The organism is Bacillus sp. WC2503 (assembly GCF_052682895.1).
In genome coordinates this window covers 115343-173013 of record NZ_JBQYMD010000002.1, presented here as the reverse complement: position 1 = coordinate 173013, position 57671 = coordinate 115343, and the positions used below count along the sequence as shown (strand labels likewise).

General features: G+C 32.6%; 45 protein-coding genes and 12 pseudogenes (1 of these 57 cut by a window edge). 28 read left to right on the top strand and 29 right to left on the bottom strand.

The window, feature by feature from the left end:
• Positions 1-135, bottom strand: partial view of a nucleoside hydrolase gene (locus tag ACUN26_RS28130; RefSeq protein WP_001170301.1) — the beginning only. 816 nt of this gene lie to the left of the window's left edge; only the first 135 of its 951 coding nucleotides appear in the window; its start codon is at positions 133-135; its stop codon lies beyond the left edge, outside the window.
• Between the two features lie 855 nt (positions 136-990).
• On the opposite strand from ACUN26_RS28130, the gene ACUN26_RS28125 reads away from it, so the two are divergent.
• Together ACUN26_RS28125 and ACUN26_RS28120 are read left to right on the top strand one after the other, a co-directional pair.
• Complete coding sequence (locus ACUN26_RS28125) at positions 991-1875, top strand: Rpn family recombination-promoting nuclease/putative transposase (protein ID WP_000071782.1); 885 nt, start codon at positions 991-993, stop codon at positions 1873-1875.
• 103 nt (positions 1876-1978) lie between these two features.
• A pseudogene (locus ACUN26_RS28120) lies at positions 1979-2641 on the top strand (IS4 family transposase); the annotation flags it as partial.
• 555 nt (positions 2642-3196) lie between these two features.
• Here ACUN26_RS28120 and ACUN26_RS28115 read toward each other — a convergent pair.
• The gene (locus tag ACUN26_RS28115) at positions 3197-3397 is read right to left on the bottom strand and encodes a DUF1657 domain-containing protein (RefSeq protein ID WP_000218930.1); all 201 of its coding nucleotides are present in this window, start codon (positions 3395-3397) and stop codon (positions 3197-3199) included.
• Positions 3398-3535: 138 nt separating this feature from the next.
• On the opposite strand from ACUN26_RS28115, the gene ACUN26_RS28110 reads away from it, so the two are divergent.
• A complete protein-coding gene (locus tag ACUN26_RS28110; RefSeq protein ID WP_241753813.1) occupies positions 3536-4831 on the top strand; it encodes a phospholipase D-like domain-containing protein in 1296 nt (431 codons plus the stop codon).
• 1212 nt (positions 4832-6043) lie between these two features.
• The gene (locus ACUN26_RS28105; protein ID WP_000941128.1) at positions 6044-9238 is read left to right on the top strand and encodes an immunoglobulin-like domain-containing protein; all 3195 of its coding nucleotides are present in this window, start codon (positions 6044-6046) and stop codon (positions 9236-9238) included.
• Positions 9239-9476: 238 nt separating this feature from the next.
• On the opposite strand, the gene ACUN26_RS28100 is transcribed toward ACUN26_RS28105, so the two are convergent.
• Together ACUN26_RS28100 and ACUN26_RS28095 are read right to left on the bottom strand one after the other, a co-directional pair.
• Positions 9477-10862, bottom strand: a complete 1386-nt coding sequence (locus ACUN26_RS28100; protein WP_000104322.1) for an MFS transporter — start codon at positions 10860-10862, stop codon at positions 9477-9479.
• 514 nt (positions 10863-11376) lie between these two features.
• A pseudogene (locus ACUN26_RS28095) lies at positions 11377-11619 on the bottom strand (IS4 family transposase); the annotation flags it as partial.
• Between ACUN26_RS28095 and ACUN26_RS28090 the strand changes: the two are divergent.
• A pseudogene (locus ACUN26_RS28090) lies at positions 11611-12117 on the top strand (Rpn family recombination-promoting nuclease/putative transposase); the annotation flags it as partial. The pseudogenes ACUN26_RS28095 and ACUN26_RS28090 overlap by 9 nt on opposite strands.
• 109 nt (positions 12118-12226) lie before the next feature.
• Here ACUN26_RS28090 and ACUN26_RS28085 read toward each other — a convergent pair.
• A complete protein-coding gene (locus ACUN26_RS28085; protein WP_000151323.1) occupies positions 12227-13387 on the bottom strand; it encodes a tyrosine-type recombinase/integrase in 1161 nt (386 codons plus the stop codon).
• A gap of 357 nt (positions 13388-13744) precedes the next feature.
• Between ACUN26_RS28085 and ACUN26_RS28080 the strand changes: the two genes are divergently transcribed.
• From ACUN26_RS28080 to ACUN26_RS28065, 4 genes and pseudogenes are all read left to right on the top strand, one after another.
• A complete protein-coding gene (locus tag ACUN26_RS28080) occupies positions 13745-14728 on the top strand; it encodes a hypothetical protein (protein WP_001004988.1) in 984 nt (327 codons plus the stop codon).
• 473 nt (positions 14729-15201) lie between these two features.
• Entirely contained in the window at positions 15202-15534 is a 333-nt protein-coding gene (locus ACUN26_RS28075; RefSeq protein ID WP_000556075.1) for a PadR family transcriptional regulator, read from the top strand.
• Complete coding sequence (locus tag ACUN26_RS28070; RefSeq protein ID WP_000801532.1) at positions 15524-16195, top strand: DUF1129 family protein; 672 nt, start codon at positions 15524-15526, stop codon at positions 16193-16195. The genes ACUN26_RS28075 and ACUN26_RS28070 overlap by 11 nt, the downstream gene beginning before the upstream one ends.
• Before the next feature lie 229 nt (positions 16196-16424).
• Positions 16425-16782: pseudogene (locus ACUN26_RS28065) on the top strand (IS4 family transposase); the annotation flags it as partial.
• Here ACUN26_RS28065 and ACUN26_RS28060 read toward each other — a convergent pair.
• Positions 16783-16860 (bottom strand): annotated as a pseudogene (locus tag ACUN26_RS28060) (DUF5065 family protein); the annotation flags it as partial.
• Positions 16861-17344: 484 nt separating this feature from the next.
• Between ACUN26_RS28060 and ACUN26_RS28055 the strand changes: the two are divergent.
• Positions 17345-18292, top strand: coding sequence for a helix-turn-helix transcriptional regulator (locus ACUN26_RS28055; protein WP_000609184.1), 948 nt, complete (start codon positions 17345-17347; stop codon positions 18290-18292).
• 134 nt (positions 18293-18426) lie between these two features.
• On the opposite strand, the gene ACUN26_RS28050 is transcribed toward ACUN26_RS28055, so the two are convergent.
• Together ACUN26_RS28050 and ACUN26_RS28045 are read right to left on the bottom strand one after the other, a co-directional pair.
• The gene (locus ACUN26_RS28050; RefSeq protein WP_000141339.1) at positions 18427-19710 is read right to left on the bottom strand and encodes an NCS2 family permease; all 1284 of its coding nucleotides are present in this window, start codon (positions 19708-19710) and stop codon (positions 18427-18429) included.
• 27 nt (positions 19711-19737) lie between these two features.
• A complete protein-coding gene (locus tag ACUN26_RS28045; protein WP_000184028.1) occupies positions 19738-20943 on the bottom strand; it encodes a cytochrome P450 in 1206 nt (401 codons plus the stop codon).
• A 679-nt stretch (positions 20944-21622) separates the two neighbouring features.
• On the opposite strand from ACUN26_RS28045, the gene ACUN26_RS28040 reads away from it, so the two are divergent.
• Positions 21623-22396, top strand: a complete 774-nt coding sequence (locus ACUN26_RS28040; protein WP_000673599.1) for an HAD-IIB family hydrolase — start codon at positions 21623-21625, stop codon at positions 22394-22396.
• A gap of 93 nt (positions 22397-22489) precedes the next feature.
• Here the strand turns inward: ACUN26_RS28040 and ACUN26_RS28035 are convergent, their stop codons facing one another.
• From ACUN26_RS28035 to ACUN26_RS28020, 4 genes are all read right to left on the bottom strand, one after another.
• Positions 22490-23128, bottom strand: a complete 639-nt coding sequence (locus ACUN26_RS28035; RefSeq protein WP_000624907.1) for a LysE family translocator — start codon at positions 23126-23128, stop codon at positions 22490-22492.
• Positions 23121-23888, bottom strand: a complete 768-nt coding sequence (locus ACUN26_RS28030; protein WP_000236660.1) for a YqcI/YcgG family protein — start codon at positions 23886-23888, stop codon at positions 23121-23123. The genes ACUN26_RS28035 and ACUN26_RS28030 overlap by 8 nt, the downstream gene beginning before the upstream one ends.
• 29 nt (positions 23889-23917) lie before the next feature.
• Positions 23918-24394 carry a YbaK/EbsC family protein gene (locus ACUN26_RS28025; protein WP_000282323.1) on the bottom strand — a complete coding sequence of 159 codons (477 nt, stop codon included), beginning with the start codon at positions 24392-24394 and terminating at the stop codon, positions 23918-23920.
• 357 nt (positions 24395-24751) lie between these two features.
• A complete protein-coding gene (locus tag ACUN26_RS28020; protein ID WP_000846435.1) occupies positions 24752-25927 on the bottom strand; it encodes an MFS transporter in 1176 nt (391 codons plus the stop codon).
• A gap of 1017 nt (positions 25928-26944) precedes the next feature.
• On the opposite strand from ACUN26_RS28020, the gene modA reads away from it, so the two are divergent.
• From modA to xerS (ACUN26_RS27985), 7 genes are all read left to right on the top strand, one after another.
• Positions 26945-27763 (top strand): molybdate ABC transporter substrate-binding protein, encoded by an 819-nt coding sequence (gene modA / locus ACUN26_RS28015; RefSeq protein ID WP_000848981.1) that lies wholly within the window; start codon positions 26945-26947, stop codon positions 27761-27763.
• Between the two features lie 158 nt (positions 27764-27921).
• A complete protein-coding gene (locus ACUN26_RS28010; protein WP_001089198.1) occupies positions 27922-28725 on the top strand; it encodes a Cof-type HAD-IIB family hydrolase in 804 nt (267 codons plus the stop codon).
• A gap of 35 nt (positions 28726-28760) precedes the next feature.
• The gene (locus ACUN26_RS28005; protein WP_000164572.1) at positions 28761-29480 is read left to right on the top strand and encodes a phosphoribosylaminoimidazolesuccinocarboxamide synthase; all 720 of its coding nucleotides are present in this window, start codon (positions 28761-28763) and stop codon (positions 29478-29480) included.
• A gap of 4 nt (positions 29481-29484) precedes the next feature.
• Entirely contained in the window at positions 29485-30399 is a 915-nt protein-coding gene (locus ACUN26_RS28000) for an acetamidase/formamidase family protein (RefSeq protein ID WP_001044905.1), read from the top strand.
• A gap of 65 nt (positions 30400-30464) precedes the next feature.
• Positions 30465-31121 carry an ATP phosphoribosyltransferase gene (gene hisG / locus ACUN26_RS27995; protein WP_000115576.1) on the top strand — a complete coding sequence of 219 codons (657 nt, stop codon included), beginning with the start codon at positions 30465-30467 and terminating at the stop codon, positions 31119-31121.
• A gap of 35 nt (positions 31122-31156) precedes the next feature.
• The gene (locus ACUN26_RS27990; RefSeq protein WP_000707038.1) at positions 31157-31843 is read left to right on the top strand and encodes an SDR family NAD(P)-dependent oxidoreductase; all 687 of its coding nucleotides are present in this window, start codon (positions 31157-31159) and stop codon (positions 31841-31843) included.
• 1227 nt (positions 31844-33070) lie between these two features.
• Positions 33071-34144 carry a tyrosine recombinase XerS gene (xerS, locus tag ACUN26_RS27985; protein WP_000386612.1) on the top strand — a complete coding sequence of 358 codons (1074 nt, stop codon included), beginning with the start codon at positions 33071-33073 and terminating at the stop codon, positions 34142-34144.
• Between the two features lie 409 nt (positions 34145-34553).
• Here the strand turns inward: xerS (ACUN26_RS27985) and ACUN26_RS27980 are convergent, their stop codons facing one another.
• Together ACUN26_RS27980 and ACUN26_RS27975 are read right to left on the bottom strand one after the other, a co-directional pair.
• Entirely contained in the window at positions 34554-34757 is a 204-nt protein-coding gene (locus ACUN26_RS27980) for a hypothetical protein (protein ID WP_000900521.1), read from the bottom strand.
• Positions 34758-34947: 190 nt separating this feature from the next.
• A pseudogene (locus tag ACUN26_RS27975) lies at positions 34948-35115 on the bottom strand (MFS transporter); the annotation flags it as partial.
• A 36-nt stretch (positions 35116-35151) separates the two neighbouring features.
• Here ACUN26_RS27975 and ACUN26_RS27970 point away from each other — a divergent pair.
• From ACUN26_RS27970 to ACUN26_RS27960, 3 genes and pseudogenes are all read left to right on the top strand, one after another.
• Positions 35152-35253, top strand: coding sequence for an IS66 family transposase (locus ACUN26_RS27970; RefSeq protein ID WP_080001332.1), 102 nt, complete (start codon positions 35152-35154; stop codon positions 35251-35253).
• A pseudogene (locus tag ACUN26_RS27965) lies at positions 35250-35566 on the top strand (IS66 family transposase). The gene ACUN26_RS27970 and the pseudogene ACUN26_RS27965 overlap by 4 nt, the downstream one beginning before the upstream one ends.
• A gap of 87 nt (positions 35567-35653) precedes the next feature.
• A complete protein-coding gene (locus ACUN26_RS27960; protein WP_000287134.1) occupies positions 35654-35791 on the top strand; it encodes a transposase domain-containing protein in 138 nt (45 codons plus the stop codon).
• Positions 35792-36073: 282 nt separating this feature from the next.
• Here ACUN26_RS27960 and ACUN26_RS27955 read toward each other — a convergent pair whose 3' ends face one another.
• Entirely contained in the window at positions 36074-36673 is a 600-nt protein-coding gene (locus ACUN26_RS27955) for an undecaprenyl-diphosphatase (RefSeq protein WP_000010591.1), read from the bottom strand.
• Positions 36674-37116: 443 nt separating this feature from the next.
• Positions 37117-37284 (bottom strand): annotated as a pseudogene (locus tag ACUN26_RS27950) (LysR family transcriptional regulator); the annotation flags it as partial.
• 92 nt (positions 37285-37376) lie between these two features.
• On the opposite strand from ACUN26_RS27950, the pseudogene ACUN26_RS27945 reads away from it, so the two are divergent.
• Positions 37377-37911 (top strand): annotated as a pseudogene (locus ACUN26_RS27945) (recombinase family protein).
• A gap of 31 nt (positions 37912-37942) precedes the next feature.
• Positions 37943-38284, top strand: a pseudogene (locus ACUN26_RS27940) (DUF4158 domain-containing protein); the annotation flags it as partial.
• A 503-nt stretch (positions 38285-38787) separates the two neighbouring features.
• Here ACUN26_RS27940 and ACUN26_RS27935 read toward each other — a convergent pair.
• From ACUN26_RS27935 to ACUN26_RS27895, 9 genes are all read right to left on the bottom strand, one after another.
• Positions 38788-39528 carry an ABC transporter permease gene (locus tag ACUN26_RS27935; RefSeq protein WP_000964512.1) on the bottom strand — a complete coding sequence of 247 codons (741 nt, stop codon included), beginning with the start codon at positions 39526-39528 and terminating at the stop codon, positions 38788-38790.
• 1 nt (position 39529) lies between these two features.
• Positions 39530-40480 carry an ABC transporter ATP-binding protein gene (locus tag ACUN26_RS27930; RefSeq protein ID WP_000859763.1) on the bottom strand — a complete coding sequence of 317 codons (951 nt, stop codon included), beginning with the start codon at positions 40478-40480 and terminating at the stop codon, positions 39530-39532.
• A gap of 75 nt (positions 40481-40555) precedes the next feature.
• Complete coding sequence (locus ACUN26_RS27925) at positions 40556-42691, bottom strand: peptidase domain-containing ABC transporter (RefSeq protein ID WP_000124051.1); 2136 nt, start codon at positions 42689-42691, stop codon at positions 40556-40558.
• A gap of 40 nt (positions 42692-42731) precedes the next feature.
• Positions 42732-45809, bottom strand: coding sequence for a type 2 lanthipeptide synthetase LanM family protein (locus ACUN26_RS27920; RefSeq protein WP_000611163.1), 3078 nt, complete (start codon positions 45807-45809; stop codon positions 42732-42734).
• Between the two features lie 543 nt (positions 45810-46352).
• A complete protein-coding gene (locus ACUN26_RS27915; protein WP_000429376.1) occupies positions 46353-46526 on the bottom strand; it encodes a hypothetical protein in 174 nt (57 codons plus the stop codon).
• A 44-nt stretch (positions 46527-46570) separates the two neighbouring features.
• A complete protein-coding gene (locus tag ACUN26_RS27910) occupies positions 46571-46768 on the bottom strand; it encodes a hypothetical protein (RefSeq protein WP_001198627.1) in 198 nt (65 codons plus the stop codon).
• Positions 46769-46856: 88 nt separating this feature from the next.
• On the bottom strand, positions 46857-47048 hold the full coding sequence (locus ACUN26_RS27905; protein ID WP_445540906.1) for a plantaricin C family lantibiotic: 192 nt from the start codon (positions 47046-47048) through the stop codon (positions 46857-46859).
• 92 nt (positions 47049-47140) lie between these two features.
• Positions 47141-47332, bottom strand: coding sequence for a plantaricin C family lantibiotic (locus tag ACUN26_RS27900; RefSeq protein WP_001198625.1), 192 nt, complete (start codon positions 47330-47332; stop codon positions 47141-47143).
• An 88-nt stretch (positions 47333-47420) separates the two neighbouring features.
• Positions 47421-47612, bottom strand: a complete 192-nt coding sequence (locus ACUN26_RS27895) for a plantaricin C family lantibiotic (RefSeq protein WP_001198626.1) — start codon at positions 47610-47612, stop codon at positions 47421-47423.
• Between the two features lie 447 nt (positions 47613-48059).
• Between ACUN26_RS27895 and ACUN26_RS27890 the strand changes: the two are divergent.
• Positions 48060-48164 (top strand): annotated as a pseudogene (locus ACUN26_RS27890) (DUF5065 family protein); the annotation flags it as partial.
• 269 nt (positions 48165-48433) lie between these two features.
• Positions 48434-49204 (top strand): annotated as a pseudogene (xerS, locus tag ACUN26_RS27885) (tyrosine recombinase XerS); the annotation flags it as partial.
• 152 nt (positions 49205-49356) lie between these two features.
• Here the strand turns inward: xerS (ACUN26_RS27885) and ACUN26_RS27880 are convergent.
• Positions 49357-49992: a hypothetical protein gene (locus ACUN26_RS27880; RefSeq protein ID WP_000443215.1), complete on the bottom strand. Its 636-nt coding sequence runs from the start codon at positions 49990-49992 to the stop codon at positions 49357-49359.
• A 141-nt stretch (positions 49993-50133) separates the two neighbouring features.
• A complete protein-coding gene (hemA, locus tag ACUN26_RS27875; RefSeq protein WP_000287835.1) occupies positions 50134-51363 on the bottom strand; it encodes a 5-aminolevulinate synthase in 1230 nt (409 codons plus the stop codon).
• A 558-nt stretch (positions 51364-51921) separates the two neighbouring features.
• Here hemA and ACUN26_RS27870 point away from each other — a divergent pair.
• Both ACUN26_RS27870 and ACUN26_RS27865 read left to right on the top strand, forming a co-directional pair.
• The gene (locus ACUN26_RS27870) at positions 51922-52413 is read left to right on the top strand and encodes a GNAT family N-acetyltransferase (protein ID WP_001156581.1); all 492 of its coding nucleotides are present in this window, start codon (positions 51922-51924) and stop codon (positions 52411-52413) included.
• Positions 52414-52425: 12 nt separating this feature from the next.
• Complete coding sequence (locus tag ACUN26_RS27865; protein WP_000866042.1) at positions 52426-53493, top strand: Gfo/Idh/MocA family protein; 1068 nt, start codon at positions 52426-52428, stop codon at positions 53491-53493.
• A 15-nt stretch (positions 53494-53508) separates the two neighbouring features.
• Here ACUN26_RS27865 and ACUN26_RS27860 read toward each other — a convergent pair whose 3' ends face one another.
• Positions 53509-54375: a LysR family transcriptional regulator gene (locus ACUN26_RS27860; RefSeq protein WP_000022496.1), complete on the bottom strand. Its 867-nt coding sequence runs from the start codon at positions 54373-54375 to the stop codon at positions 53509-53511.
• Between the two features lie 316 nt (positions 54376-54691).
• On the opposite strand from ACUN26_RS27860, the gene ACUN26_RS27855 reads away from it, so the two are divergent.
• A complete protein-coding gene (locus ACUN26_RS27855; protein ID WP_000755607.1) occupies positions 54692-55858 on the top strand; it encodes an MFS transporter in 1167 nt (388 codons plus the stop codon).
• Positions 55859-56535: 677 nt separating this feature from the next.
• Here the strand turns inward: ACUN26_RS27855 and nheC are convergent.
• Positions 56536-57624, bottom strand: a complete 1089-nt coding sequence (nheC, locus tag ACUN26_RS27850; protein WP_001039026.1) for a non-hemolytic enterotoxin subunit C — start codon at positions 57622-57624, stop codon at positions 56536-56538.
• Between the last annotated feature and the right edge of the window lie 47 nt (positions 57625-57671).

Here is a 57671-nt window from a genome sequence, read left to right as displayed (position 1 = left end):
TACATTTTCTCTTGATACATTTCCATAATCGGCTACAATCCCTACAAGTTGAATATCTTTACGAAAAAAAGTGTACAGCATAGCAAATGCATCATCAATTCCCAAATCTGTAAACAGAAGAACCTTTTTTTGCATATGTCTTCCTCCAAAATTTATAGAATCCTACTTTCACTAATGATGTAGTGATTAGACTAAACTTGTACGTATATATTTTATGTATTCCTAAAGAGTGGATTCTATTCATTTGAAGTAGCTTTACTCATCTAAATTTGATATTATGTTCAATCGCAAAATACATAAGGGGGATTAAGACTCGTTGTTATTGAGGAGTATACACCGGATTGGGCACTACAATTTAAAGAAGAACAAAAGTAGAAAACTGCATAATCCTTAAAAATACAACTTATCAAGGTTAGTTGCGGTTTTGAACTACTCACCACTTAACGTCCTTACGGACTGTTTGAAGTGTGAGATTCCTGCGAACACCGATGTATCCACCGGTTATCTTAGCAGGCTCTACCCGTAGTCCCTACGGTGGGAACATAAGTATCTTGTACGTTGACTCACCACACTCCCTACTTTAGCTTGGTTTTCGCAACTTCGGCAAGCGTGGGGCGATAGAACGTTGAAGATTTTACGGTTGCAACGTTTTTCTGCAACCAACCTCATATCTTCAGTTTTCGAAGAGCAATCTGTACAAGTATATGGTAGCAAATATGTTGGCTTATGCCAACCGACATTCATGTCCCACCTAAAATTGGTGTTTCACACCTTCACATTTTTGAGGAAGGAGTTTTCTGTCGGAAAACGATAAATTCCTTAGCGTACCATTTTCTCAAAATGATATGGTGATCCCAAATCATCTTCGAGAATCTATCGTGTAGATCTGTATGCATCCTCTATATAAATCATAAGGATTGTTTGCATGTTGGCTTTAGTTTTATGTACAATAAAGGGAAAGATATAGTCTGAAACAGGAAGAGGAGAATCATGTCCAATTCATTAGTAAATTTACGTATCGATTTTGCATTTAAGCAGTTATTTGGCACAAATGGGAATGAAGATATTTTAGTTGCTTTTTTAAATGCCATATTAAAAGATTCTTTAGAATCACCTATTGTTTCCCTGCAATTAGAAGATCCACATTTGCATCGAGAATATGAAGAAGATAAATTATCCATTTTAGATATTTCAACTACATTAAATACAGGAACAAAGGTAAATGTAGAAATACAATTGAATAACAATCACGATATGATCAAACGAAGCTTGTATTATTGGGGAAGGCTATACACCTCTCAATTGCAAAAAGGAATGCCTTATAGCTCACTTCATAAAACGATTACCATTAACTTGTTAAACTTTGTGATGTTTCCAGAATATGAAGCATTTCATACAACAGGAATCCTTTGGAATCAGCAACAACAAAAGCTATTAAGTGACGATATAGAAGTTCATATTGTAGAGATTCCAAAGTTACTACAGCAATGGCGCGAAGAGAAAGTTAATCCGTGGGAAGATTCTTTTGTTCGTTGGTTATTATTATTACCAGCGAATGAAGATGAGTATCTCACACAAACATTGGAGGACATTGCCATGAACCAAGATCCGATTTTACAAAAAGCAATAAATAAGTGGGAACATATGAGTCAAGATTCTTCTTTCCGTCAAGCATATGAAGCAAGAGAAAAAGCCTTAATGGATGAGGCTGCAAAGTTTGCTCATGCTCGTAATGAGGGAAAAAAAGAAGGAATTCAGCAAGGGAAAATACAGATGATCAAAGGTATGCATGAACTTGGTGTCCCACTTGAAACAATTGCTAAAGCCAGTAAATTAGACATACATGAGGTTGAACGTATTTTAAAACAAAAATAAACAGTAACAAAAAAGAACCTATTAGTCGGGTTCTTTTTTTGAGCTATTTTTCAAATAGAGGTAACAATTGAATTTTTTACAGCTATTACTGTAGCCGTATAATATGAACTCTCTTCAACCAGGACAAACATGTGAAATATCCAACGCTTATGTAGGAATGACTGATAAAGTACCAACCCGTGTGATTGTTCATCGACTAACCAAAGAACAACAACAAAAACGATTACAAGATCAAACTGTAAGAGAAAAAAAGAAAGGAATGAAGTATTCTACTCGTAGTAAACGACTCAGTGGCATCAATGTATATATGACAAACACACCTACAGATATTGTCCCGATGGGACAAGTACATGATTGGTATTCTTTACGCTGGCAAATCGAAATTTTATTTAAAACGTGGAAGTCATTCTTTCAAATTCATCAGTGTAAAAAGATAAAACCAGAAAGATGGGAGTGCCATTTGTATGGACAATTGATTGCCATTCTACTCTGTTCTTCTATCATGTTTCAAATGCGTCAATTACTTCTTATGAAAAAGAAACGAGAACTGAGTGAGTATAAGGCTATATATATGATTAGAGATTATTTTCTTCTTCTTTTCCAAGCTATACAGAAAGACACCCAAGGACTATCAAAGGTTCTATATCGCCTATTCAATCTTCTACAGCAAAACGGGCGAAAATCTCATCGATATGAGAAGAAAACAGTCTTTGATATATTAGGTGTCGTTTACAATTGTACCATGTCTGATAATCAAGCGGCTTAATTCAAAAAAGGAAACCCGTTAGGGTTTATTTCGTATGCAAATCTTTAAAGCACCTACATATAGACTTTCGAAAAAAAGAAACAATCGCGCTTATCATTGACGTTACATGAGCTTAGCTTGATAGCGATGGGGCACCGCCACATCACCATCAAGCTAAGTTTTTGATATACCCCCTAAATAAAATTTTTCTTTTTTACAGGTAATTTCTTTGAAAGGTCAGCTTATTTTTTTTAGTTAATGAGATATGTGGTGGTATCTTGCTATTTAGATATACAATTAGGCATTTTTTATTTACTTTAATTTCTTCTATAAAATAAATAGTGGGAATGATTAATGAAGAAACAGTCTCAATTTAAGGATTTTATAACAAACATAACACGAAAAATGTACATCTCCAGACGAAGATGTACATTTTTTTGTTTTGGGACATTTGTTTCTCTAATCTTAATAGTGATACGGTGAGACCTATTAATTGTAATCATCATTTTGATAATTGTTATTTAATCTCAGCACGCTTCCATATGAACGAGATTGTACGTGAAAGGTGTTATGTTTTTACTTGTACTGAGGCTCTTCCTGTTCAATTTGCTCAAGTCGAGGATTTAAAGATTCAATAATTTCTTGAGTTTGTTGTGCTGCACCTATATATAATTGTTTTGCTTGCTTGTTATCAGTATCAAGAACAAAGCCTTCTAGGCATGCTTGAGCACTCTTTAATCCAGCAATAGTTTGTTTAAGTTTAGTACTTACTGTCATGTAATATTCCTCCTTGTAAATGTACTTCAAAATATAGAATGCCTACTTTGTTACCATAGTAAGATTTCCAATTTAAGGGTTATGCGAATGAGGCATTTTATAGTTAATCATTCAAAGGAGGATTTTTTTAGCTTATAGATGCATGGAATAGTTTTGTCTCAATTACAAAAACTAACAGAAATAAGACGATCATATATAAAGGAGATTAAAAATGCTGAAAAAGATAGGGAAAATTTTTCGAGTGCTCCTCTTTTTATTTATCGGTGGATGTTCTGCTTTGTTTGGGGTGAAATTGACAGAACAATAGCCGAAAAAAGTGGGCAATTTGGCCAGCAACCTAGTCAATACCCTATTCGTCAAAGTGATATTACTATGTATACAGATGGAAAGCAGTTAAACCATCAATTATTCTCAGATATAGAGAAGGCAAAGCACTACGTACATATTAACTTTTTTTCTATTGCTGATGATAAAGTAAGTCATCAGTTTCTAGAGCTGTTGCGGAAGAAAAGTCAAGAAGGTGTAGAAGTATACTATGCATTGGACAGGTTAGGTGGAATTTTATTAAAGAAAAAGGAAAGAGAATTATTAGTTAAAAAAGGAGTTCATTTTACATATTACAATAAACCTGCTTTCCCTTATCTTTTTTCTTCTTTGGATCACCGGAATCATCGTCGTATTTCAGTTATTGATGGAAAGATTGGGTACATTGGCGGATTCAACATCGGAAAGAAGTATTTGGGAGAAAAAGAAAAACTTGGTTATTGGAGAGATTATCATCTTCAAATACGAGGAGAAGGAGTTCAAGATTTAGAACACCAATTTGTATTAGACTGGAAGAAAAATTCAGAGAAACCGATTCCTATACACAATGCGGTAAAGGAAAAGGGAGCAATCTCGCATCGATTTACTGCATATTATAGCGGAGAAAAACTTGGGCAAGATTATGCAATGCTGTTTCAACAAGCAAAAGAATCCATTATTATATTAACTCCTTATTTTATACCAAAAGACAAAACCATTTGGAAGGCATTAGTAGATGCAAGAAAGAGGGGAGTCCATGTCAAAATTCTGTTCTCACCTCATTCAGATGCACTGTTAGTTAAAGAAGCAGCGTATCCATATATCCGAAAAGCATTAACACAAGGAATAGAGGTATATGGTTATAAAAATGGGGTGTTACACGGTAAAGTATTTTTGATTGATAAAAAAGTATTGATGGTTGGGACCGTGAATTTTGATTCGCGCTCATTTCATTTAAATGAAGAAATGAACTGTTATATCCAAGATCCTATCTATATTTCGAAAATAAAGCCAGTCATTGATGAAGACTTACAAAATTCAAAGAGGGTAACATCCTCTGACGTCAATCAATTATCTATAAAAGAAAAAATGAAAGAAAAGGTTGCCAAAATATTTGAGTATTATTTGTAAAAACAAAGAATTTTTATATTAAGGAATAGTAAAATGATAGGTGGCTCGCCGCATGCCTATCATTTTAAGATTTTGAAGTTTCACATAAATGTGCCCCTGAAAAAGATGTCAGCTATCAATGCTCAGTTGATAAGCATGAATATAAGTGCGCTCAAATTAATAATAGAAAAAGTGTATCAGCAGTAGAAATGGATAGATATTTCCATCAAATGATCAATCAAGATGTTTTCAATTTGAAAGGGAATAAATAGAGGCGTTTTTGGTGCAAGAAATTGATGAGATTTGAACATATTTGTATGTTGTCACCTTCGACAGAGACAAATTGACTGATATCAGAGGAATTCTTACTAACATTGTTTCAATATATTGCATTCTTTTTCACAATAGCCACTTTGAGGAGGACTTCCTAGCATTTACATACTCATAAGTTTGTTGAAAATAGCAGACAAAAATAATCAATCTTTTTTATAAAAGGATGTATCAATTGAATATAGAAAAAGCGTGTTTTGATCAAAATTTTTTCAAGACACACTTTTTCTATTTGTTCTTTTATCAAGGTTTATTAAGTTAAATTAATTAAACTTTATTCAAAAACTACAGCTTGAACTACTCACCACTTAACGTCCTTACGGACTGTTTGAAGTGGAGATTCCTGTGAACACCGATGTATCCACCGGTTATCTTAGCAGGCTCTACCCGTAGTCCCTACGGTGAAAACATAAGTATCTTGTACGTTGACTCACACACTACCTACTTTAGCTTGGTTCTCGCAACTTCGGCAAGCGTGGGGCGATAGAACGTTGAAGATTTTACAGTTGCAACGTTTTTCTGCAACCAACCTCATATCTTCAGTTTTCGAAGAGCAATCTGTACAAGTAAATGATAGCAAACAGGTTGGCTTATGCCAACCGACATTCATCTCCCACCTAAAATTGGTGCTTTACCCCTTCACATTTTTGAGGAAGGAGTCTTCTGTCGGAAAACGATAAAATGTACAACCGTTTATTAGATTGATTTAATCTTTAAAAAACTTTGCAACAGAACTTGAATTAATATTATAGTTCATCTTCTTCCGCTTTTTTACTTTTTTACTATTATATTTATATTAAGAAAATCAATAAACATTATAAATATAAGATTTAATAAAACCTGTAAAACTATCGGTAGAATATGTTATTCTATGAACCTATTATATAAAAAAGGGGATTTAAAATGTTGCAAAATCCATTAAAAGTAATTGCAAGTTCTGTTATTTTGACAACAACTTTAGTAACACCTGTCATGACGAATAGTATGACTATTCATGCTGAAACACAAGAACAATCGATTGAAAACCAAGTACCTGCTGAACGAATTTTCCATGTTATTGGCAAGGGTGATGTAAATCAAATTAAAGATAAGGAAAGACGCCAATTTAGTTTCAGTCCATATGAACCAACAGGGTTATATGCAGGTCCGAATGAAAAAATAACAATTAAAGTAGAAGGGACACAAAATATAAAAGCGTATATAGGAACGTACTCATACGATGGTGCATGGAATCAAGATAACCTCGTAAAATCATTTACTTTAAATCCAGGAGAAAATACAATCGAGTCACCAAACGGTGGAATGATTTATTTTTATAATCAACAAAACGGTGGATCAGTACAAGCTGAGGTTAAAACAGGCGGAGTACCTGTACCTTTTTTTGAATTAGGTAAGCATACAAAACAAGATTTAATCAATATGCTAGATACATATCCTAATGCTCATGCGGTTGAATTAAAAGGAGAACGCTCATTAATAACGGCAAGCCCTGAACGAGTGAAAAAATATTTAATTGGTTCGAATACAGATCCTGTCGAACTATTAAAGAAAATAGATGAATCGATTAGGCTTGAAGATCGTGTTGCAGGTTTATCAGAAGAAGAAGCTGATAAGCATTACGTTCATTTTGTAGAAGACAATCATTCTTCATATTATATGTACGCATACACTTATAGAACAGCGTATGTTAAAGATGCAATACAAGTTGTTTTAGATATAAATCAGTTTACAAAAGACGGTTGGGGTCCTTGGCATGAAATGGGACATCAAAGACAACCAAATCCTTGGACGTGGAATGGCTTAGGCGAAGTAACGAATAACATTTATAGTATGTCTGTCCAACGTGCTTATGGACTGCCATCGAGATTAGAAAAGGATGGAGTATATCAAAAAGCATTTACTTATTTAAATAAGCCCCAATCCGAAAAAGACTATAATAAAATTGATGATGTTTTTGTGAAATTGGTTATGTTTTGGCAATTAGACTTAGCTTTTAGAGAAGAATTTTATCCAAAATTACATCAATTATACCGTGCAATCCCGAAAGAAGAACTTCCTAAAACCAATGACGAGAAAATACAAAATTTCATTTATAACACTTCTAAGGTTGCACAGAAAAATTTACTTCCATTTTTCGATCAATGGGGGCTAATCGCTACGCCAGAAATAAGACAAAAAATAGAATCTTTGAACTATCCAATTCTAACTGCTCCTATTTGGGAAGCAACTGATTCTAAACCTGTGATTGTAGAAGAAAACGGAGAAACTCAAGATACGGAACCGAAATTAACGGTACCTGATGGAGCAACAATGAATGTAGGCGATTCATTCAATCCAATGGCAGGAGTATCCGCTACAGATAAAGAAGACGGAGACCTTACTGATAAAGTAACAGTTGAAGGTAAAGTAGATACGTCTAAAGCAGGTAATTACGAGTTAACTTACACAGTTAAAGACTCTAAAGATCAGAAAGTAACTGCGAAACAAACAGTAACGGTTAAAAAGAAAGAAGAAACAAAAGATGAGGCACCCGAACTAAAAGTACCTTCAGAAACTACAATTATTGAAGGAGATCAATTCGATCCAATGGCAGGAGTATCCGCTATTGATAAAGAAGATGGTGACATTACACCGGAAGTAAAATATGAAGGTGATGTAGATACAAATACACCTGGCACTTACATGATTAAATACACTGTTAAAGATTCTGCAGGTCATTTGGCAACTCAAACACAAACTATAACAGTTAAAGAAAAACCTGCCGAAGACCAAGAGCCAGAGTTAACAGTACAGGAGGAAACAGTATTAACAGTTGGAGATAGATTCGACCCAATGAGTGGGGTTAAAGCTATCGATAAAGAAGATGGTGATATCACTTCTAAAGTAACATATAGCGGAGACCAAGGTACTGATAAAGATGGTACTTATAAAATCAAGTATGTTGTAGAGGATTCTAAAGGTCATCGAGTAATTAAATTACGTACTGTAATTGTTAAAACGGCAGGAAAACCTTCGGAAAACCAAGCTCCATTGTTAAAAGTACCATTTACAACTACGTTACATATAGGGGATACGTTTGACCCAATGACAGGAGTATCGGCGTCAGATAAAGAAGAGGGCAATTTAACAGAAAAAGTCAAGCATAAAGGCAATGTAGATACGGCTAAACCGGGTAAATACATTGTAGAGTATTGGGTTGTCGATTCTCAAGAGGTTAATGCAACAGCTACACAGACTGTAATTGTAGAAGAAAACAGAGAAACTCCAGATATGGAACCGAAATTAACAGTACCTGGTGGAGAAACAATGAATGTAGGCGGTTCATTCGACCCAGTGACAGGAGTATCCGCTACTGATAAAGAAGACGGCGACCTTACTGATAAAGTAACAGTTGAAGGTAAAGTGGATACTATTAAACCGGGTACATATGTTTTAACTTACACAGTTAAAGATTCTAAAGGTCATAAAGCAACTGCGGAACAAACGGTAACGGTTAAAGAGACAGAAGAGTTAAAAGATGAAGCACCAGTATTAACTGTACCCGCTGAAGTGAATATGAATGTAGGCGATTCATTCGATCCAATGTCTGGGGTTAAAGCTATTGATAAAGAAGACGGCGATCTTACTAAAAAAGTAGTACATTTTGGTGAAGTAGATACATCTAAAGCTGGTACTTACGAAGTAAAATTCCTTGTTCGTGACTCAGGCGGTAATGAAGCAATTATGACACAAAAGGTGGTTGTGAAAGATAAGGACAATGGTAACGGTTCTGATAACGCAAATAATGGTTTAGGCAACAATAACGATTCTGATAATGGCAATAACAATACTAACAACGGTAATGGTTCTGATAATAATAACACCAACAATGGTAATAGCCTTGATAATGGCAGTAATGGTACTAACAACAGCAATAGCACTGATACTGATAACAATAATATCTCAAACATTAGTACTTCCGATAAAAAAGAAGATACATATAAAGAGCTTCCAAAAACGGGTACAAGTACAAATAACAGTGCAGCAATGGGTATATTGATGGTTCTTGCAGGTATGGTACTTACTATTGGTCGCAAATTTAGAAAGGTATTAAAATAATAGCAACTTATTGCATTTTATTGTATTGTTGCAGTGAATTAAAAAGCACCTTCAAATATTGAAGGTGTCTTTTTATGTAAGCGTGAAACATTCCTCCTACTATTTGTAAATAATCCCTGAGATAATCTCCTTACATACTACATGTGAAGATTTATTTAAAAAAAGCCAAAATCTTACCATAAAAAAAGAACCCTAATCTTAGGGTTCTAACATAAATAATTTAAAGTTTTTTGTAAACCTACTTTGTCGCTTTTCGTCCTACTAATATCCAATACAGCGATAAGCTGAAAAAGACAATCAGTACGAGAATGAATAGGATATTACTAAACATGGAAGCATCCGCATTGTTCATTCCTAGGAAGCTTTTTTTCATTGTGGAATGGTCCATCATCGCAGCTGTGTAGGCAATTCCGATTGACATCGCGACATTCAGTGTTAAGTTATAAAATCCGATTGATGTTCCGGTTTTTTCTTTCTCGATTGTACAAATGCAAGAATTAAGTAATGGTGCATACATGAATGCAAATGAACTGGAAAATAAAACCATAGATATTACGAATACAACAACAGAAGTTTTGATAAAGAATCCACCTAATAGCAAGCTGATCATAATGCTACACATAGCGAGTGTAATACATTGCTTGCTTCCCATAACCTTCGCAATTTTTCCGGAAAGAGCCCCAACTATAGTCGCTGCTATATAACCTGGAATCAATAAAAGTGAAATCGTATCTAGCTTAAAACCATAAATCTTTTCAAGCAAGAATGGAAATAGGAAAATATATGCTAGTTGTACAGAGTAAATGATAAACGCAACACCAAGTAATGAGATAAACTGCTTATTTTGGAAGAATGAGATGCCAATAAAAGCTGTTGATTTCTTACTGATATATGTAAGGAACAAGGTAATTGCAACAATAAATAAAATCAGGTAAAGCCAATTGAAATCTGTAATATATAATAGTAGGGAAGCTGAAATAATTCCAACTAGAAATAATCCTAATACATCCACATTACTATTTTTCGCTTCCTCCTTAGGGAAATATTTTAAAATAAAAGGAAGAGTGAAAAGTGTTACTAAAGATAGTAAAAATAGGTTTGTCCAATGGAAATATGTTGAAACATAACCTCCAGTTAATGCACCAATAAGCTGTGAAAGAGCAAAACTACTTGTACTAAATCCTAAAAATTTCTTTTGCTCCTCTATAGGTAAATGTTTTGTGACAAATATGACATATAACGTTTCAGCTGATGCTAAACCCGAAGTTTGGATAATTCGTGAGATAACAACTAGTAAAAACGAGTGTTGAAAAATATATCCCATGACTGAACCGACACAGATTAAAATGATCCCAATGCTAAGAAGTTTTCTAATACTAACAGAATCCGCTAAAGCTGCGTAAACGACAGCTCCAATTCCAATCACAAGGCCAGCTAATGTTGCTTGCCAGCTAACTGTTGTCGCTGAAATTTGAAAATCCTTTGCCATATCAACAGAAATAATCTTAAATGAATTTTCAATTACCAAACATAATAGAAATAACAGTAAGGTAACAGGGACTGCTTTCTTGGCACTATATTTCTGAGTTTTCGTCATGCTTACATCTGAATTTATTGTAGACATAGTGATATTTCTCTCCTTTTGTAATTCAGGAAATCGTCTTCCTGAATCATAATTGTCTAACTATTAATTGATGATTGGATGGCACCAGTAGTTTCTACGCCATTTGTCTCATATGCGAAATATCCTTGTGCTCAGTTGTACCTATAGTTATATTTTTCTTTTATGTTATTTAAAAAAGGGAACTTTTTCATAAATGATTGAAAGTAAATTAATAATGCTTTCATAATTGTGCATGATAACTTTTTACAATATCGTATAGTTGTCTAAAGAACCTGTATACTTCTAAAAATGACAAGGATACCACATACCTTGTTCGCATGATCTTTACAAGGTAGCATTCGCTTGAATAACGAAAAATATTTTATATTTTGACGAAACTTTCTATTAGGTGTACCGCCACATGCCCATCAAGCTAACCAAGTAAATTACTAAATACATAATGACCCTTGTTTCAAAACTAGCAAATGAAAAAAGTAGGCATGCTAAAAAAGCCTATTTAAACGCGATTTTTTCGCTAGGCAGCGTGTCTATGCTTCACCGTTGTTTTATACACAATCCCTAGAATATCAAAGACGGTCATCTTCTTATACCTATGACATTTACGACCGTTCTTTTTGAGCAACTTATAAAGGCGATGCAGAATTTTTAAAAGTTCTTCTGTGCCAACGGCTATCGCTTGAAACAGTAACGAAAAGTAATCTTTAATCATATAAATCGCTTTGTATTCACTTAGCTCTTTCTTTTTCTTTTCGAGCAATTTCATACAATAGGAATCCTTTGGAGTCAGCAGCAATAAAAGTTATTAAGTGACGATATAGAAGTTCATATTGTAGAGATTCCAAAGTTACTACAGCAATGGCGTGAAGAGAAAGTTAATCCGTGGGAAGACTCGTTTGTTCGTTGGTTATTATTATTACCAGCGAATGAAGATGAGCACCTCACACAAACATTGGAGGACATTGCCATGAATCAAGATCCGATTTTACAAAAAGCAATGAATAATTGGGAACGTATGAGCCAAGATTCTTCTTTCCGTCAAGCATATGAAGCAAGAGAAAAGGCCTTAATGGATGAGGCTGCAAAGTTTGCTCATGCTCGTAATGAGGGAAAAAAAGAAGGAATTCAAGAAGGGGTTCAGCAAGGAAAAATACAGATGATTAAAGGTATGCATGAACTTGGTGTCCCACTTGAAACAATTGCTAAAGCCAGTAAATTAGGCATAGGTGAGGTTAAACGTATTTTAGAACAAAAATAATCAGCAACCAAAAAAGAACCTATTAGTTGGGTTCTTTTTTTGGGGTGTGTACAAATAAACAACTTATAATACACAATATTTCTATTAATTAATGTGTATTTATTACACATTAAAATTCCTCTTCATTAATTAAATTACCTGCATCATTATCTTTCGTTAATCGTTGTTTCAAATAATTTTCTTTAGTCGTCCTATCATTTTTATGACCAACTGCGGCAGCGATTACATGAGGTGCGAGTCCTTTGTAATCATATAAATACTGTACATAAAAATGTCTAAAGAAGTGGGGGGTAATTCGTATATTCTCCGTAAAGGATAACTCGGTATCCTTTATAATCTTAGAAATATATTGTGATAAATAATTTTCCCTATAAGCAGTATGTTTTTTCGTTTGAAAAATAGTCCCACCATTTTTATTTCCTACATCTATAGGTAATCTCCTACGGATCCGAAATGAAATAATCCGATTAAAAATCTCTTTATTAATAGAAACAATCCGTTCATTATCTCCCTTTGTATCCACTGTTAAATAGTAACGTCCACGTAAATCGTCATATTCAAGATCTTCCCACATTGCATGGGCCACCTCTGCAACACGTAACCCTGTAGTAGCAAGGACTGACAATAACGCATAATTAATTTCATTATCCTTGTAGTAGTTTAGCAGCTGCTTTACTTCTTCATAGGATAACTCACGCTTAGGTTTATGTTGGTTATTCACCGTCGTACTTAAGATTTCTACATGAAGTGGCTCCTGGATAAATTGAATTTCATATAGCCATTTCAAATAGGAACGGATTACACCAAGTTTTCTACTAATTGTAGATGATTTGTATTTTTCTTTTGATTGATAAGAGATTGCCTCCTGGGATAGCCATTTTTGATAATTACGGATATGCCGTCTTCTTAAATTCCTCCAGACTTGTCCAACTTCAAAATCTGTTACATCTTTCTGCAAAAAATCCGTACTTTGTTTGACAAAGAAGTAAAACTGACTTAGATCACGTGCATATAGAGTTCTAGAAGCATCTTTGATACGTTTCTCTTGATCAAAATGTTTTTGCCGGTTCAAGTAGTAATATAATATCTCTTCATCAGAAAATCCCTCATATGTATATGTATCTTTTCTTTCATTATTTTCTTTTTTAAATTCAGCTTCAATTATATAATCACGATTCCATAATGCAATTATGTTTGTAAATTTTTGTTTTTGTTTCTCTATGTTTTCTAAAGAAGTTTCATTATGAATTGAATTTAATTCAATTGTCATTATCCCACAACTCCTTATTAATTACTTTTATATTTATTATTATAACTGAAAATAATTTAAAATTAATTACATAGTAAGATTAAATTTTATAAAAATGAAAAGTAATAGCAACCATAGAAAAACGCCCATTTTCTATGCTTATATTAATCTAACTTATATAACTGTTTTTGTTATTATTTTTAAATAAATATAAAAATTAATTTAATTAGTAAATATAAATCGTTTTTATTAAATTATGCAAAAAGATTAAACTTTAAATATGTTATAATGAATTAAAGTTATATATTCTTTAAAATTAAAATTAGACTTAAATATTTTTTAAAATACATATAAATGAAATATAAGAGGAGAGGAAATATGAATGAGAATCAGCAAATGATTATGAATACACACGAAGTGAGGGAATATTTAGAAGTTAGTAATTTCGTTGTTAATAATTTAATCAAACAGGAAGAATTAGTACCAATCAACAAGGATACATGGCGTTTAGATGGAAGTTTCCTTTTCAAAAGAGAAGATGTGGAAACAATTAAAAAGGGAAGAGAAACCGAAGGTATTACCCTTTACCAAGCTAGTAAAAAATATGGTATAAGCACATATCAATTAGAAAAATGGTTAGGGGATGGAGAATTAGCCGCTACTATACGGGAACATCGTAACCGCGAAACTAAATTCATTAGAGAAGAAGAGTTACTTCAAGTTATAAAACAATTTGATCAAGAAAACACGATGTATACGTACTCACAAAAGTATAATACAGTCCTTTTCCATAAATATATTCAAAGTAATACAATAGCAAGGGTCATTTCTATTCCTAAGCGTGGTGAGATTATGTTGATTGATGAATTTGGAAGTGAGTTCACCTTAAATGAAGCTATTAAATCGGGATTTGTACCAGCATATGATCTACCTGATAAACCACGTAGTCATCATCAAAGATTTGTTAAATTCCGTTTACCTAAGTCCGATCAATTACGCAGCAATTCTTTCCAATTGATTGACTTAATTCTTCAGTACGTATCACCAAGAAACCTAAAGGTTTCAGAAGAGGAGGGTTTTTGGTATTTCGATATACGCCAATCTCTTATTGAATTACCTATGGGTATGCAAGTGGAATGGATAGAATACTTAACACCATATATAATAGAAGGAAAATTAATAAAGCGTGTAAATAATAGTATATATTTAGATAGTAGTAGCGTGACAAAACCAGTTACACTTTCAAACAAAGAATATCAAGCAATTAATAAAATAGTAGAGAAAACCAACACTACCATTGAAGAATTTATTACATCTGCTATTAACCAAAAAATAAAAGACTATCAGACTTCACAAAACTAAATCATAAAATAATTTAGTTTTAGTTAAAAAAGACATAAATTATCTATCTACGTTAATTTATGTCTTTTTTGTTTTTACTATCATTTATACAACTAAGAGGGGTACCGCCACATCGCTATCAAGCTAATATTTTGAAGTACCCCCAAAACGAAAATTTGATTTCTCTACAGTTATTTATGTGAATTCGGTTCGTTTTTTACGTTTTGTGCAACAATTAATTTTCAACTTAATGGCGATGAGACGGGATCTCACTAATAAAAAATGTATTGAATTAATTTAAGGTTCTTAATTTAAAATTGAAATATTACATTGTGGTTCAAGAATTAAACTTAAAATATTGATCAAAAGCAATTTACATCTTATTTTTACTATTTGTTTAAAAACTGTCAAGTAGCTTGCATAACAAGTTACTTGATGCTACACTTTAAAAGTAAGGTAGATTGTATAGCAACATACTGAAAGGAGATGAATTGATGCATAGCCAAATGCTAAAGGGTGTATTAGAAGGCTGTATTTTATATATCATCTCACAAGACGAGGTATATGGGTATGAACTAAGCGCAAAGTTAAATCAATATGGTTTTACATTTGTAAGCGAAGGCAGTATTTATCCACTTTTATTACGCATGCAGAAAGAAAAACTCATTGAGGGAACTTTAAAAGCTTCTAATTTAGGACCTAAACGTAAGTATTATCACTTAACAAAGAAGGGGTTAGATCAATTAGAGTTATTTAAGGAAAGTTGGGGTATGGTATCGACAACTGTAAATCAGTTATTAAAGGGGAGAAAAGAAAGTGAAACCTGAGGAAATGATCAAAGTTAACAATGAAAAAAGAAAACTACTAACAAAAGAAAATGAATTGGCTTATGGGAACATCTTGGTGTATATACGTTGTTCCAATGTTCCGGAACAACAATCGGAAGAACTATTATTAGAGATTTTAGATCATCTTCTAGAGTCTCAAAAAGAAGGTAAAACGGCTTACGATATTTTTGGAGATGATTTACAAGCATATTGTGACGAATTAATTACTGCGTTACCTAAGCAAACAATTTTTGAAAAATTTGCATCTATAGGCTTTATTGTAAGTCTATTATTGGCTATTCAATTTGGAATAGATACTATATCCGCAATGATAATTTCAGTTTCTCCCAAAAAACATGCACTTCAAGGTGTATCATTTGATATATTAGGTACTTTATTATCTGTCACAATCCTTACTGGGGGCATTTATATTATTTTTCATATATTAAAAGGTTTTTCTTTTGATGTAAAAATGAATTGGAAAAGCCGGATTTCATTTGGATTAGCAGTTTCTATCCCATTTGGCTCTGCAATACTCATATATATTTTCTTTAAAAAACATCCATTTCTTTCATATAACATAAGTTTATGGCAAGGCGCCCTAACGGCTGTCTGCTTCTACATTTTATATAAATTTTTATTTAAAACATCTAGACTCTAATAGTATATTTTAAGAAATTGTTACCATTTTCTAAATTAAAAAATGGTAGACAGAAGGTTAGAAAGGCTTAATTTACATTTAATATCGTTGTTCTAATTTATTGATATGAATAGATTATTAAATTCTAGAGGTCCCATCCATATCCATTAACTTAATAATTTTATAACGCCTATAATGAAAAAATACGCTATTCTTTCTGTAGAATCATAGGAAAGGATGGCGTTTTTGTATGTTTGTTTCTATATCTGACGAATTACAACTATTTGCTCAAGAAATTCAAAGCTTTTTATCCCCAAATATCTTACGAGATCTTGCTAGATATGTTGGTTTTGTGCAACGAACCAGTAAGTACAAAGCAAAGGATTTAGTCGCCTTATGTGTATGGATGAGCCAAAATGTTGCTACTACTTCTTTAACTCAGTTAACTAGCTGTTTAGAAGCATCAACGATTTAATCAAGCGGCCGTCCAATTTTTACAACACATACTAGCTGAACTACTAAGCCGAAAATTGACCCCATCTATACAGTTTTCTTCTCCATATACTTCTGTTTTTAAGCGTATTTGTATTTTAGATTCAACTGCATTTAATCGATATATCTTTACCACCTGTATAAGTTGTAATGTCAAAAGTATCTCCATGCTTCAAATCACCAACGGCTAATTCTTATAAGAAGAATTCAAGTTCAGTGTAAATTGCACAGAATACGGTTCAATAGGATATAAAAGTAAAGAGTGGTGTTTATATACTGGAATTATAAAAAAACTAAAGGAAATAGAAATGTTTAAAAATCCATAAAAAAAGAGCCTGTCCTTGAAACAAGCCCTAGCTACAAGAAATAGCGTAATTGAGATGTCTATATATTACCATTTAACTATTTAAAATTCTAGGTGTCTTATGTTGAGAAATAAATTCTCTGAAACGTAGGTCACTTCAGTTTTAATTAATAGCTCGTGAAAAGTGAGAAGAAGAGCTTTAAACTGATGTTTTTATGAAAAAAATGAGGAGAACTAAAAAACAGTATTCTTTTTAAAAATTAAGTACGTGATTAGTACAGGATAAAAGAAATAGTTCAGTTTATAAAAAATTAATTTAAGGGTATTCTATTTGCTACAAATATACTTCTTGGAAAAATAGAGACAAATGTTATATGATAAATTTAAGAGATTGGGGGACTGAAACTTTGAACGAGTCATATACAGCAGAAGAAGCTGCAAAGAAGTTGAAAATATCTAAATTAACTGTTTATGAACTTATCAAAAGAGGGGAATTGCCATCTTATCGAATAGGTAGGCAAGTTCGAATTGATGTAGAAGATCTACAGAAATACATAGAGCAAAGTAAAACGGGGAGCCTAAAAAATTCCGCTCAATTATCTGAAAAACATAATTTAACGAATGCAATTGTAATTAGTGGGCAAGATATGGCATTGGACATACTAGGAAAATATATGGAGAGTAGTATGGGGAAAAGAATGCTAAGAGCTTATGATGGAAGTCTTACAAGTTTGATTCGTTTGTATAAAGGTGAAGGAAGTATAGTCAGTCTACATCTATTTGATGGTGATACTAAAGAATACAACATTCCCTATACTAAAAGAATCTTAACAAATTCCCAGTATATAATCTTTAATTTACTTTTAAGGAATGTAGGATTTTATGTACAAAAAGGTAATCCGAAGAATATCAAAACTTGGGAAGATTTATGCAGAGAAGATGTAAAGATAGTGAATAGAGAAGTTGGAGCGGGTATACGCGTTTTATTAGATGAACAGTTACGTATTCATAATATACATAGAACAAAGATTAAAGGTTATGATTACGAAGAAAGTAGCCACTTTAGTATTGCAACTAGTGTAGCTATGAATAAAGCGGATGTGGGAATAGGGATTGAGAATGTTGCCAATATAACAAAGGTTGAATTCGTTCCATTAATAAAGGAACAGTATGATCTTATTATCTTAAAAAATGAAAATACTGTTAAAATTATTAATGAAATTAAAGAAATACTGCATTCAACAGATTTTAAACAGGAACTAGAGTCTATTGGAGGATATGATTTAACATTGACAGGAAACACGATATACGAATCTTTTTAGGTAGATTTAATATCTTTTTTTATTTATAGTAATGAGACATAAAAAGCTTGTTATCTGTTTATAGATGGGATTTATACATAGAAAAAGACTGCTTTATATAAAGCAGTCTTTTTCTATGTATAAAGAATTACTAATTAATAGGATAATAAGTAGTTTAATAAGAATAATAGACCGATAACACAAATAGTTTTGTTTAATTCTTTTCTTTTTCCAGTTAGAAGTTTTATTACTGGATAAAATATAAAACCAAACGCTATACCGTCAGCTATATTGTAAGTCAGTGGAATCATAATAATTGTAAGAAAGGCAGGGAAATATTCCGAGAAATCATCAAAGTCAATTTCTTTTATGCTTTTTAACATTAAACTTCCAATGATAATTAGAATAGGTGCAACGGCTCCATCTGGAATCATTTTTATAAAAGGCATAAAGAAAAAAGAGATAAGAAATAGTAATCCAACAAAAATAGAAGATAAACCGGTTTTTGCACCAGCAGCTATTCCCACAGCACTTTCTAAACCAGCTACAGTAGAACTAGTCCCAAAAATCCCGGCAAAAATGTTGGACATCCCGGTTGCCTGATAAGCTCGATTGAAACGTTTATTGTCATTTTCAAAACTTTGTATGGTTCCTAGATTTTGAAATAGTAGAATCATTGTTAAAGAAAAGGTAGCTGTCCAAAAGGATGCATTTTTTACTTGTGCAAAAGAAAAAGCATTGAACACAGCTGGGTAATGCTCATATAAAGATCCCATATTATAAGAAGGATCTAATTTTGTTATGCCACAGAGGGCTGCAACTAATGTACTAATTCCTATAACGATTAAAAATCCACCCCTGATATTATAAATAAAAAGGATTACAGCTAATGCCAGAGTGAAAATTGTAAGTAATGTATTTGCTTTAAATAGGTTATCCAATCCTATTATCGTTACAGAAGAATCTGTAATAAGTCCACCTTTTTGAAGTCCGATAAAGGTCAAAAATAGGCCAATCCCTACAGTAATAGCATTTTTTAAGGAGTGTGGAATAGAGTTGATTAAAAGTCTAGAAAAAGGTGTAAATGTAATCAGAGTGAAAATAATGCCTGATACTAATACGACTCCTAAAGCTTCCTGCCAATTTAGTCCTAGAGATTGAACAATTGTATAGGAAAAGAAAATATTTTCCCCCATTCCAGGGATAATTACGAGAGGGGAATTTGCCCAAAATCCTATTATAAGACAACCTAAAAAGCATGTAAGAGTAGTGGCTACTACAGATGCCTCTGTACTAATTCCTGCGTCTCTTAATATGGAGGCATTTACAATCACTATATATGAAACAGTGAAGAAACTTGTTAGAGCAGCTAGTAATTCTTTTTTTATGGTTGTATTGTAGTGTGTCATATTAAAGTGAGTATAAATCCATTCTGTCATGACATAAGCCTCCTCTGTTCAAATTTTTTATACATTGACTGGGTACTTCGTTTTTATTGTAACTTTCAAAGTTGAAATTGTTCTAAATCCAAAAGTATCGTTCCATTCTAAATGGTCAATAATAAGTGACTTATCTTCTATAAAAGGTTGTATGGTATTTAAAAATACTTTTAGTGATTTCTTTGTTAGATTTGCACCGGCACAGTAATGAGAACCAACTCCAAAACTTAAGATTGGAGGGGTATTTAATCGCTTTTGGCATTCATTTGGGTTTTCATATTTACTCCGATCTCTATTTCCAGAAGAGATAAATAAAATAATTCTGTCACCTTTATTAATGAGCTTATCTTCTAAAGGTATATCTTCATTGGCAACACGTGCACAATAGGGAAAAGGGCATTCCATTCTTAAAGATTCTTCAACTATATTTTCTACTGTTAGTAAACTGTAAGGATTATTTTGAGGTAATTTATCATTCTGCTTTTGTATGTAAAGATACATTAATGTTTTTACAGCACTAAGAAATGGTTCATGTCCATCTACTGTTACATTTGCTATTAGTGCCAAACTATCTTCGACTTGATCTACATTTTTTAGTATTAAATCAAATAAACCGTTTTTTTCGTATCTTTGTTGGTCGCGAATTTCAGAAATAATACTGTAGGTTTTGTCAATAGAGTGAACAGTTTTTTGTGAATCTTCGAAACTAGGAACAGGAATCCAAAGGAAATCCACAGCTTTAAAAGCTTCTTGTAGAATTAGTTTATAATCTTTTACATCTAGACCCAATAAATTAGCGAGAGTATTTTCTGTAAACGGTATAGCTATTTCATTGACAACGTCAACGAATTCAGTATCTTTGTTCAGAGCATTCAATACTTTGAGTGTAGAAGATTTAGCTAAGTCTTCTATAATAGAGTTTGTTAAATTGATAGGTACTTGTACATGTTTACGCAATTCTTTATGCTCAGGATTATCCATATACATTAACCATCTAGAGTAAAAATTAGAGAGTTTATCTTTATACTCAACAGGTATATCTAGCTTTTCGATGAATTGTTTTTTTCGATTAGCCTTTAATCGAGAATCTTTTAGTAGTTGGGTGATATTGGTGTAATCAAAAACAAGCCATGCATTGAGTTCTTTATCCCAAATAATATTTTCTGTAGCTAAGGCCTCTGTATAAAATTTATATCTATCTTCGATAATTTTTTTTATAGTATTGTTAGTCATTTCGTCACTCCTAGATTCACTTTTATTTGTAATATTAATTTTCTTGTAATTGATATTTCATATTTTTGTGAGTGATCTGGTTGTTGGATGAGAAAAGAGAAAATAATGCTTGAAAAATATATATTTATAGATACGGACCTATTTTCCAGTTATAACTAAATTATATTAAACAATAAATTTAGTTATAAAACAACACTTATTTTAACTAAACATAACTAAACATAACTAAACATAACTAAACATAACTAAAAATAACTAAACGTAGCTGGATATATATTTGTGTAGTTAATTCAGAATATTCCTTATTTAGTTTATTAAGATGATAATTTTTATAGTTAATGAAGTGAAAATCATTTATTACATTGTAAGAATATCAAGGGTTGTGACTAAGAAATAAAGCGTTCAAAAGGTTTTTATCCTGAAAATAAAGAAAAAAATAATTTTGCAATTAATAGAATTGATATGATATGTTTTCTTTGTTAATAATTTAAAAAATCTACATAGTCTATTAAATTTATGTTTGATTTATTTAAAGACATTATAGATAAGCAGAAGAGAAGGTAGATGATAGATCAGCATTGGGTAAAGTGAATAGCTGTAAGTAACTTAAAGTAAAATCACGTTGTTTATTTTTGAGTTATTATATAATCTAGGAAAAATAAGAAGGGGAGTGCAAATTTTGAAATTTGTCTTTGATTTAGATGGTACAATTTGCTTCAAGGGAAAACCAGTTTCGGAAAAAATTCTTGCATGTTTAGATAAAATTAGTAAAAATGGTCACGAAGTTATATTTGCTTCTGCAAGACCTATTCGTGATATGCTACCTGTGATACATCCACGTTTTCACGAATATACATTGATTGGTGGAAATGGATCTTTAATTTCTCAAAATGGAAAATTAATTTATTCGAAAGAGTTCGAGAAATCGCAACTAAAAAAGATTCTTGCTTTGATAAATGAATTTCAAGCAACGTATTTAATTGATGGTGATTGGGATTATGCATATACTGGTCCGGATAATCATTCTATACTTAATAATCTAGATCCAGCTAAACTTGCTAAATCTGTTAAGGTGACTTCTTTAAATTCTATAGTTAAGATTTTAATCCTTACAGCGAGCAACATGGAAGAACTATCTCAGAGTCTAAGTTTATTAGATGTTGTAGTACATAAACATAGAAATGAGAATGTAATAGATATTAGTCCAAAGGGGATTCATAAATGGAATGCACTACAGGTATTAGGGGTTAAGGAAGGGGAATATGTAGCCTTTGGAAATGATGCAAATGATATAAGTATGTTCGAACATGCTGCATATTCAGTAATGGTTGGACATCATCCAGAATTAGCGCCATTCTCTAAAGAAAGTATTCCAATGGACATAGAATATGAAATAGAGATCATAAATAGGTTAGAGAAACTTTCTGAATTATATAGCCTAAGTCATAATTAAATCTTTAAAAATCAATTAATATATTTTTAAATTATTAAATGAAAAATATCCCTTTGGATTATCAACTCCAAAGGGATATTTTCGCAACTTTATTTAAATTAACTGTTGGATTGTTAGCACAGCTTGGTAGCCAAAATACATACCAAAACAGATTAAAATAACACCTGCTGAAATGGAAATCCATTTCATTACAGTAGCGTTTACAAAGCGTCTACCAAAATGTATGGATGTAGCCATGAATAAATCCCATAGCATAATACCTGCAAAAATAGCTGTACTATACCATAGAGCTTGTTCTTTTCCAATTGTATTTATTGCGCTAGTAAGAACAGAACCGTAAATTCCTATCCAAAATACTATATTTAATGGATTTGAAATTGCAATTGCAAATCCTGCTAAAAAAGATTTTAGAGGATGTTCTTTTTCACCAGTTAAAGAATGCTTTACTTGTTTAGGAGCATCCTTAATACTTTCATATCCTAAGTAAAGCATGGTAATAAAACCAAAAATCCAAATACAGAGTTGAGCAATTGGAGTTGTTAAAAAAGTGGAAACCCCAAAATAAATGAGTAGCATCATAATTACATCAGCTGACATAGCACCTAATCCAACAAACCAAGCACTCCAAAATCCATTTTTAATGCCTTTATTTATTTGAGCCACATTGATTGGGCCCACAGGAGCAGAAAGGGAAACACCTAACAGTATATAACTAAAGATCATGCTAATCATGTTTTTTTACACCTGTAATCGGACATCTCATTACGCTTTCTTCATTTGTTTCAGGCAAAATATACTGTTTCCACTCATGTGAATTTTCAGCACCATAATCACCTATATCTGGATGCATTGAAATATTATCGTAGGCTAATAAGCGTTTCCTAATAACTTTACGGACTTGTTTTCCCTGTTTGGTATTACCTGTAATATCATCTAAGGTTCCGCGGGGTTGAAGGGTAATTTCAAGACCATTCTCTGTATATCTGCTTTGTCTTTCAGCATATATAGGTGCTCGGCAAACTACAAATATAGGTTCTCCAGCAAAACAAAATTCCCATTTAGCATGGTAAGGATCTGTTGGGATTTCTGGATTCCATGGTTCAGGATCATTTTCGATTAAAAATTGTAGTACATTCCAAAATTGTTTTTTATATTCTTCTGCTAGTAATTGCTTACTTGAGGGTTTGAAGAATATCACTAGCGTGGTCCGCTTGGCAATTTGCTGATATGTCTTTATATATTCATAAATTCCATCTCTAAGCTTTAGTAGCTCTTTTTGATCATAAGCTGAATCAATAAAAAGATATCTGGACCAACCATGTTTTTCGGAATCTACTGCAAAATAGCAAGGAAACGGTTTAGAATTATCCATAATACTTTTGTGGAAACTGTTGTAAGCGTGTATTTTCCAGCTTTCTAAGAAATCATTGTTCTTTTCATCAAGAATTCTATTTTGATTATACAAATAAGATTTGGTTAATTGGATTACCACTGTAATCCCTCCTTATTGTAAGTATAAAATCATTGATTGTTTTCATAAATTAAAATGTTGTTTTTCACTATATTTAAAATTTTATTGATATCCTCTGTGTGTATCTCAATTGTTAACTCAGGTACACCTGGAGATAGTAGAAATTTATTATAATTATAGATCTTTTTATCTATAATAAGGGTAACCTCATCCTGATATCCAAAAGGGGCTACACAACCGGGAACACAGGAAGTCTTTTCAACCAACTCTTCAGATGAACAAATTGAAACCCTCTTGCCAATTAGTTCTTTCATTGATTTTGAATCTAATTTTTCGCCTTCAATCGTAACTAGCACATAATTATGTCCGGTTTTATCTTTTAGAAATAAACTTTTACTTGGAACACCTTCTAAATTAAATCTTTTTCGTATTTCTCTATCTGTATCATAATCCAGATTGGGTTCATGCTTGTATTGCTGATAAGAAATATTTGCTTGATCTAATAGTTGTATCACATGATTATACATAATTATCCTCCTTTAAGATTTATGAAGTGCATAGAAACTTTTGTTTTAAAATTAATTCTTGTTAATGTGTGTTTATGAAAAGACACTTATAAAGTAATAGGGTTTCAGTATCAAAAAAATTCAATATAAGGGTTATATTGGAACCTTTTTAATATATTAAACTTTTTCACTGTAGAAAGGTATTGATAAATTTTGTTTTAAATACGGAAATTCTGAGATAATTTTATTTTTGAAAATTTAGAAAACTGATTTTGGTATTGAATAAGAGAATTTGTTTTTAAAGATTAAAATGTATCATTTAATGTTTTGCATGTAGTTTTCTTAGGCTTGTTACAACAAGGATCCTTCTCTATATAATTACATATTACTCTCGGTAGGAATATTTAGGGTTTGGTTTGCTTCTTTTTTCATTATTAATAAAATAAGTATTATACTAATAACCAGTGAACTAACTCCAACTGATATGAACGATGAGAATTGAAAAATTTTAACGTCCCAGAACAAGCCAGACAGGTAAGCTCCTAATGCAGCACCTATACCCATGGTAAGAACTGTGTAGGTAGTTTGTCTTTGGCTAATTAAATCTTGGTCTGCATTTAAACTTAAAATGTTCATAGCACAAATGTGATATAAAGCAAAAGTAAAAGCATGCATTAACTGTGAAATTATTAATAAAGTGATGCTTCCTACAAAAAGTTCTATTAATGTCCATCTTAGAATACCTAAAATAGAACACAATAAGAGAATAGATGAAACATTCATATATTTTAGAAGCCTATGACCATAAGCGAAAGTAACAATTTCACATATAACTGCAAAAGCAATTAATGAACCTATTGCAAAACCAGTATAATTATTTTCCAACAACTTAATAGAAAAGAATCCATAATAAGGTGCATGTGTTAATTCAAATAAGAAAAATACAGAATAAAAAAGCAAAAGTTTTTTTTCAATAAAAATACTTTTTGATTTTTTTTTCGTAACCTCAATCGGTTCAAGGCGAATTAGTAGAGTAGAGGAAATTAACAACATAAACCCTAAAAATATTAATATAAACCAAAAAGATAGTGGACCAAATTTAATAAGGGCATGACTTGCCCAAACTGAAAAGAAAATAAATCCGATGCTTCCCCACATCCTAATGGTTGAGTAGCGTTTCATGTCACCATTTAGCTTTGATAATGAAATTGTTTCTATGTTGGGTAAAATAGATATCCAAAAAATATTTAGTAAGGAGAGTGCTATAACTATAGCCAAGCTATTTTTAACTTGAGTACCAACAAACAGAACGACTAAAAGGAGGACGCATTGTATAAGGTATATGCTTGCTAAATTTCTATTTAGTTTTGATATCAGTAGGAATACATATGGTCCTAGTATTCTGGCTAGGATTGAAATGCCAAGGATTATCCCTATCTCTTTGCTACCAAAGTGTAATTGATTTAAAAAAAGACCGGTTAGCGGAACTACAATAGCAAATGTTGCAAAGTATGAAAAGAAAGTAAAGGAACAGTACTTATCAAATGTTTTCATTTTTATCCACCTCTTTATTAAGATTAATATTGTTATAGTAGTGATTGACCTGTATTAAAAACGTTTTTTATTAGTTTGTAGCAACATTTACTTTAAATTAATATATTTAGTTTTTAAATTTATTTTATAATGTAGTTTAAATAATTTTTCTCCCAATGATTAGTGGTTTGTAAATTGGAAAAATATTATATATAGTGATTTTCCACATGCTTGAAATAATTCTTAGTGTCTGGCGTATTTTCAACTGTAATACTTTTGAGAGAAGCCTTTTGTTTTTGTTCCTTCATAGATTAGAAAGTTATTTAATATACAAGCAAATGGTTTATGTTTATAGACTGTATTTTTAACTGAAAGGGGGGATTAGTTCTTATAATGAAACTAGTCCAGTATCAAATTCTACAGGCTATCCAACTAATAAACCTCTTTTAAAAACATACTAATTTGAAGGTATGTTCCACATTGAGTATTTCGAATTTATTGTTTGTAAATGTAAGTACATATTAGTATGAAGTCAATTGTAACACCTCCGTTTTATTATTCTGAAAATACAAAAAGAAGTATACAATACTTTTGATTTAATTGGAATATATTTCTTCGGAGATTTTAATGCATAACGAATTTTAACTAAACACAATTAAAAATAACTAAATATAACTAAGTACGAGTATTTTCAGATTATTTTTTCGCAAAAAAATTCCCTTATGAAATAAAATCGCATATTTCGACATATGATGATGTTATTTCATAAACATTTATTGCGTTGGTTTTTATAAAAAAGCAGATTCATAATACTTTATTTGTTTAAATTGAGCAGATATTATTGTACAAATGTTTCTCAAAAAATAAATCTGAAAATATAGAAAAATTAGAATTTAAAATGTAGTAGGAATATTGTGGTATGTTCTGTTTGCGAGAATTAAATTTTGTACAAGTGATGCTTTTGATAAAGGAGGAGATACAAGAGTACTTTTTTTAGGTAATTTATTTATTGTCTTTTATTAAGAAGGGAGAAAAATTATGAAAACAATTAAATTATTTTTACTATGTGCTGTTTCTGTTTTTATGCTCGCAATTTTCACAGGATTCTCTCCTGCTATGGCGGAAGAAAATGTTAATAAAACTGAGATAAAAGTATTTGCTGCTGCAAGTTTAAAAGATGTTTTAGAGGAAGTTACAGCTAATTATGAGAAAACTCATGGAAATGTAAAGTTTACTTTCACTTACGGTGGTTCGGGTTCACTTCAACAAATGATTGAGCAAGGTAAATCGGCAGATCTATTTATCTCCGCTGCAGAAAAAAATTTCACTCCTCTAGTTGAAAAGGGGTATATCAATCCGAGCCAAGCTATTAATTTTTTAGGAAATGAATTAGTATTGGCAACACCAATCGATAATAATCTTGTGCATAGTCTTTCAGACTTGAATACAAATAATGCGCAAAAGATAGCTATTGGTAATCCTGCAACAGTACCTGCTGGAATGTATGCAAAACAAGTATTTGAAGGGCTGAACCTGTATGAAGTTTTAAAACCTAAATTTGTATTAGCAACTGATGTAAGACATGCATTGTCGTTGATTGAAACAAAGCAAGTTGATGCTGGGCTTGTATATAAGACAGATGCACTTATTTCACCTCAAGTAAAAATAGTAGATACAGCAGATTCTAGTTTACATGACCCTATTATTTATCCAATGGGTGTTCTTAAAGCAACACTGTCTCCAGTTCAAACTACAGAGTATTATAACTATCTTCAAACGGATCAAGTAAAAGAAACATTTGTAAAATACGGATTTTCAGTGCTAAATCAGAAACAGGAATTAAACAAAGCAGCATAAACCTAAATTTTAGATTTTTGTGCAAACTTAGAGTATCCACCATTAGATAAGAAATATTTAGTGGTGGATACTTTCTTGCTTTTGTAAATAATAAATTAAGTATTGACGAAAAATTGATAAATAAAGAGATTTTAATTCTTGTTTAGGAGTTATTTAAAATGAATTCTACGTTTGAAATTGTCATATGTGATTTAGATGGTACTTTGCTAAACAATAATAAAGAGATTAGTAATAAAACAGTAAAAACTATACAATCTTTAAATCAAATGAAAATACCTGTTATTCTTGCAACGGCGAGAGCACCAAGAGATATAGAAATATATTTAAAAGGATTAGAACTGGATACTCCAAGCATTTGTTATAATGGGGCATTAATTTTTGATAATAGAAACAGTAAAATACTTTCATCTAATATGATTGATATTTCCATAGTGAAAAAATTATTTGAAGTATTAAGAGAAGAAAAAAGTATTGAAAATTATTTAGCTGAAAAGAATAACGAGTTTTGGGTGGATGTAATTGATAAAGATGTACAGTGCTGGATTGATGCTGGTTGTCCACCACATGCAATAGGATATCCGTCAACTTTTTTAGATGATCATTTATCTAAATTGATTGTTAGGGGAAATACCGAATTTATTATCAGAATTTTAGAAAAACATTTCAAAGAGCACTTAATTTATACATTTTCCGACTCCCGTAAAGTTTGGATAGAAATTTTGTGTAAAAATGCAGGGAAAGCAGCGGCTGTAAAGTGGATAGCGAATCACTACAGTGTCCCACTTTCAAACATAGTGGCCTTTGGTGATGCAGAAAACGATATTGGAATGTTGGAACTAGTTGGTTTTGGGGTCGCTATGGGTAACTCTGGAAAAGATGTGCAGTTAAAAGCGAATTGTATTGCACCAACAAATGAAAATGATGGTGTAGCACACACTTTACATGGGATTTTTTCTATATAAAGACTATAACTTATAAATGGAAAGGATAGGATATAATGACGAAAAACGGTTTGTTATATACATGTGGTAAGTCAAAGTCGATGTATTATGGTGAGGAAAATGATTCAATTATCATGCATTTTTTGGATAGTGTATCTTCTTATACACAAAATAAAAATGCTCGAATTATAGGAACTGGAATACTAAGATGTGAATTTTCTTCACACATATTTGAGTTGCTCCATAAAAAAGGGGTACCTAATCATTATATATCCAATATAGGAATGGGGAGAATGAAAGTTAACAAATTAGATATGATTAAATTGGAGATAATCCCCCGAAATATTGCGGCTGGTTCAATTGTAAGGAATTATCCTATCCAATATGGACAAGTTTTTAATCAGCCTATTTTAAAATTAGACCTCAAATATTCAAACGATCCGATGATGAATTCCGATTACATTGTTGCAATGGGCATTGCTACTAAAAGAGAAATAGAAGTTATCAGAGAGATAGCTTTTGAATTAAATGCTATTTTAAAAGATTTTCTTTTGGAAAGAGGTGTAAAGTTAGTTGATTTTAAGTTCGAAATGGGAAGAAATGCAGCAGGTGATTTGGTAATAGGAGATGAAATTTCTCCAGATGGTATGCGTCTTTGGGATATAGAAACAAACCAATCTCTAGATAAAGATGTATTTCGTTACAACAAAGGGGACTTGGTACATGCTTATGAAGAAATATTGAAACGTATAATGCCTGTAGAGAGTATGAAATAATAAGATGAATAAAGTAGATGTGAATTTTATTGAATACTCAATCGATACAGCTAGTTTTGAGTTATCTCCAGAGAGAGAACCGGTTTTATATGTAAATCCAGGTCAAGAAATCTCAATGGAGGTAATGAATGCATTTTCACAAGAGACGGATAATGAAGAGGAATTAAATAATGTAATTAATAAAGGCGAACATCATCCGTTTACAGGGCCAGTTTATATCAATGGAGCTTTGCCAGGAATGACAGTAGCTATAAAAATTAAAAATATTCATTTAGCCAAGTATGCATATACATGTATTTCACGTTCTTCAGGAGTGTTGAAGGGTCAATTCACAGAACGGAATTATAAGAAAATAGAAATTAAAAATAATAGGATAGATTTTGAGGGAATTGATTTACAGGTTAGACCTAGCTTGGGAGGGATAGGACTAGCTGATCCCTTTAGAACAAGAAATGGTGCAACATGTAAATACGGAGGGAATTTAGATATCCGCTGGTTGGTTGAAGGAACAACAATTTATTTACCAGTAGCTGTCGAAGGTGGTTTATTATACGCTGGTGACTTACATGCTTTACAAGGAAATGGAGAACCCTCAGGGATTGCTTTAGAGGCATCAGGAACTTTACAAATAAATATAAATATATTTGAAAATAATATTCCTACTCCCATTTTACAGGTAGAACAAGGGCTTGTAATAATTGGATTTGGGGAGACATTTGAAGAAGCTGTTAAGATGGGCGTAGATACTTCTACAAAGATAATAGCTCAAGCAAATCATATGAATAAGGCAGATGCCTACATGTTATTGGGATGTACCTCGGACATTGTTATTGGGCACTTAACAGGGAGAATTAAAAGTGTAGGAGTTTTAATTCCATTTGAAGTTTTACGTATAGAAGATGTACTAAGGAAAAAGTAAACAAAGAAGAAAATGAAAAATTATTAACATTTGATTTTATATTTTCTATGAAGAGAGGAATCACTTTGTCAGTGAATGAAGAGTTTATTACAATTGCTCTTTCAAAGGGACGCTTATTATCAGAAACCTTGCAGATTCTAAGAGCAAGTGGGATTAATATCCCCTTAGATTTAGAGAGTTCGCGTGAACTGTGTTTTGACTTAAGTGAACAAAATTTGCGCTTTATCTTGGTGAAATCAGTAGATATTTTACTTTTTTTAGAGAAAGGAATTGCTGATTTAGGCGTTGTAGGAAGTGATTTACTATTAGAAAAAGGTGAAGGTTTTGTAGATATACTTGATCTTAAAATTGGCCAATGTGAACTGTGTGTTTGTGCAAAACCTGGAATAAATATAAAAGATGTAAAATCTGTAGCAAGTAAATATCCTGTAATTACAAAGAAATATTTTGATCAGCAATACCATGATATAGAAGTGATACATTTAAATGGTTCGGTGGAAATTGCTCCAGTATTGAATATGGCGGATTGTATTGTGGAAATAGTGCAGTCAGGTAAGACACTTGTTGAAAATGGATTAATAGTCTATGAAAAAATTGAAGAGATTTCAGCAAAAATAGTTAAAAGAAAAAAATCTTTATATGAAAAAGAAAAACAAATTAATGACTTTTTAGCAAACTTTAATAATTATTTTTATAACATTAATGTGCCATCTAAGTTATAAAAATAACATTTTGAGAAAATAGGTGGTGTTTTAAAGTGAAAATAGTAGTAATAACTGGTGCAAATCGTGGTTTGGGATACGGAATTGCAAAATCATTTGCGGAAAAAGGGCACAAGGTTATTGGATTGAATCGGACTTTGTGTAAAGAAGAATGGTTAGAAGAAATTCAATGTGATCTTTCACAAAAGATAGATATTGAAAAGTCTGTTGCTGGGATAATTAGACGATATGGAAAAATAGATATATTAATAAATAATGCAGGTATAAGAAGATTTAATAACATTTCAAAGATAACAGAACAAGATTGGCAAGACAGTATAAGTACAAATCTTTCAGCCCCATTATGGTTGATTCAGTTTACTGCTCCTATGCTAAAGCAGAGTAAAGGGCTAATTATATTTATTGGAAGCCATGCGGGTGAATACTACTTTGAGCAAGGTGTTGCATATTCAAGTACAAAATCTGCTTTGCACGCAATGGCAGAGGCGGCAATACAAGATTTAAGATATGAAGGAATACGTGTTAGTCACCTATCCTTAGGAGCAATTGCCAATAGATCGATGGAAAATGATGAATGGAAAATGCGCCCACGGGATATAGGTCAATTGGCTGTCGCAATCTCAGAATTACCATCCAGCATAATGCCTGCTTTTGTAGAAGTTCGACCTTCTATGCCAAATAGGTCTCCAATTTCTGGATTGGAAAGATTACAGTATATATAAGTATTATGGCGATACTCTATTTTTTGCTCCCCCATTTTTTATGGAAATGGGGGAGGTTTTGTATTTAAAGGAAAAAAACGAGAAATTCTATGATATATCTACTATCTTAATGCAAAAAAAATAGAAAAAACATATATTACAAAAAGAGTAGGGGAAAGCATCTAGAAATATTTATGTACTTTTATATATAATGGTACGAGTAATGATATATATCATTAAGTTAAGGTAGTATAGTATCATATTGTAATGAAAGAGGAGCTTGTATTATGGAATTACAAGTTAGTTCCATCATCCACTGATGCAAGGCTGTGATCCTTAACCTATAGTCCACTTTCTCTGACAAACATATGCACTTAAATCAAGATGGTGGTCCCCATGCCTACCAAGTTAAGGAATGCATCGTCCTCAAAAGCGAAAAAAGTGAATTGAATTCCGAAGGTCAGCTATAAATAAAATTTTCGTTTTAGGGATATTTCAAATTATTAGCTTGATAGAAATGGGATACCGCCACACATCCATCAAGCTAGGAAAAGCAAATATACTGGCTATGTCTTAGAAACAACCATGTAATCGATATTAATGTGTATAGTCGAATGTATCTGAAACTAAAAGATATTCATAATGACGAAAGGGAAGTGAACGATGCATTTATAAAGAAGCAAAAAACAAAAACTTCAAAACTTCGCACGAAATCCCGATTTTACGAACAATAATAAAGTTAAATAAAACTCTAATACAGTATTTAGGATGTTTGAGCTCAATTGCATTAATCTTAGTGTATTGATATGTGCCCAGACAATTCATACTTTATATAGAAATTATTAAATGCTGAGTTACTCATTAATAATTTTTATAGTAAATTACATTTTAATTTATAAGATTTTTTCTTATGTTGATCTAATTAACTCCTCATAATCATGATTAAAATAATCAATTCATATTTGATAACAACTTTTAAACTGTTTCCACATATTGATTTTAGTGTGAAAAATCCTTTATTTTATCTATATTCACATATGATTTTTCTACTAGTATTATAATGTAATTTTAATTTATCATTTAGTTATCTATCATTTTCAATAGAATGATTACACTATCCCTATTCAATTTCAGGTATATCCTAGAAACTATAATTTAATTATGTAAACAAGTATGTGTAAAAATTGAATTTAATGCGAACTTGTGTTCGCTCCTCTTTTCTGTTATAGTATATATGAGGTGATTTTTATGGATTACAGCAAGCAACGTCAAAAATCCGTACATCGTAAAAAATTATACGAGAATCTAAATGAAATGCCCTTTTACATAGAAGAATTTGTGGAGTACAAAGAATTGCATGATGCCTCTCCCTCCACCCTACTGAATTATGTATATGATTTTAGAGTCTTCTTTAATTGGTTATTATCCGAACAAATTATTGAATTAAAACCTATTAAAGACATATCCTTCTCTGATCTGGAGAATTTAAAGAAAAAAGATGTTGAGAACTTTATGAGATTCTTAAAATTACAACAAAACATGCAGAATTCCTCTGTTAACAGAAAAATTTCTGCCTTAAAGTCTTTATTTAAGTACCTTACCTCCCTATCAGAGAATGAAGATGGAGAATGTTATTTTTATAGAAATGTAATGGCTAAAATAGAAATACATAAAGATAAAGAAACATTAAATGCTCGTGCAAAACGTATGAGATCTAAAATATTCCATAATGATGACGATCAAGAATTTTTGAATTACGTTAAATATGAACATGAAAAATCTTTAACAAAACATCAGTTATTCTATTTCCTAAGAGATAAAGATCGTGATGTAGCTATCCTCTCTCTCTTTCTTGGTAGTGGTATTCGAGTAAGCGAATTGGCCGATCTTCGTATGGAAGATATAAACTTAAAAGAAAGACTGATTGATGTAATCCGAAAAGGAAACAAAGAAGATTCTGTATGGATTACCCCCATTGCATTGAATGATCTTGAAAAGTATATGGAAATCAGAGATAACAAATATGCTCCAGGAAAAGAATTAAAAAATGTGTTTTTATCGAGGTATAAACATACTGCACAGCCTCTTTCGGTTAGGGCTATCCAAGATATTGTAGAAAAATATACTAAAGCATATGGAAAAAGAATGTCTCCTCATAAATTAAGACATACATTAGCAAATAAATTATATATGGAAGAAAAAGACTCGTTACAAGTGATGCAGCAACTTGGGCATACGAGTCAAGATACAGCATTGTTATACACTCAACTTGGGGAAACAACTATTAAAGATAGTTTAGGTAGAATAGGGAAAGAAAAATAATAAAAGGTTCAGCTCTCCTTCCCTATGATTGCTGAACCTTTTATTATTTAGTTTAATTTTTAATTTTATTATATAAAAAATACATAGTTTATCTGTCGCTTTGTTTGGGATATGAATGATGAAAAATATTAATAAAATATTTGAAAAACTATCTTTAATTTGAATGTAGGTATATAAATTCATAAATTTCAATTATATAACCAAAATTATCTGTATACCATGGCTTATTCGCTTCTCTCTTGAGGAATATTATAGTTTATCCTCATTACCTTGCTTCATATGAAATTTTTCTAGATGAAACTTTAATTCGAAAATATATGCTTATTCATCTCAAAAATTGCAAAGCAAAAAGGCACCTAAGTTAGGCGTCTTTTTGCAAAAATCATTTCCTCATCCTTGTTTAAATAATTTAAGATTTTGCGATACCTAGATCACTAAATGCTTTTTTTACAATTTGGGGCATTTTCCCTTCGGTTATAAGTACTTTCGCGGATTTTAGAATTTCTTCAAAAGCATCATGGAAACCAGAATTTTGGCGAAGATGCGACCATGCATTGTACATAGGTTGATGTGGATGATGCTTTTCGGTTGCATCTTTATACCCACCAAGCATAGATGGCTCATAGTTAATATGCGGATTTTAAACATATTTAACATGTTGAGCCTTTCCCCCTTACAGCAATAAAGAATAAAAATTTGGTTCTATTACAAAAACTCAATACAATTCACAAATAATTTTTAAAGCTCAGATATACCGATGCACAGGCATTCAGTATCCTGTCTAATAAAATTCAATTATAAAACTATTCCTCTGTAGAAAAATAAAGAAGGACTATGGTCGGAAAAGCGATTCCCATCCATAATGTTAGATTCCATTCACCTAAGGCATATGCCCATTCTCTAATAAACAATCCAACAATACTTCCTAAAAAAATAGCCATAAAGAGCCCGCTTAATCGACTACGAATGTCCTCTATGACTATCAACTTACAAGAGCAGGCAAACATCTGAAACGTTTTTTAACTGGTTTCGAAGGATATTTACAAGTAGATGGATATAGTGGTTATCATCAAGTACCGGATGTCACTCTTGTCGTTGGGCGCATGTGAGACGAAAGTTCGATGAAGCCTTAAAAGCTTTACCTGAATCACAGAAGAGGAAAAAAGTGAAGGTGAGCGAAGGCATACACTTCTGTAATCAACTCTATTCAAATGAAAGGAATCTCAAACACGTCAAGCCATATAAGCATCGACTTGAAAGAAGCAGGCCCATTCTTGTCCTTTTTCAGCATGGCCTCATGAACAGAAAGATCGTATTTTACCAAAAAGTGAGCTAGGAAAAGCCAACACTTATTGTTTGAATCAATGGAAGCATATTAAAGCCTTTTTATTAGACGGTCATTTAGAAATTGATAACAATTGAAGTGAACGTTCTATTAAACCATTTGTAATTGTGAGGAAGAATTGGATGTTCTAAAATACACCGTGGGGTGCTAGAGGAAGTGCCATCATGTATAGTTTGGTGGAAACTGCAAAAGAGAACACTCTAAGTCCCTATCATTATATTCATTATTTGCTTAAAACGCTGCCCAACATCAATTTAAACACTAAAGAAGAAATTGATAAAGTCTTGCTGGGGTCAAAGTAATTGCCATCTAGCTGTAGAGTGCCGAAAAAAAGTGAAGTAAACAAAAAAACTCCAAAATCAATCTTTATTGTATATTTTGGAGTTAATTGACGTTTACTTTGTAAAGAAATAGAACCGTAACACTTCCTAAAACCTGGGTGCTTATCACATCCACAAACACAAAAGATTAAGAAGCCTTCTTCATTCGTTGTTGCTCTTTAATTTGTTCAGCAACAGCTGCAACATGAATACATTCCATATATAGATCGTCAGCATCTGTATTTTTCACGCTAACTTGTATACTCAAAATTCCTTTGATTTGTTTTTGTATGGTAGAACACGTTTCTCTACTCTTTCATATAGAGTAAGCAATTGCATGATAAAAGAAAATTTCGGTACTAACCAATACGAAAATAACGCTGAAACACACCCTATTAAAGCCCCTATTGCAACATCAAAAGGATAATGAACCCCTACCCAAATACGAGAGATCGCTACACAAAATGCAAGTATAATCCATAACCATCCAGTCTTTTTACGAACAAGCCAAAACGAAAAACAAATCGAAAAAAAGAGAATCGTATGGTCACTAGGAAATGAATTATCTACAGCATGGTCGACAAGTTTATTAACATCAGGCAATACTGCAAACGGTTGATAATTCAAATGAAATTTCCCTGCTATTTTTCCAATCACCTCAGCAATTACAAAAGCAACCATCGCTTGAATAACCATCATCCTACTTTTTCTGGACCCGGTAAACCAATAAGCTATAATAATTAAGGCCAAAATATATACCATATATTCTGCCAAAAATACCATGGCTGAGTTTAGGAATGAATATTGTTTACCTAAATCATTAATTGCTCGAAAAATATCAATATTGAATTGAGAAAAAGACATTTTCAAATCCCTCCTTTATAGTAAGGTGTATAACTGATTGCCATATACCTTCATTACATGAATAATTTTGATTATTGTACTCATCTAAAAATACCAACCTTCTTGTACGTTTATAATTTTATTATGGGAAAAAAGGTTTAAATGAGACCTAACTACTTCTTAAATATATGAATGTACAGTTTCTTACTCTAACATGACGTTTTCACTTAAAAAATAAGCGGCATACGTACGTATATTTCGACTAATGTTTTTAAACACGAGCTGAGAAAACATCATCTTACTTCCCCTCCCACGCTTTTTTTACTTTCATAAAAATAGGTATCACCATGAGTATGACATTTCCATCTCCTTCTTCTTTCTCACTATAATAAAAAAAGAAAAAGGAAAACATCGAACTTCCTTACAAACATTCGTGTATTCTTACAATTTTGTCATTTTTCTCGTCATTTTGTAAATGTGTTCATCACCTTGCCTTTCGCTATTTTCAAAAACTCTTGTAACACTGGGTTTATATTCTTCTTTCTGTATGCAACGGCTAGTTTCGCAACAATTTTAGAATCACATATTTCTTTGTAAACAACTTCTGATTGATATAATTTATTTGCAAACACCTATCCGCTATTAATTAAATAAGAATATATGTTTCTAATACATGTTTTTGATCCTATTTTAATAGATATATTTAGATAGAAAGTGAAACAATTTGATTTTTGGTTATGCTAGTGTCAGTACAGAAGAACAAAATCTTGATATGCAAATAGATGCTTTGCAACAATATGGTGTAGAAAGGCCATGTCAGGAGAAAATGACAGGAATAAAAAAAGATTATCCGCAAATCGAAGAGTTACTAAAGGTATTCCGTAAAGGCGATAAGATAGTTGTTTACAAAATTGATCGAATTTCTTAATCTACAAAACAACTAATGGAGTTAAGTGGAAAATTCAAAGAACCAGGTGTAGATTTTATTTCTATTCATGACAGCATTGATACATCTAATGTTATAGGGAAATTCTTGGCAAGTATTGCAGAATTAGAAAGAGATATTATTAGCGAACATACTAAAACAGGATTAAACGTAGCTAGAACTCGTGGGAAAAAAGGAGGAAGACCGCAAAAAACATACAGATAAATTTGAAATAGCTCTTAAAATGCATCAAAGTAAAGAATATAGCATTAAACAAATTACAGAGGCTACAAATCTAAGTAAAACAACATTGTATCAATACACTAACAAATAAACTCATTACTTTTATAAATGTAGGAAATGTTATGAGGGGAAAAGAACTTCTCACGCCTGTACAAAGGGAAGAACTATTACATATTTTTGTTGAAATAGAAAATGAGCTAGCATTGCATTACACATTTTCTATAGAGGATCTTGAAATCATTAATCAACATCGTAGAGATCATAATCGTTTGGAATTTGCTGTTCAACTCTGTATATTAAGATATCCTGGATGTACTGTTACGAATATGCCAGCAATTCCTGAAAGACTCTTAAAGTTTGTTACCAAACAAATTGGTGTAGACCACACGTTCTATGAAGTATATTCGAAACAAGAACTTACTAGGCGAGAGCACTTAGAAGAAATACGTAAAGAATATGGATATCTTTACGTATTAATCATTTAGAACAAGATATCCCAGAAAACGCAAAAAAATTAAGTGCTAAGCTAAACAATATGTTACCACGTATGAAACTAACAGATTTACTGTTAAAAGTATCGAATTAGACTAAATTTGAACAGCAACTGATTCACGCATTAACAAATAAATCGCCTAAAGGCGATGAAATTATTAAATCCCTAGCTGCAACGATGGCCACGGGAGCTAACATTGGTCTAACTAAAATGGCAGAAACTGATTTTATTGTTTCTGCCGGAAAAGATAAAATGTTAGTCTGACTTTAATTTAAAACCAGCGGTAGTCTTTGACAAAAATAAAGTCCTAGACTGCTACTGATTTATTGGACTAGCGTAATCAATTGTCACTTATCATTATTGGCTACTTTCAGTTTCACATTCATTATTTCGTCTTCCATACAGTTATCCCGAGTATCGCCATAAGCGACATAACTGTATCCTATTTTGCTCACTCTTAGCTCCGTTTTATGTTTAGTCTGCTCCTCTCTCTTTGACGAACAACCATAATCCAATTGCAAAGAAACACAAAATATAGGCGATATCTATCGCTAACGACATAGGTAAGCCAGCTAATTCCGATTTATATGGTGACGTGCTCCAATAGACACTTAAATCATCATGATGAATAAATAGAATGTGTGTCCATGATATAGATACGAGACTACCACCAAATATCATTTGTAAAAAGTATAGCACTAAGCTACTTCCTACTGCAATAGCAGCTGATCTCGTCCACACGCCAATCAAGGATGCTAGACTTGCATATATGCAACATTGCAATACGATTGCTCCGATAGAATATATAACATCCGTCATGTCGCCCCATTGTATGTTTTGGGGCGACACCAGAAGATTCGCTAAAAAAGAAACAATGAATATATTAACAATACCCGTAATGATGAGCAAAATCATCGCAGCAATTTTTGCAACATACAACCGTGAACGCGAGGATGTATGCAGGAACAGTTGTTTCAGAGTACCATATTGATACTCATCCGTCCAAATAAGAGGTGATAAAACAATCGCCCAAGGTAAAATAACAAGCATTCCCGATAGGCCAAGCAAAGCATTTACCACTTGAGTCACTGTATCATCAGCCTTGATATTACTGGTGTATGCCCAAGATAACAGTACAGTCATCACAATAAAACCAATGTGTGAAAGAATAAAGATTTTTTTATTCACTATCTTCAAACATTCATTCCATAACAACTTAATTCACCTCACCACGCGCAGTTGTCCATTTTAAAAACTTATCCTCTAAACTCGTATGTGCCGGCAAGACCCGATGAACTTCCACCCTGGCATCACACAATGCTCGAATCAGCTTTGGAACTTGACCTTCATCAATAGCTACTGTCATAGTATGCAAACCGTTAGATAATTTCTTTGTCTGCGTATAATCCAATGCATGATGATCATCTCCAAACAAGTTAACCACAACTTCGCTTGTAAGCTCAACATTATCGACGTGAAGAGTGATATAGAATTTTCCATCATTTAACCCATCATCAATCCGCTCCTCTGTCACTAAGCAACCATTCTGCATAATAACCACTCGGCGTGCCATCTGCTCAATCTCAGAAAGTTGATGACTGGAAATCACAATTGCTACGCCCAAATCTGCCGCAATTCTATTCAAATAGTTCCGGGTTTCACGGACACCAGCAGGATCAAGTGCATTCATTGGCTCATCTAACACAAGCAACTTTGGCTTTCGCAGTAGTGCTTGTGCAATCCCCAAGCGTTGTTTCATTCCCATGGAGTACGTACTTACTCGCTGCTCAAGCGCATGTTCTATACCGGTTAGACTGGCTACCTCCAGCAACCAATCCTTACTCGCATTTTTGTGCAAACGCTGATATTGACGTAAATTTTCGTATCCACTCAAATAAGGATAGAATGCAGGTGCTTCAATCACTGCCCCTACATTGAAGAGTGCTTTAGAAAACTGACTCTTAATACTGTAACCTGCAATCTGCACGTCCCCGGCACTTATTGTGCTTAGACCAACTATCATCTTCATCGTGGTTGTCTTACCCGCTCCGTTCGCACCAAGTAGTCCAACAATCTCTCCCTCTACCACATCGAATGATATGTCTTGCACAATCAACTTGCCTTTGATTTCTTTCGTTAGGTGTTGCACCGATAGTACCGTTTTCAATTGTCCCACTCCTTACAATATAAGTACAGCCTCATTTCATGAATTCATTAAGAACAGTCTGTAAAGAAAAATCAGTTATGAGCTCATTTCTCTATAGTAATATTGATAATAATTTGAAGTATGTAACAATTGATTGTGATTTCCTACATCGCAAACCTTACCATTCTCTAAAACAATGATCGTGTCGCTATTCATCACCGTCGATAACCGATGGGCTATCACTATTCGTGTACAATTAATACTAGATAAATATTCATCTACCCGCGCTTCACTTATATGATCCAAAGCGCTCGTTGCTTCATCCAACACTAGTACGGTTGGATTATTAAGTAGTGCCCTGGCTAAAGCTATTCGTTGTCTTTGCCCTCCTGAAATATTCCTGCCCATTTCAGCCAAAACTGTCTGATATTGCATCGGCATCGCCATAATTTCATCGTGAATATTCGCTGCTTTTGCCACCCGCACTACTTCGTCCATAGTTACACCATCCTGGTGTAGGACAATGTTATCATAAATACTACGATTGAGTAATGATATATCCTGTGGCACTATTCCCATCTGTTTACGCACATATTGCATATCCAAATCCGAGGTTTCATGATTATCATAGTATATTTCCCCCGAGGTTGGTGTAAATAACCCAATCATCAAATGAGCTAAAGTCGATTTCCCAGAACCAGATTGTCCAATAATGGCTATCTTCTGCCCTAGCTTTATATGTAAAGAAATGTCGTTTATCACCTTCGGACTATACTTCGAATAGGAGAAGCTGACATGTGATAGTCTAATATCTCCTCTTACTTTCACTTGCAATTTACCTTCATTCTGCTCAATTGGAGATTCCAGTACGTCATGTGTTCTTTTCAAAATAGTAGTCGTAAGAATATATGAGTTTATCGTATTCATAAGACTTGATGATGTAGTGAAAAGTAGAGTCGCAATTGCTTGAAATGAGACAAGCTCACCAATCGTCATAGAACTGTATTTACCAGTAACTAACAGAACACCGATGCTTAGCACAATGAGTGGTGACATAAACTGCAATCCATTGCTAGTTGTTGTAATGTAGCTATTCAAATTTTCCTTACGGCGGTACACCTGCAATAAATGCTTGAATTTATTAAGCCATTGGGAGTAAACTTGCTGTTCTGTCCCTGATATTTTCACTCCCATAATACCGTACAACATCTCTGTCTGCACAGCTTGCACCTCTGTCGTTGCCACCACTTGTTGCTGATTAATCTCTGCTACATAGCGTTTAGTGAAAATGACCAACAAAATATTTATGCTTACCAGCAAAAATACAACCATCGCAAGCAATGGAGATGTGAATAACATATAACCTGACAATACAAATAACATGAAGCCATCCAATATACCTGTAATCAGAGTGCCTGAGAGCTGATTTCGGATTGTGGCCAAGCTATTCATTCGAAAAAGCATGTCCCCATACGAACGTAATAAGAAAAACGGTAAAGGCAACTTCAATAAATGTGAGAAAAAGCTTGTCTGCATCTCATAATCCAAAGCATTGTGCAATCGAACCAAAACACGACTGCGCGCGAATGTAATTAACATGTATGCCAGTAGAAAGCTGATTATAGATATAAAAACCGTTATAGATAAGCTCGAATTTTTCGGAATCATAATTTCGTCAATAACATGCTTCATGAATAACGGCATACCTACTATTAGGACTTGCAAAGCCAGTGTAATAAGAAAAACATATACGAACAGATTTTTATGTGATTTCACATAGACTAAAGAATTTAACCAAACATTCTGATCCTTCTCAACGTCGAGTCGTTCTGTTAAATCCACTGTCATCAAAAATCCAGTAAATTGCTCGCTGAAGCTCTTTAATGACAGCTTGATTCTTCCAAAACGTGGGTCAACAATACGAGCATAATTGTTATCTATCTTTTCAAGAACCACAAAATGACCTTGGTTCCAATGTAGAATTGCTGGTAAAGAAACTTGCTTTAATTGATCAATATGTTCGATACGATAAGCTTTAGCGTCAAAACCTAGACTCTCAGCAATTCTCTTTAATTGCAATAGTGTTGTACCATCCCGTCCAACGTCCGCCCTTTCACGTAGTCTAGATAAAGAAACTTCCTTTTGATAGTAGGCTGATATCATAGCAAGGCAACAAAGTCCACACTCCGACTGATGCATCTGCTCGACATACGGTACACGCCGACGAGCCATTACATTCTCTCCCTTCTACTTTGATTTATAATCACACAATTTATCCAGAAACATCAGAGAAAAATTTATCATTCTCCAAGTTCAAAATGTTAGGAACTTTTTCCGGAAATGCCTGCTTTAATAGACCAAATCCAATACCTGACAGACCACCCATTAACCCTTTAATATCAAAAGCACGATGGACCCCCGTGTTATTCCATTGTTGATTATTTAGAAGTCTGAGCAGATACGCTCTGACTACATTGATAGTATCCTCATTACGATCAAGAACTGAATTAGCATAAAGTAATATTTCTAATTGTCCAAAATCGCCGTGACAATAAACAGGTTCTGTCCCAAAACCTAATTTAAGAGTTGTTTCAAGAGCAATATTAATTTCTTGATCAATATGTGCGTCCCAATATCCATTTTCCAACAATCGTAGTCGAGATAATAATATGCCCGGCGCACCATGACACCATGTAACCCTTGCAGTATCATTAGGAGTAACCCAATTTTTCAATTCAGCACAATAGTTTGCACGCTCATACTGTAATCCTTTTTCAATATATTCAATGTACTCTGCACGTTGAGTTACCCTGTATAACGATGATAATGAAGCAATAATTCCAGATACGCCGTGAGAATACCCCACATAGGGTTTACGATTCGGTGTCGTCAACCAAGCCATGCTACCATCTGGCAATGTTTGTGCATTCTGAAGCAAATGCTCCGCACATTTCTCCGCACCTTGCAACGCTTCTGTCCAACCCGTTCCATGATATATATGTAAAAGTACATCAATAGCTCCAGCTGCACCACCTATATAATCGAATGCGGTGTCTTTATCAACGAGTTCACAATAATAAGGAAGGTATTCTTTAACAATTTGTAGTAACTCTTCATCATTCCATAAGCGTGACAACTGATAGGTAGCAAATACGCCACCCCCGATGCTACCAGCTTCAAATGCTCCAATGTTCAAAGATACAGCATTTGATCTGCACTTATCCCTCATAATTTCTAGCAACGGCTGCAATGCTTTTCGAGCTATATTTTTATATTGGTTATTTGCAGTCAGTTCAGATAAATAACCTAAAAACAACGCAATTCCACTATTCCCATTATAAAGGTCATTTCCTACTGGAATTAGTCTCAGTTTTCTCTCATCCTCACCACTGGCTACTAAACCAATCCATGTTATATCATCAGCTGCAGTATTCGAAGGTATAATTGCCGATTGAACCAAATTTTCTCCAATTGCAGTAGCTAATCGGACATACTCGGCTTTCCAATTAGATCCTAGCGCATCGTTTGAATCTTTTAATTGAATTTCAGGAATACGATAGGAATAAAGATCTGGCTTAGATGCTAAAACAGACATATTTAGTAATTGCAACTGTTCTTTTAGGTCCTTCTCGCCCATTTTATCGATTTTATTTATTACAATGTCTATACCTGATTGCTCAAATAACTGCGGAATTCGTTCACCATTAGATGCCCAAGCATCTCTTTCAGACGGACAGGTGTAAAAGATAGGGATATCCCCATCTTCAATATCACGCATCTCGTAGGGAACAAATTTTAAATGTTTAGGATCAGCTAAGCATTGCAACCATAATCGATGCAAAACAACTTTACGATCTAATTCGTCTCGCAATAAATCAGGATGATATAGCGTACGCATTAGTTCACCATATGCTCTAGTATTTCGCACTATCACTCTAACTCTAACATCGTCAAACTCTCGAATCATTTCTTTCAGTCTGTGCTTATTCTCCATCATAATCCTGTATGCTTGAGCAAACCCCTGTTCAATGTCATTAATATATCGATAACTATCTACAACTTCGTTATTATAATGTGGAAGGTTATGAGTTTTTCCTGATTCCCCCATACCTCTTTCTAACCTCATTCGATCCGTTCCTCTATCAACGAGACTCACTGCATTCGGTACTTTTTTTCCACCGGATCCAAAAATACCGCTAATGTCAAAACCTGAGTACGTCTCTGAGTTATAAATGTACTGTGGTAACATGCCAGAAGACATAACAGAATAATATAGAATTTCATAGGCATGACCATTGGCGTCATGTTCAAATTCCTTCTTACTTATATGTCGATGAAATAAGGATTCTAGATCAATTACAACAGGGCTAGATCCATGCGCAATAATATTCTCATAATGGAAGTCCGTAGCGTTAAACATGTACATCATAGCCAAGTTTACGCCCATATTTTTATAGAATTCACTAATTTCTTCAAGGGATTTGCACTCAGAAAATTCGACAAACTCTGTCCAGCCGTAACTTCCACAATCTATATTTTCTATTATTTTCATATACGGAACGCCAAACTGACGCATCCACGATAGAATTCGATAATATCCTTTATCAACCCTTAGTGAACGGGGTTTATATACCAATTTGCATCCTGTCGTAAACTCTAACATCGTTACACTTCGTCCATCATGAGTATCGCCTACACCAATATGTAGCCGAACAAGCTTGCCGAACTGCTTTACCTCAGGCATATGTGAAACAATTTTCGAATAGTCAGCCGTAAACCTATTTAACACTTCACTAACATGTGATGCCCATTTTTCAGTTATACGAAGCAATGAACGAATTAACTCAGGATATTCATTGGCCAATTGTCTTAAATACTCTTTGTCATGTAGCAAATTTTCAAAGTACTGGTACCTCTTTTCTGAAGTTTCTCCTTGTAGAAGTCCCTGATCACTTAATACGTTCAATTCCAATATTAAAGTTTTGTAGCTAAAATCTATGATTTTTTGGAATAAAGAAGGTAGCAGACTTTCAAAAAAAGAATTACTTGTATGTAAAATATGAGAATCTAAACCACGAATTGTTCCCTGCTTTTCCAATAAATCAATAGCCAGTAATAAAAAACGTTCAACGAATCCTGAAAATAAGGGCGAAGTAGTAGAGAAGCGGTCTTCCACCGTGCCTTTCAACAACTCTTCCCACTGATATTTCCAAGTTAAGTCATTTCTCTGCAAATTTATAATGGTTCCAACTTCTAGATTGGACACCTCTTTGAGGCTCTTTTCCAAATACTCTTCTTTATCATAGAAAAATTTTGACCAATATTTTAACTTGTCACTAGTATTTATCACTGTATAAAACAACCTTTCTATAATTTTAGGATACCGCCAAGATACGTGTAAAAATAGGTCATAGACTTACTTTTATTTCTAGAGGCGATTTAATGAGCTTATAAATATCGTTTCGTCTATTTTTATTAAAGAATTTGTCTATTATGGGTTAACCTTAATCATCCATTAGTTAGCTACTGAAAACACTTCGTTTCAATTGTATAATTAGGGTGTATGAAAATAAGTTCAAAATTTATAGAGAAAATCTTGATTTTTATTCAATTTGGAAATACAATTAAGGTTATAACTCAAAATCACATGTATCTTGGCTGTATCCCAATTTAAAAGTAGATAATTGACACACCTACATGGAACAGAGAGCATTCCAAGCTATATATTCAGCAAGCACCATTTACAATGCTTCGATAATATCAGCAGAATGCCCTCCGATAGAATCCATGTCAAACCTAAACGGATTACCACTCCGTTACTACTGTGAATCAACTAGCTCTAGAATAAAATACTATATTCCTTAAGATTGTACTAACATCTGATTGCAGCTATTTAGCTACAGATACCTATCCACGGAGTATAATCAGCTGTAATGGTAGCAAGACAATTTCCATCCGTAAAGCCTAGCGCTTGAGCACCACCAGCTACTGTATCCATCTCAGTAGCTGGTAATTCAGATAGCACGCTACCTACCGGATTATATGTAGTTGCATTAAGATTTTCCATTGCATAGTTATCTCCTGCTTGTTACTACTGTGAATCAACTAGCTCTAGAATTTTCCACATCCCAATAGCCAAGGAGTACAATCAGCCGTAATGGAATAAAGACAATTTCCATCCGTAAAGCCTAGCGCTTGAACACCACCAGCTACTGTATCCATCTCAGTATCTGTCAATTCAGATAGTACGCTACCTACCGGATTATGTGTAGCTGCATTAAGATTTTCCATTTGATTTTTCCATTGCATAGTTATCACCTCCTTGTTACTACTGTGAATCAACTAGCTCTAGAATAAAAACTGTATTCCTTAAGATTGCACTACTGATTGCAGCTATTTAGCTACAGATACCTATCCACGGAGTACAATCAGCCGTAATGGTAGCAAGACAATTTCCATCTGTAAAGCCTAGCGCTTGAACACCACCAGCTACTGTATCCATCTCAGTATCTGTCAATTCAGATAGTACGCTACCTACCGGATTATGTGTAGCTGCATTAAGATTTTCCATTTGATTTTTCCATTGCATAGTTATCACCTCCTTGTTACTACTGTGAATCAACTAGCTCTAGAATAAAAACTGTATTCCCTAAGATTGCACTAACATCTGATTGCAGCTATTTAGCCACAGATTGGTAACCAATCTGTACAATCAGCCGTAATGGTAGCAAGACAATTTCCATCTGTAAAGCCTAACGCTTGAGCACCACCAGCTACTGTATCCATCTCAGTATCTGTCAATTCAGATAGTACGCTACCTACCGGATTATGTGTAGCTGCATTAAGATTTTCCATTTGATTTTTCCATTGCATAGTTATCACCTCCTTGTTACTACTGTGAATCAACTAGCTCTAGAATAAAAACTGTATTCCTTAAGATTGCACTACTGATTGCAGCTATTTAGCTACAGATACCTATCCACGGAGTACAATCAGCCGTAATGGTAGCAAGACAATTTCCATCTGTAAAGCCTAGCGCTTGAGCACCACCAGCTACTGTATCCATCTCAGTATCCGTCAATTCAGATAATACGCTACCTACCGGATTATGTGTAGCTGCATTAAGATTTTCCATTTGATTTTTCCATTGCATAGTTATCACCTCCTTTCATAAACTTTATCCTGCCAAGCAGGACAAAGTTGTCCACCTCCATAAGATAATTGAATAATAGCTCACTAACTACCCACTTCATCTTCTATTTATATATTTAATCTCATATATTAAGAGATTAAATATATAAATAGAAGATTTCATTTTTATTAAATACCTAATCGTAGAAAGCGGATTCAGAAAACAATTTATTTAGAATTTATTCCAGTAATTGTTTATACCTCTTACATGGTTAATATTAACATGGAACATTATGGATAGTAAAGAGGTAATTTGTATATTTATGGAATAATTTAGCGGTTAGATAGAAAAGTTTTATGAGGAGAAGAACAGTTAAATGTAGATTTGGAATAAAGACTGCTCAAAAGTCGGCTGTAAACGTTGATTTTATACATAGAAGAGATCCAAGTATTTTGAGCAAAGATTAATGGTAGATTTTTAACGTCTATAACATCAGTTTATAAGCCAGGATCATATGTAGCTGTTATGAAAATTGGAGAAAATTATTATTATGGTGGCAGCTTTAAAATTTAAAAATAATGAAAGTTAATTTCACTAATGATAATATTTTTGATATGATTAATGTATAATAAAAACATAACTCATGTAATAGTCTAGGCGGTATACTTGACCAACGACCGCTTAGCTAATGAGTTATACCGCTTAGCTAATGAGTTATACCGCTTAGCTAATGAGTTATACCCCTTAGAAAAGGTACCTTGCAGCAGGGGTACCTTTTCTTTTATTTTCAGTGGTAAATTATTTTAAATAGAAGCTATATAGGGGTCACCATATCATTTTGTGTTAACAGAAAAATTTCAGCCTTAAAATCATCATTTAAGTATCTTACCTCCCTATCTGAGAATGAAGATGGAGAATGTTATTTTTATAGAAATGTAATGGCTAAAATAGAAATACATAAAGATAAAGAAACATTAAACGCTCGTGCAAAACGTATGAGATCTAAGATATTTCATAATGATGACGATCAAGAATTTTTGAATTATGTTAAGTATGAACACGAAAAATCTTTAACAAAACATCAGTTGTTCTATTTCCTAAGAGATAAAGATCGTGATGTAGCTATCCTTTCCCTTTTTCTTGGTAGTGGTATTCGTGTAAGTGAATTGGCCGATCTTCGTATGGAAGATATAAACTTAAAAGAAAGACTAATTGATGTGATCCGAAAAGGAAATAAAGAAGATTCAGTATGGATTACCCCCATTGCGTTGAATGATATTGAAAAGTATATGGAAATTAGAGATAACAAATACGCTCCAGGGAAAGAATTAAAAAATGTGTTTTTATCGAAGTATAAACATACTGCACAGCCTCTTTCGGTTAGAGCTATCCAAGATATAGTAGAAAAATATACGAAGGCCTATGGAAAAAGAATGTCTCCCCATAAATTAAGACATACACTGGCAAATAAATTATATATGGAAGAAAAGGACTCATTACAAGTGATGCAACAACTTGGGCATACCAGTCAAGATACAGCTTTGCTATATACACAACTTGGGGAAACAACTATTAAAGATAGTTTAGGAAGAATAGGAAAGAATAAACAGTAAAGAATAAAAATTCAGCAATTTTTTATTGCTGAATTTTTATTCTTTCCCATACATTTATAATCGGTTTTAAATTCTATATATTATTCATTATAATATTTGAGTCTCATTTTATACTTCTATAACGAATAATGCGAAACTTATTATGAATTAATTCAATTTATCACAATAGCCGTATAGACATAAGGATTACTATGAATCCTTTCAATTATTTTAGCCGATGGTAATCTGTCTAATTCAATGACCATAATATTATCTATCTTTTGAGATGAACAATGAATTTTTATAATATTAATTTCATAATCATTGAATAAGGATGTTATAAAAGCGAGAAATTTACAACTGTTTTTATTTCGTACTAAAAGATTTGGACTGTTTTCTGATATTTTAACATTAAAACCATTAATTTCTGAAATAAGTATTTTTCCCACATCATTTTTATATGTAACAACTTCTATACTTTCTGTTCCATTTAACAAAGAAATTTTTGCAGTATAAGGATAACTTGTTTTTGCATAACCTTCTACAAATTTAATTACAGTACAATTATCAATAATAAATGGAACTTTTTCTAACATATCCTTTTCAGAGGAACTAAATATTCCTTTCAAAAAGCCTATTTGTAATTCATGTTTATTCGTGACGTTTTTAAAGCTTCCATAAATTGAAATATTCACTTCTTCAGGTCTTAAAATAAATAATTCTCTAGCTAACTTACCCATTTCGGTTCCCATAATTTCAGGTGATAAATTATTAGTTTTTACAATATCGAACATAGAACAACTTTCCATAACTAACTCCCCCTCACTTAAAATACCCCATATTTATATGGGGTATTTTAAGTAATAAACCATATGTAATTTTAATATAGTAAAATATTATTTAAATAAATAATTAATATAACCATATATAAAGAATTTAAAATAATAGTATCATACTATGACTTGTTCTTCTTTCAAGAAAGGTATATCGAATGCAATAAATACTTCGGTTAGTGCATTTGTTAATTGTATAATTTGTTCTTCAGTGTGATTTGGAGTAATGTTTACCCTAAATCTCTCGGTCCCAATTGGTACAGTTGGTGAATTAATTGGTTGTAAATATACATTATGTTTCTCAAGTAACTGACGTGCAGCCGCTTTACACTTTGTTGCATCACCAACTAAAACTGGTAATATATGTGTCTCGCTTGAATTCATAATTGGAATTCCCGCTCTTTCAAAAGAATTCCTTAACATTTCTGTTTTTTTATGTAAACCATCTCTTTCTACTTTAGAAACCTTTAAGTGCTCAACACTTGTATAACATGCCGCTACTATAGCTGGTGGTAGTGAAGTCGTAAATATAAAACCCGAGGCAAAAGATCGGATTGCATCAATCATTGGTCCCGAACCTGTAATATAACCTCCGATAACACCAATTCCCTTAGCCATAGTCCCTTGAATAATATCAACCGAATCTGCAATACCTAGATCAGCAGCTATTCCTGCCCCTCTAGGTCCATACATACCAATTGCATGAACTTCATCAAGGAATGTTAAAGCGTTATATTTCTTAGCAAGTTTAACAATTTCTTCAATTGGTGCAATGTCACCATCCATAGAATAAACTGACTCAAAAACAATTACTTTTGGTCGATTATATGGTTGTGATGCAAGTAATTGCTCTAAATGTTCTGTATTATTATGCTTAAAAATTGTACGCTCTACCTTCGTACTACGTATCCCATTAATTATAGATGCATGATTAAGCTCATCGGAAAAAACAATACAATCTTCAAATAAACGTAGTAAACACTGAAGTGTTGCATCATTTGATCCATATCCTGTCGGGAATACAAGCGCAGATTCTTTACCATGCCATTCAGCTAATGATGACTCCAATGCCTCATATTGATAATGTGTACCACCAATATTTCTAGAACCACCTGATCCCGCACCATATAAATCAATTGCATTATGCATAGCCTCAACAACAACTGGATGTTGTGACATCCCTAAGTAATCATTACTGCACCAAACTACTACAGGTTGACTATCTTCTGATCCATTTAATTTAGCTAAAGGATATTGTCCACGAATTCGATTTAATGTAACAAACTCACGGTATTGCCCACTTTTTTTCAGTTCTACTAGCTTTTCATTTAATATTTCTGTATACATATTGTGCCTCCAATTATAAGTTCTCTAACTATCAATTTAAAGGGGTAATGTAAAAAAATGTTAATAAAGTTGTGGTGCTCTCTCATTATAGGCATAATGCACAAAAAAAACAAACGAAAATTTTAAAAATAAAATTTTTTCGGTAAATTATATTTTTACTCTTCCTATATATATATATTTATATTAAATTTTAAGTTTTAATACGATTAGAAATAGTGAAAAGCTGATAAATAGAGTGTTTACAGCCATTTATCTAACAAGAAAATAAATTTTTTATTTTTAAAATTTATTTCTAAAGAGTTAGAAAATTAATATTGATATAATATTTAAGTCATGATAATATTTGGCTCGTGAAAACTAATTTTACAAAAAAGGTATTTTTAGGTTATTAAAGTTAATAGTTAAAGATCAACTATACATTCTCAAATTAAGTTTATGATCATAAAAATGATTTATCATTATATTTTGATTCATAGATAAAAATGTCTTTAGTCTGGTTATTATAACCCCTAAAAATACAGATCCATCAAACAATGAACTCTAGGAGGAAATTTGATTATGCAAGAAAAATTAGTGATTCGTAAAGCTATCATTCAAGACACTGAAGAATTAGTGGAATTAAGAAAGATTTTATTATCTAGTGGTGACACACATTATGCAGCAAAAAGTGAAGAAGATAATTTGGCCTGGCAAAATGCTTATCGCCATTGGATTAAAGAGAATATTTCAAATGAGAATGTACTGATTCAGGTCGCTCAATATGATAAAGATGAAAAAATATGTTCATGTGTTATTGGAATAATTGATTTACGCGCTCCTATGGTAGGTGCACTTAACGGACGAGTTGGTTGGGGACAATCTCTTGTAGTAAGCAAAGATAGACGCGGTCTAGGAATTGCAGAAGCCATGATGGATGCTTTTCATAATTGGTTTAAAGAAAATGATGTTCAAAAAATTGTTGTTCAATCTAGTAAGATGGCTGAAGAGTTTAATAGAAAAAGAGGTTATCTCCAAACTGGAGAACAGTTATTATTTAAAACAATAGAATAGGAGCATACCAAAATGAAAGTCTTAATTATTGGAATGGGTTTTTCAGGGCAAATGTTTTTAGAAGCTTTCCATAACATCTCACATCTATACAATAATGATATTGATATTGCTTACACTTCAAGATCTCAAAAAGATATTAATTTAGTGTATTATCCGACTATCGAATCTGCTTTAGAATTATTTAAACCAGATATTTTAGTAATATCCGTTAATGACGAAAATCATGGAGAAGTATTATTTTCAATTCAAAATTTCAACGGATTTGTAATATGTGAAAAGCCTTTTGTTGATCCAAATTTCAAATTAGAAAATGCAGAGAAACTATTAAAATACACATCGGGCTTTTGTTTAAATATGGTTGCAAGATATTCACAAGCCGCTCGATTATTAAAAGCATATGTAAATGAAAATAATTTAAAATTAGTACGTGCCAACTTCTTATGGGAAAAAAATAGAATTAATGACTACCGACCTACAACAGGAGTTATCAGCGAAATTATACACTCTTTAGATCTTGTTCAATGGATCAACGGTAATTCACCATTAAAATTAAGACATATTCAAGGGGTAAAATCTGATTATTCAATCTCTGGAGATGAAATTTCAGATAGCGTTTCTGTGATGGGTGAAATAAATGGTGCTGTAGTGACAGGATACAGTAGTTTTGTAAACTTATTTAGAAGAAGAGAATTAGATTTTGTTTTTCAAGATGCTAATAATCAATTAATTTTTGCTCAACTATCTTATGACACGCCAAACTGGTATGAAGATTCAGTAAAAATTTGGACAGAAACTAGTACACAATCTGAAGAACTGTTATACTTTAATTCCCTTGAACATGAATATGATGGGGATAGAAAAATAGAACGAATTATAAATGTAGTCAAAGATGTTACTGATTTTGTTATGCTAGAAAAAGAACCTTCTTTTGGTTTTCCAAACCTAAAAGATGCAGTTCGCTTACAGAAATTACTTAATGAAATTGATTCTAAGAAATCGAGCTTTTACACAGTTAAATATAACAGTTCGGAGAAAAGGGTCTTGCTTAACGAAAAAAGCGGATTTGGACGACTAGGATAAAAAATAGCAAGGAACTTAAAATAAGTTCCTTGCTATTTTTATAAATTCCTGAACATAATAGCCTTCTGCTTGTGTTAATTCTGTAGAATGTTTATAAGATATGTATATATTTCTATAATGTCTATCTGGTAATTTGTATATCTTTATATTATCAAATGATTTTAAGAAAAGCTTTGGTCCTATAGAAATACCTATTCCTAAATCAATCATTTTCACTATTGTATTGCAGTCACTTATATATGAATGAACCTTAGGCTCTATACTGTGCTGATTAAAAAATTTCTCAACTTGATTTCTGTACGGCGCTGCTGGCATAATGATATTATTTTGATCAAAGAAATCCTTTAAAGAGCAATCTTCAGGAATTACCTTTAAGTCATTTGGTGTTGCTATAACTAACTCATCTTCCCAAAATGGAACGGATTCACATCCGAATTCCCCGTTAATTGTAAATCCCAGGTCAATTACTTTATTAATAACCCATTCTTGAATTTCATCATAAGTCCCCTCAAATATTATAATTTCAATAAACGGATACAATTTATTAAATTCTTTCATAATTGGAGGTAATATATGTTTTTTTACACTTGTAAAGGCCCCAATCTTTAGTGTTTTAGGCAATAATTCATCATTAAAATTAGTCTCTATTAATTTACGGTTTATATTTAATATCTGACCAATATACTCATAAGCTTTAGTGCCATGAAGAGTTAAAGTAATTGTTCGACCAGTTCTTAGGAATAAAGACGTTCCTAATTCCTTTTCTAAGCTAGAAATTGCATGGCTTACTGCAGATTGCGTCATGTTTAATTTTTCAGCAGCCTTTGTAAAACTCCCCGTTGTAATAACTGATTCAAAAATTTCATACTTAATAATACTCATGAGTTTTTTTCATCCCTTGCATTAATATTATTCATTTTATTTAATTCCATTCATTAAGTATACTAATATTAACCTACTTAAGCTAGACGAGTAATGATTATCAAATGTTATTTTACCTTAATTTAATCTGCAGATTTTTAATTACTATGACATTATTCAATAATTATATATAGCTCAATTATTATAATTGAAAACGAAATCCTTATAGAGTTATATATTGATTTAATAATCATTCTCTATCTGTATAAAACTAGCAACTAGAGTGTATAAGATTGATAATTTATTTTAATCTTGACAATGTAAAGGTGGCAAAACTATGAAAAAAGTTATTTTTTTAGCTATTGGTATGTTTGCCTTGGGATTCGATGCTTATATTATTGCTGGACTGGTTCCTGGAATTAGTGATACCTATCAAAAAAGTGCATCCCAAGTTGGGCAAGCGGTAAGTATATTTACATTATGCTATGCAATATCCGCTCCACTGTTTGCTTCTCTCTTAGCAGGTAAACCTATCAAAAAAGTTCTATTGACTTCAATAGTTATATTTGGTCTTGCAAATGCATTAACTGCAGTATCTCCAAACTTTTCGGTATTCTTAATATCAAGGGCAATTGCTGGTGTTGGTGCTGGATTATTTTCTCCTTTAGCTGTCGCAGGCTCAACTATGTTAGTACCTGTAGAAAAGAAAGGACGCGCACTTGGCTTAACAATCGGTGGCATGAGTATGGGAACTGTATTAGGTGTTCCTATAGGTCTTTATATCGCAGACAAGTTTGATTGGCAATCAGCAATGTGGTTTGTGGTACTACTTAGTTTAATTGCTGCTATTAGTATTCTTAAGTTTCTACCGCATGTTCCAGTCACGGCACCACCTGCTATGAAAGAAAGACTTGCAATGTTTTTAGATAGAAGAGTTACTATCACTGTTTTAATAACATTCTTTGCAAGTATTTCAAGTTTAGGTTTATATACCTATCTATCGCCATTATTACAAGATCTTGATAACTCAAGTGATTTAACAATTTATTTATGGGCTTGGGGATTGGGTGGATTATTTGGAAGTATAACAATTGGATATTTAATTGATTACTTCAAAAAACCAAAAACTTTAATGGCTCTTATTTTAATTATTTTAACTGTCTCAATTGTATGTATTCCGATAATGATTAATCTAACAATTATAAAGTACTTACCATTTTTCATATGGGGAGCAATGGGATGGGCATCAGGAGCACCACAGCAACATATTTTATTATCCTATCAACCTAAACATGGAAGTGCAGCTGTGGCCCTCAATAGTTCAATTAACTATCTAGGAAGTTCAGTAGGTGCCACATTAGGTGGAGTAGTAATTTCTCTTGGAATGGGGACTATGGCTCTAATCTACTTCGCGATAATTTCTATGATTATTTCATTAGGCCTACAATTTTATAGCATGAGAAGTAATACCTTTAACATAGCTACTACTAAAAAAGCTGTTTAAAATAAGTCTATTACAATTATAAAACATAGAAATGGCATTAATTAGTCTGTATCTTTTTATAGAGAAACAAAAAGAAGGCGGTTCTTTTAAAACCGTCTTCTTAAAATAGTAATACCATCTTTTATATAGCTAGTTATTTAATATTTTCTTTTATTAGATATTTAGGTTAAACAATTTATATTTCTATCATTCCTCTATTATTTCATATTCATCTGAAATAATATTTTTATTCTGTCATTTTTGTAAATTAATACCGTTTTTATATTAAATTCAATATTTTATCCAGTCACCCTAAAAAAACAGATCCTCAGATTCGTATGTATCAGGTTTTAAACAACAAACCAATACAAATACATGCACAACAACTTAAAGGCCTACTTCAAGTTATTGAGGTACTTAAAAAGAAATCCACTGTTTTCAGCCGGTTTTGTTAAGCAATTTCTATATACTATATGCTAATCTCTCAATTTTTTATCTTGGATCTCTTCTAAGCCCTTTTTGTATCCCTTTTCTTTTGCTACATGATTCATTATTAATAATGTCTCCTACATTCCACGAACCTGAAACAACTAAACTATCTTTTCTATATAACGTATATTTTGTTATTTTACACGTATTCAGTAGCAATCCGGTGCCATTTGTATAATTCGTTCTTCTGGTGGGTCTACTTTTATAATCTATTCTCCTTGTACAATCTTAGCACCTTCATATAATTTATCCGTATAATTTTTAAGGTCTTGCCAATTATCCTTCGCTGTATCCAGATCTGCTCTTATAATCTCATCAAACAGGTCTAGATTAATATCGTTAACACTGTCAATTAATGATTTATATTTTTTCCCCACTGTCCCCCACTGAGTCTTTATATCCTCAAGAGCAGTAACAGCTGTACCAACTGTTGCAGCCATATGTTCCGTTTTATTTTTGGCATCAGTCAAAATAACTACTTCTGCCTCTGCTCCAGAAATTCTGGACTTTAATTGTTCTATTTCTTGTTGTGCAGATGCGATATTCTTGTCAGTAGTAACAATCAATGGTATACCAATCGGAGGCATAAATACAGATAAAGCTATATAGCCACCACGTTTATCATAGTTTTCTTTAATTGTATTATTATAATTCTCAATTCTTTGTTGTAGAAGCGGAATACCAGCGTTCGTACTTTCTAGAATATTCTCCAATTGATTGAAATCTTCTTTGAAATTTCTTGTATTTTTTGCTATTTCACCTTGAAAATTTTTCAATTTTTCTAACAGTACATCTAATTTTTGACTATTGTACAAAATACTATTGTACAAATTTTCTAGTTCATATTTTAATTTCTCTGTATCTTTTTGCTCTATAGCAGTTAGTAAAAGCTTATAACTTGCTTGAAACGTATCATTATAACTTACAATATTCTGATGCGTGTACATAATACGAGTTTTAAAATACATGAACCAAAAGTCGGCATTCCCTATTGCATCCTGTTGATGCTTAATCATGTTTGCTTGTAAATCACCATTTATAGAACTTATTTTACTTAAATCTGTCAGCTGTTGATTGCTGATTGTATTGGCATATGAATCCATTGTAAGGATATTTGCCACCATTTTTCCCATTACTTCTTTAAATTCACCAGGACCAAGGGAATAGTTCTTCAAACTTTCTTGCTGTTGGGACACAGTTTGTTCTGCTGCCAAAGTATGAAGTGGAATTACATTACTCGCTGCCATTCCCGTAATGATTGTTGACAAAATAATTTTCTTATATAAATTCTTATTCATCTTTTTCACCTACTCTTTCACATACATCACATGTTTTATTAAATTCA

Coding starts and splice junctions, on each gene's coding strand:
- ACUN26_RS28125 (WP_000071782.1), top strand. CDS start 991: ATGTCCAATTCATTAGTAAATTTACGTATCGATTTTGCATTTAAGCAG.
- ACUN26_RS28115 (WP_000218930.1), bottom strand. CDS start 3,397: ATGACAGTAAGTACTAAACTTAAACAAACTATTGCTGGATTAAAGAGT.
- ACUN26_RS28110 (WP_241753813.1), top strand. CDS start 3,536: ATGCATGGAATAGTTTTGTCTCAATTACAAAAACTAACAGAAATAAGA.
- ACUN26_RS28105 (WP_000941128.1), top strand. CDS start 6,044: ATGTTGCAAAATCCATTAAAAGTAATTGCAAGTTCTGTTATTTTGACA.
- ACUN26_RS28100 (WP_000104322.1), bottom strand. CDS start 10,862: ATGTCTACAATAAATTCAGATGTAAGCATGACGAAAACTCAGAAATAT.
- ACUN26_RS28085 (WP_000151323.1), bottom strand. CDS start 13,387: ATGACAATTGAATTAAATTCAATTCATAATGAAACTTCTTTAGAAAAC.
- ACUN26_RS28080 (WP_001004988.1), top strand. CDS start 13,745: ATGAATGAGAATCAGCAAATGATTATGAATACACACGAAGTGAGGGAA.
- ACUN26_RS28075 (WP_000556075.1), top strand. CDS start 15,202: ATGCATAGCCAAATGCTAAAGGGTGTATTAGAAGGCTGTATTTTATAT.
- ACUN26_RS28055 (WP_000609184.1), top strand. CDS start 17,345: ATGATAAATTTAAGAGATTGGGGGACTGAAACTTTGAACGAGTCATAT.
- ACUN26_RS28050 (WP_000141339.1), bottom strand. CDS start 19,710: ATGACAGAATGGATTTATACTCACTTTAATATGACACACTACAATACA.
- ACUN26_RS28045 (WP_000184028.1), bottom strand. CDS start 20,943: ATGACTAACAATACTATAAAAAAAATTATCGAAGATAGATATAAATTT.
- ACUN26_RS28035 (WP_000624907.1), bottom strand. CDS start 23,128: ATGATTAGCATGATCTTTAGTTATATACTGTTAGGTGTTTCCCTTTCT.
- ACUN26_RS28025 (WP_000282323.1), bottom strand. CDS start 24,394: ATGTATAATCATGTGATACAACTATTAGATCAAGCAAATATTTCTTAT.
- ACUN26_RS28020 (WP_000846435.1), bottom strand. CDS start 25,927: ATGAAAACATTTGATAAGTACTGTTCCTTTACTTTCTTTTCATACTTT.
- modA (WP_000848981.1), top strand. CDS start 26,945: ATGAAAACAATTAAATTATTTTTACTATGTGCTGTTTCTGTTTTTATG.
- ACUN26_RS28010 (WP_001089198.1), top strand. CDS start 27,922: ATGAATTCTACGTTTGAAATTGTCATATGTGATTTAGATGGTACTTTG.
- ACUN26_RS28005 (WP_000164572.1), top strand. CDS start 28,761: ATGACGAAAAACGGTTTGTTATATACATGTGGTAAGTCAAAGTCGATG.
- ACUN26_RS28000 (WP_001044905.1), top strand. CDS start 29,485: ATGAATAAAGTAGATGTGAATTTTATTGAATACTCAATCGATACAGCT.
- xerS (WP_000386612.1), top strand. CDS start 33,071: ATGGATTACAGCAAGCAACGTCAAAAATCCGTACATCGTAAAAAATTA.
- ACUN26_RS27980 (WP_000900521.1), bottom strand. CDS start 34,757: ATGCTTGGTGGGTATAAAGATGCAACCGAAAAGCATCATCCACATCAA.
- ACUN26_RS27960 (WP_000287134.1), top strand. CDS start 35,654: ATGTATAGTTTGGTGGAAACTGCAAAAGAGAACACTCTAAGTCCCTAT.
- ACUN26_RS27955 (WP_000010591.1), bottom strand. CDS start 36,673: ATGTCTTTTTCTCAATTCAATATTGATATTTTTCGAGCAATTAATGAT.
- ACUN26_RS27925 (WP_000124051.1), bottom strand. CDS start 42,691: ATGGCTCGTCGGCGTGTACCGTATGTCGAGCAGATGCATCAGTCGGAG.
- ACUN26_RS27915 (WP_000429376.1), bottom strand. CDS start 46,526: ATGGAAAATCTTAATGCAACTACATATAATCCGGTAGGTAGCGTGCTA.
- ACUN26_RS27910 (WP_001198627.1), bottom strand. CDS start 46,768: ATGCAATGGAAAAATCAAATGGAAAATCTTAATGCAGCTACACATAAT.
- ACUN26_RS27905 (WP_445540906.1), bottom strand. CDS start 47,048: ATGCAATGGAAAAATCAAATGGAAAATCTTAATGCAGCTACACATAAT.
- ACUN26_RS27900 (WP_001198625.1), bottom strand. CDS start 47,332: ATGCAATGGAAAAATCAAATGGAAAATCTTAATGCAGCTACACATAAT.
- ACUN26_RS27895 (WP_001198626.1), bottom strand. CDS start 47,612: ATGCAATGGAAAAATCAAATGGAAAATCTTAATGCAGCTACACATAAT.
- ACUN26_RS27880 (WP_000443215.1), bottom strand. CDS start 49,992: ATGGAAAGTTGTTCTATGTTCGATATTGTAAAAACTAATAATTTATCA.
- hemA (WP_000287835.1), bottom strand. CDS start 51,363: ATGTATACAGAAATATTAAATGAAAAGCTAGTAGAACTGAAAAAAAGT.
- ACUN26_RS27870 (WP_001156581.1), top strand. CDS start 51,922: ATGCAAGAAAAATTAGTGATTCGTAAAGCTATCATTCAAGACACTGAA.
- ACUN26_RS27865 (WP_000866042.1), top strand. CDS start 52,426: ATGAAAGTCTTAATTATTGGAATGGGTTTTTCAGGGCAAATGTTTTTA.
- ACUN26_RS27860 (WP_000022496.1), bottom strand. CDS start 54,375: ATGAGTATTATTAAGTATGAAATTTTTGAATCAGTTATTACAACGGGG.
- ACUN26_RS27855 (WP_000755607.1), top strand. CDS start 54,692: ATGAAAAAAGTTATTTTTTTAGCTATTGGTATGTTTGCCTTGGGATTC.
- nheC (WP_001039026.1), bottom strand. CDS start 57,624: ATGAATAAGAATTTATATAAGAAAATTATTTTGTCAACAATCATTACG.